The 57,272-nt window shown below is 74.6% G+C and carries 51 protein-coding genes, 1 pseudogene and 1 riboswitch (1 of these 53 running past the window's edge); of the genes and pseudogenes, 33 read left to right on the top strand and 19 right to left on the bottom strand.

Annotated features, from left to right (window positions below):
* The 6 genes from pyrF to metK form a co-directional block, all read left to right on the top strand.
* On the top strand, window positions 1-629 hold the 3' portion of the coding sequence (gene pyrF / locus ACF053_RS28850) for an orotidine-5'-phosphate decarboxylase (RefSeq protein ID WP_391956686.1). The gene continues 217 nt to the left of window position 1, outside the view; the window shows 629 of its 846 coding nt (coding positions 218-846); its start codon lies off the left edge, out of view; it ends in the stop codon at window positions 627-629.
* A 902-nt stretch (window positions 630-1,531) separates the two neighbouring features.
* Entirely contained in the window at window positions 1,532-1,855 is a 324-nt protein-coding gene (locus ACF053_RS28845; RefSeq protein ID WP_016638838.1) for an integration host factor, read from the top strand.
* A 50-nt stretch (window positions 1,856-1,905) separates the two neighbouring features.
* A complete protein-coding gene (gene gmk, locus ACF053_RS28840) occupies window positions 1,906-2,499 on the top strand; it encodes a guanylate kinase (protein WP_391956685.1) in 594 nt (197 codons plus the stop codon).
* 29 nt (window positions 2,500-2,528) lie between these two features.
* Window positions 2,529-2,801 carry a DNA-directed RNA polymerase subunit omega gene (gene rpoZ, locus ACF053_RS28835; protein WP_003982715.1) on the top strand — a complete coding sequence of 91 codons (273 nt, stop codon included), beginning with the start codon at window positions 2,529-2,531 and terminating at the stop codon, window positions 2,799-2,801.
* 93 nt (window positions 2,802-2,894) lie between these two features.
* Entirely contained in the window at window positions 2,895-4,103 is a 1,209-nt protein-coding gene (gene coaBC, locus ACF053_RS28830; RefSeq protein WP_391956684.1) for a bifunctional phosphopantothenoylcysteine decarboxylase/phosphopantothenate--cysteine ligase CoaBC, read from the top strand.
* 245 nt (window positions 4,104-4,348) lie between these two features.
* Window positions 4,349-5,557: a methionine adenosyltransferase gene (metK, locus tag ACF053_RS28825; RefSeq protein ID WP_391956683.1), complete on the top strand. Its 1,209-nt coding sequence runs from the start codon at window positions 4,349-4,351 to the stop codon at window positions 5,555-5,557.
* Window positions 5,558-5,609: 52 nt separating this feature from the next.
* Here metK and ACF053_RS28820 read toward each other — a convergent pair whose 3' ends face one another.
* A complete protein-coding gene (locus ACF053_RS28820) occupies window positions 5,610-6,275 on the bottom strand; it encodes a hypothetical protein (protein ID WP_391956682.1) in 666 nt (221 codons plus the stop codon).
* 65 nt (window positions 6,276-6,340) lie between these two features.
* On the opposite strand from ACF053_RS28820, the gene ACF053_RS28815 reads away from it, so the two are divergent.
* Window positions 6,341-8,494: a primosomal protein N' gene (locus tag ACF053_RS28815; protein WP_391956681.1), complete on the top strand. Its 2,154-nt coding sequence runs from the start codon at window positions 6,341-6,343 to the stop codon at window positions 8,492-8,494.
* 90 nt (window positions 8,495-8,584) lie between these two features.
* On the opposite strand, the gene ACF053_RS28810 is transcribed toward ACF053_RS28815, so the two are convergent.
* A complete protein-coding gene (locus tag ACF053_RS28810; protein ID WP_391956680.1) occupies window positions 8,585-9,133 on the bottom strand; it encodes a hypothetical protein in 549 nt (182 codons plus the stop codon).
* 432 nt (window positions 9,134-9,565) lie between these two features.
* Here ACF053_RS28810 and fmt point away from each other — a divergent pair, with 432 nt between their 5' ends.
* The 6 genes from fmt to ACF053_RS28780 all read left to right on the top strand — a co-directional run bounded on the left by fmt (window position 9,566) and on the right by ACF053_RS28780 (window position 16,992).
* The gene (gene fmt, locus ACF053_RS28805; RefSeq protein WP_391956679.1) at window positions 9,566-10,501 is read left to right on the top strand and encodes a methionyl-tRNA formyltransferase; all 936 of its coding nucleotides are present in this window, start codon (window positions 9,566-9,568) and stop codon (window positions 10,499-10,501) included.
* A 396-nt stretch (window positions 10,502-10,897) separates the two neighbouring features.
* Window positions 10,898-12,334 (top strand): RsmB/NOP family class I SAM-dependent RNA methyltransferase, encoded by a 1,437-nt coding sequence (locus tag ACF053_RS28800; RefSeq protein WP_391956678.1) that lies wholly within the window; start codon window positions 10,898-10,900, stop codon window positions 12,332-12,334.
* Window positions 12,335-12,522: 188 nt separating this feature from the next.
* A complete protein-coding gene (gene rpe / locus ACF053_RS28795; protein WP_058941072.1) occupies window positions 12,523-13,206 on the top strand; it encodes a ribulose-phosphate 3-epimerase in 684 nt (227 codons plus the stop codon).
* A gap of 118 nt (window positions 13,207-13,324) precedes the next feature.
* Window positions 13,325-14,338 carry a sugar-binding transcriptional regulator gene (locus tag ACF053_RS28790; RefSeq protein WP_058941071.1) on the top strand — a complete coding sequence of 338 codons (1,014 nt, stop codon included), beginning with the start codon at window positions 13,325-13,327 and terminating at the stop codon, window positions 14,336-14,338.
* A gap of 188 nt (window positions 14,339-14,526) precedes the next feature.
* A complete protein-coding gene (locus ACF053_RS28785) occupies window positions 14,527-15,972 on the top strand; it encodes a GuaB1 family IMP dehydrogenase-related protein (protein WP_391956677.1) in 1,446 nt (481 codons plus the stop codon).
* A 177-nt stretch (window positions 15,973-16,149) separates the two neighbouring features.
* Window positions 16,150-16,992 carry an RNA polymerase sigma factor SigF gene (locus ACF053_RS28780; RefSeq protein WP_391956704.1) on the top strand — a complete coding sequence of 281 codons (843 nt, stop codon included), beginning with the start codon at window positions 16,150-16,152 and terminating at the stop codon, window positions 16,990-16,992.
* Here the strand turns inward: ACF053_RS28780 and ACF053_RS28775 are convergent.
* The 7 genes from ACF053_RS28775 to ACF053_RS28745 form a co-directional block, all read right to left on the bottom strand.
* Complete coding sequence (locus tag ACF053_RS28775) at window positions 16,931-17,443, bottom strand: ATP-binding protein (RefSeq protein WP_391956676.1); 513 nt, start codon at window positions 17,441-17,443, stop codon at window positions 16,931-16,933. The two genes, ACF053_RS28780 and ACF053_RS28775, sit on opposite strands and share 62 nt — an antisense overlap.
* A gap of 139 nt (window positions 17,444-17,582) precedes the next feature.
* Window positions 17,583-18,836: a PP2C family protein-serine/threonine phosphatase gene (locus ACF053_RS28770; protein WP_391956675.1), complete on the bottom strand. Its 1,254-nt coding sequence runs from the start codon at window positions 18,834-18,836 to the stop codon at window positions 17,583-17,585.
* A complete protein-coding gene (locus ACF053_RS28765) occupies window positions 18,833-19,909 on the bottom strand; it encodes a hypothetical protein (protein WP_391956674.1) in 1,077 nt (358 codons plus the stop codon). The genes ACF053_RS28770 and ACF053_RS28765 overlap by 4 nt, the downstream gene beginning before the upstream one ends.
* Window positions 19,894-20,418: an anti-sigma regulatory factor gene (locus ACF053_RS28760; protein WP_391956673.1), complete on the bottom strand. Its 525-nt coding sequence runs from the start codon at window positions 20,416-20,418 to the stop codon at window positions 19,894-19,896. The genes ACF053_RS28765 and ACF053_RS28760 overlap by 16 nt, the downstream gene beginning before the upstream one ends.
* Complete coding sequence (locus tag ACF053_RS28755; RefSeq protein ID WP_058941066.1) at window positions 20,415-20,813, bottom strand: STAS domain-containing protein; 399 nt, start codon at window positions 20,811-20,813, stop codon at window positions 20,415-20,417. Before ACF053_RS28755 ends, ACF053_RS28760 begins: the two co-directional genes overlap by 4 nt.
* On the bottom strand, window positions 20,810-21,697 hold the full coding sequence (locus tag ACF053_RS28750; RefSeq protein WP_391956672.1) for an STAS domain-containing protein: 888 nt from the start codon (window positions 21,695-21,697) through the stop codon (window positions 20,810-20,812). The genes ACF053_RS28755 and ACF053_RS28750 overlap by 4 nt, the downstream gene beginning before the upstream one ends.
* Before the next feature lie 426 nt (window positions 21,698-22,123).
* A complete protein-coding gene (locus tag ACF053_RS28745; RefSeq protein ID WP_391956671.1) occupies window positions 22,124-23,164 on the bottom strand; it encodes a GDSL-type esterase/lipase family protein in 1,041 nt (346 codons plus the stop codon).
* A 319-nt stretch (window positions 23,165-23,483) separates the two neighbouring features.
* Here ACF053_RS28745 and ACF053_RS28740 point away from each other — a divergent pair, with 319 nt between their 5' ends.
* The 4 genes from ACF053_RS28740 (at window position 23,484) to ACF053_RS28725 (ending at window position 28,377) form a co-directional block, all read left to right on the top strand.
* Window positions 23,484-24,956 (top strand): amino acid permease, encoded by a 1,473-nt coding sequence (locus tag ACF053_RS28740; RefSeq protein WP_391956670.1) that lies wholly within the window; start codon window positions 23,484-23,486, stop codon window positions 24,954-24,956.
* 10 nt (window positions 24,957-24,966) lie between these two features.
* A complete protein-coding gene (locus ACF053_RS28735) occupies window positions 24,967-25,422 on the top strand; it encodes an Lrp/AsnC family transcriptional regulator (RefSeq protein WP_023589679.1) in 456 nt (151 codons plus the stop codon).
* A gap of 398 nt (window positions 25,423-25,820) precedes the next feature.
* Window positions 25,821-26,618, top strand: a complete 798-nt coding sequence (locus ACF053_RS28730) for a carbon-nitrogen hydrolase family protein (protein WP_391956669.1) — start codon at window positions 25,821-25,823, stop codon at window positions 26,616-26,618.
* Window positions 26,619-26,685: 67 nt separating this feature from the next.
* Window positions 26,686-28,377, top strand: a complete 1,692-nt coding sequence (locus tag ACF053_RS28725) for a flavin monoamine oxidase family protein (protein ID WP_391956668.1) — start codon at window positions 26,686-26,688, stop codon at window positions 28,375-28,377.
* Window positions 28,378-28,535: 158 nt separating this feature from the next.
* Here the strand turns inward: ACF053_RS28725 and ACF053_RS28720 are convergent.
* The 3 genes and pseudogenes from ACF053_RS28720 to ACF053_RS28710 all read right to left on the bottom strand — a co-directional run.
* Window positions 28,536-29,249, bottom strand: a pseudogene (locus ACF053_RS28720) (DUF5995 family protein); the annotation flags it as partial.
* A gap of 161 nt (window positions 29,250-29,410) precedes the next feature.
* Window positions 29,411-30,841 (bottom strand): uracil-xanthine permease family protein, encoded by a 1,431-nt coding sequence (locus ACF053_RS28715; RefSeq protein WP_391956667.1) that lies wholly within the window; start codon window positions 30,839-30,841, stop codon window positions 29,411-29,413.
* 275 nt (window positions 30,842-31,116) lie between these two features.
* Complete coding sequence (locus ACF053_RS28710) at window positions 31,117-32,334, bottom strand: MFS transporter (RefSeq protein ID WP_391956666.1); 1,218 nt, start codon at window positions 32,332-32,334, stop codon at window positions 31,117-31,119.
* Between the two features lie 141 nt (window positions 32,335-32,475).
* On the opposite strand from ACF053_RS28710, the gene ACF053_RS28705 reads away from it, so the two are divergent.
* On the top strand, window positions 32,476-33,777 hold the full coding sequence (locus ACF053_RS28705; protein WP_391956665.1) for an ROK family transcriptional regulator: 1,302 nt from the start codon (window positions 32,476-32,478) through the stop codon (window positions 33,775-33,777).
* 375 nt (window positions 33,778-34,152) lie between these two features.
* On the opposite strand, the gene ACF053_RS28700 is transcribed toward ACF053_RS28705, so the two are convergent.
* The 3 genes from ACF053_RS28700 to ACF053_RS28690 all read right to left on the bottom strand — a co-directional run bounded on the left by ACF053_RS28700 (window position 34,153) and on the right by ACF053_RS28690 (window position 38,553).
* Entirely contained in the window at window positions 34,153-34,908 is a 756-nt protein-coding gene (locus ACF053_RS28700; protein ID WP_391956664.1) for an SDR family oxidoreductase, read from the bottom strand.
* 35 nt (window positions 34,909-34,943) lie between these two features.
* The gene (locus ACF053_RS28695; RefSeq protein WP_391956663.1) at window positions 34,944-35,873 is read right to left on the bottom strand and encodes an RNA polymerase sigma-70 factor; all 930 of its coding nucleotides are present in this window, start codon (window positions 35,871-35,873) and stop codon (window positions 34,944-34,946) included.
* Between the two features lie 334 nt (window positions 35,874-36,207).
* Window positions 36,208-38,553 (bottom strand): chitinase C-terminal domain-containing protein, encoded by a 2,346-nt coding sequence (locus ACF053_RS28690; protein ID WP_391956703.1) that lies wholly within the window; start codon window positions 38,551-38,553, stop codon window positions 36,208-36,210.
* A 289-nt stretch (window positions 38,554-38,842) separates the two neighbouring features.
* Window positions 38,843-38,973: riboswitch (FMN riboswitch) on the top strand.
* 184 nt (window positions 38,974-39,157) lie between these two features.
* On the opposite strand from ACF053_RS28690, the gene ribD reads away from it, so the two are divergent.
* The 8 genes from ribD to ACF053_RS28650 all read left to right on the top strand — a co-directional run bounded on the left by ribD (window position 39,158) and on the right by ACF053_RS28650 (window position 45,214).
* The gene (gene ribD, locus ACF053_RS28685) at window positions 39,158-40,231 is read left to right on the top strand and encodes a bifunctional diaminohydroxyphosphoribosylaminopyrimidine deaminase/5-amino-6-(5-phosphoribosylamino)uracil reductase RibD (protein WP_391956702.1); all 1,074 of its coding nucleotides are present in this window, start codon (window positions 39,158-39,160) and stop codon (window positions 40,229-40,231) included.
* Window positions 40,232-40,834, top strand: coding sequence for a riboflavin synthase (locus ACF053_RS28680; protein WP_058941054.1), 603 nt, complete (start codon window positions 40,232-40,234; stop codon window positions 40,832-40,834).
* Window positions 40,831-41,481, top strand: a complete 651-nt coding sequence (locus ACF053_RS28675) for a nicotinamide mononucleotide transporter family protein (RefSeq protein ID WP_391956662.1) — start codon at window positions 40,831-40,833, stop codon at window positions 41,479-41,481. The genes ACF053_RS28680 and ACF053_RS28675 overlap by 4 nt, the downstream gene beginning before the upstream one ends.
* Window positions 41,478-42,797 carry a bifunctional 3,4-dihydroxy-2-butanone-4-phosphate synthase/GTP cyclohydrolase II gene (locus ACF053_RS28670; protein ID WP_391956661.1) on the top strand — a complete coding sequence of 440 codons (1,320 nt, stop codon included), beginning with the start codon at window positions 41,478-41,480 and terminating at the stop codon, window positions 42,795-42,797. Before ACF053_RS28675 ends, ACF053_RS28670 begins: the two co-directional genes overlap by 4 nt.
* Window positions 42,798-42,964: 167 nt before the next feature.
* A complete protein-coding gene (ribH, locus tag ACF053_RS28665) occupies window positions 42,965-43,450 on the top strand; it encodes a 6,7-dimethyl-8-ribityllumazine synthase (RefSeq protein WP_058941051.1) in 486 nt (161 codons plus the stop codon).
* A 34-nt stretch (window positions 43,451-43,484) separates the two neighbouring features.
* Window positions 43,485-43,757: a phosphoribosyl-ATP diphosphatase gene (locus tag ACF053_RS28660; RefSeq protein ID WP_058941050.1), complete on the top strand. Its 273-nt coding sequence runs from the start codon at window positions 43,485-43,487 to the stop codon at window positions 43,755-43,757.
* Between the two features lie 123 nt (window positions 43,758-43,880).
* A complete protein-coding gene (gene hisG, locus ACF053_RS28655) occupies window positions 43,881-44,729 on the top strand; it encodes an ATP phosphoribosyltransferase (RefSeq protein ID WP_391956660.1) in 849 nt (282 codons plus the stop codon).
* A gap of 23 nt (window positions 44,730-44,752) precedes the next feature.
* Window positions 44,753-45,214, top strand: coding sequence for a PH domain-containing protein (locus ACF053_RS28650; protein WP_391956659.1), 462 nt, complete (start codon window positions 44,753-44,755; stop codon window positions 45,212-45,214).
* 69 nt (window positions 45,215-45,283) lie between these two features.
* On the opposite strand, the gene ACF053_RS28645 is transcribed toward ACF053_RS28650, so the two are convergent.
* A complete protein-coding gene (locus tag ACF053_RS28645; protein ID WP_391956658.1) occupies window positions 45,284-47,248 on the bottom strand; it encodes an AAA family ATPase in 1,965 nt (654 codons plus the stop codon).
* 406 nt (window positions 47,249-47,654) lie between these two features.
* Window positions 47,655-48,344, bottom strand: coding sequence for a uridine kinase family protein (locus ACF053_RS28640; RefSeq protein WP_391956657.1), 690 nt, complete (start codon window positions 48,342-48,344; stop codon window positions 47,655-47,657).
* A 344-nt stretch (window positions 48,345-48,688) separates the two neighbouring features.
* On the opposite strand from ACF053_RS28640, the gene ACF053_RS28635 reads away from it, so the two are divergent.
* The 3 genes from ACF053_RS28635 to ACF053_RS28625 all read left to right on the top strand — a co-directional run bounded on the left by ACF053_RS28635 (window position 48,689) and on the right by ACF053_RS28625 (window position 51,758).
* Window positions 48,689-50,110, top strand: coding sequence for a peptidase C39 family protein (locus ACF053_RS28635; protein WP_391956656.1), 1,422 nt, complete (start codon window positions 48,689-48,691; stop codon window positions 50,108-50,110).
* A gap of 91 nt (window positions 50,111-50,201) precedes the next feature.
* Complete coding sequence (locus ACF053_RS28630) at window positions 50,202-50,348, top strand: SCO1431 family membrane protein (protein WP_107115026.1); 147 nt, start codon at window positions 50,202-50,204, stop codon at window positions 50,346-50,348.
* A 237-nt stretch (window positions 50,349-50,585) separates the two neighbouring features.
* Window positions 50,586-51,758: an acyl-CoA dehydrogenase family protein gene (locus tag ACF053_RS28625; RefSeq protein ID WP_391956655.1), complete on the top strand. Its 1,173-nt coding sequence runs from the start codon at window positions 50,586-50,588 to the stop codon at window positions 51,756-51,758.
* Here ACF053_RS28625 and ACF053_RS28620 read toward each other — a convergent pair.
* Together ACF053_RS28620 and ACF053_RS28615 are read right to left on the bottom strand one after the other, a co-directional pair.
* Window positions 51,721-52,002 carry a hypothetical protein gene (locus tag ACF053_RS28620; protein ID WP_391956654.1) on the bottom strand — a complete coding sequence of 94 codons (282 nt, stop codon included), beginning with the start codon at window positions 52,000-52,002 and terminating at the stop codon, window positions 51,721-51,723. The genes ACF053_RS28625 and ACF053_RS28620 overlap by 38 nt on opposite strands.
* A 167-nt stretch (window positions 52,003-52,169) precedes the next feature.
* The gene (locus ACF053_RS28615) at window positions 52,170-52,559 is read right to left on the bottom strand and encodes a hypothetical protein (RefSeq protein WP_391956653.1); all 390 of its coding nucleotides are present in this window, start codon (window positions 52,557-52,559) and stop codon (window positions 52,170-52,172) included.
* Window positions 52,560-52,760: 201 nt separating this feature from the next.
* Here ACF053_RS28615 and ACF053_RS28610 point away from each other — a divergent pair, with 201 nt between their 5' ends.
* The 4 genes from ACF053_RS28610 (at window position 52,761) to fxsA (ending at window position 56,958) form a co-directional block, all read left to right on the top strand.
* A complete protein-coding gene (locus ACF053_RS28610) occupies window positions 52,761-53,201 on the top strand; it encodes an Lrp/AsnC family transcriptional regulator (protein WP_058941044.1) in 441 nt (146 codons plus the stop codon).
* A 193-nt stretch (window positions 53,202-53,394) separates the two neighbouring features.
* Window positions 53,395-55,026 carry an amidohydrolase gene (locus ACF053_RS28605; RefSeq protein WP_391956652.1) on the top strand — a complete coding sequence of 544 codons (1,632 nt, stop codon included), beginning with the start codon at window positions 53,395-53,397 and terminating at the stop codon, window positions 55,024-55,026.
* Between the two features lie 536 nt (window positions 55,027-55,562).
* Window positions 55,563-56,336 (top strand): polyprenol monophosphomannose synthase, encoded by a 774-nt coding sequence (locus tag ACF053_RS28600; RefSeq protein WP_391956651.1) that lies wholly within the window; start codon window positions 55,563-55,565, stop codon window positions 56,334-56,336.
* 73 nt (window positions 56,337-56,409) lie between these two features.
* Window positions 56,410-56,958: an FxsA family membrane protein gene (gene fxsA / locus ACF053_RS28595; protein WP_391956650.1), complete on the top strand. Its 549-nt coding sequence runs from the start codon at window positions 56,410-56,412 to the stop codon at window positions 56,956-56,958.
* The last annotated feature ends 314 nt before the right edge of the window (window positions 56,959-57,272 follow it).

The raw sequence follows: 57,272 nt of genomic DNA, 5'->3' as shown, positions 1-57,272 counted from the left end.
TCGGCTCGCGCGGCGTCGCGGTGCTGGAGCGGGCGGTCGCCGACCTGCGCGACGCCGGGGCGCTCGTGGTCATGGACGCCAAGCGCGGGGACATCGGCTCCACCATGGCCGCCTACGCCGAGACGTACCTGCGTCCGGACGCGCCGCTCTTCTCGGACGCGCTCACGGTCTCCCCGTTCCTCGGCTACGGCTCGCTGGAGCCGGCCGTGCGGCTGGCGCGCGAGAACGGCGCCGGACTGTTCGTCCTCGCCCTGACCTCCAACCCCGAGGGCGCCGAGGTGCAGCGGGCGGTCCGCGGCGACGGGCGGACCGTCGCCGCGACCATGCTGGCGCACCTGGCCGAGGAGAACGCCGGACAGACGCCCCTGGGGTCCTTCGGCGCGGTCGTCGGCGCCACCCTCGGCGATCTGTCCTCCTTCGACCTGGACGTCAACGGTCCGCTCCTGGCCCCGGGCATCGGCGCCCAGGGCGCCACCCCCGCGGACCTGCCGGCCGTCTTCGGCGCCGCGGTGGGCAACGTCGTCCCGAACGTCAGCCGCGGCGTCCTGCGCCACGGCCCGGACACCGCGGCCCTGCGCGACGCGGCGCGGCGGTACGCCGACGAGGTCCGGGCGGCCGTCGCCTCCTGACCCGCCCCGCCGCACCGCGGGCCGGGCCGACCGGCCCGCGGCGCACCGACGGCAGCAGGCACGCCGTACGCGCCCACTCCGGGCGGGCCCGGCCGCCCGCCACGGCCACCGGGGACGCCGACGGGCCGGACGTGAGCCGCGGCGCCGGTGCGTGCGGTCGGTGAACTCGTGGCCCGACGCGCCCCGACCGGCGCGTTCGGCCGCGGTGCCGGCCGATCCCTCGGTCACCCCGGCCGTCCCGCCGCACCACGGGCCCGGCCGGCCGGTCCGCCGGCCGACGTGCCGGTCGAGGGGCGCCGGCCGCCGGTGCCGGCCGGTCCCTCGGTCACCCCGGCCGTCCGGGCCGACGCGCACCACCGGCCGGGTCCGTCGGTCACCAGCCGTGCCGGTGCGTCGGTCACCACTGCCGGGTCCGTCGGTCACCGGCCGCCCGGTACGTCGGCCACCACCGGGCGGTCAGACCACCACCGCCGACCCGTTCACCGGTCCTCGTCACGCCGCGGGTCACCGGCCAGTACCGGCCGATCCCTCGGCCGCCACCGGCCGGTTCCCGTCGGTTCCCCGGCGGCCCGGGACCGCACTGTGACGCACCTCACTGCGCCCCGGCGCACCGCCGCGCACCAGGCATGCTGCCCCCGCGTGACGCCCCCGGGACGGGCCGTGACGGCTGTTGACGGATTCGCACCCCAAACCTGTGCGTTATGTCCCGTTTGTCGGGCAAGCTCGATGCTGACCAGGACTTTTCCGCTGTTCTCGCTGACTCAGACCCTCATGGCCGCTAGTCTCCGACGAGAGTCAGCGTTCGCAGCGGTCACTGCGTTGCTCGTTGCTCCCTTGGTGTGGGCCGACTAGGTTCCTCACCGGTCCGTATCCGACAGTTCGACATCCGAGGTGACGTAGGCGTGGCTCTTCCGCCCCTTACCCCTGAACAGCGCGCAGCCGCGCTCGAAAAGGCCGCCGCGGCTCGCCGGGAGCGGGCCGAGGTCAAGAATCGACTCAAGCACTCCGGTGCCTCGCTCCACGAGGTCATCAAGCAGGGCCAGGAGAACGATGTCATCGGCAAGATGAAGGTCTCCGCCCTGCTGGAGTCCCTGCCGGGCGTGGGCAAGGTCCGCGCCAAGCAGATCATGGAGCGGCTCGGCATCTCCGAGAGCCGCCGCGTGCGCGGGCTCGGTTCCAACCAGATCGCCTCCCTGGAGCGCGAGTTCGGCGGCTCCGGCGCCTGACGGCCGGTACCGGCGTCCTGGGCGCTCCCGGAAGCTGGAATAATCGCCCCATGGCTGCAACATCCCGGGGGACGACCCCCGAGCCCCCGGACGTACGTCCGCGGCTGACCGTGCTCTCCGGCCCCTCCGGGGTCGGCAAGAGCACGGTCGTCGCCCATATGCGCAAGGTCCACCCGGAGGTCTGGCTCTCGGTGTCGGCCACGACCCGCCAGCCGCGCCCCGGTGAGCAGGACGGCGTCCAGTACCACTTCGTCTCGGACGACGAGTTCGACAAGCTGGTCGCCAACGGCGAGCTGCTGGAGTGGGCCGAGTTCGCGGGCAACCGCTACGGCACGCCGCGACGCGCGGTCCAGGAGCGTCTGGAGTCCGGCGAGCCGGTCCTGCTGGAGATCGACCTCCAGGGCGCGCGGCTGGTCCGCGAGTCCATGCCCGAGGCCCAGCTGGTCTTCCTCGCCCCGCCGAGCTGGGACGAGCTGGTCAGGCGACTGACCGGCCGGGGCACGGAGTCGCCGGAGGTCATCGAGCGACGCCTCGGGGCGGCCAAGATCGAACTGGCCGCGGAGTCCGAGTTCGACGTCACCCTCGTCAACACCTCCGTCGAGGACGTGGCGCGTGAGCTGCTAGCCTTGATGGACGTTGTCTGATTCTTGTCCACTTTTTCGGAAGGTAGAGCGTGTCCTCTTCCATCACCGCGCCCGAGGGCATCATCAACCCGCCGATCGACGAGCTGCTCGAGGCCACTGACTCGAAGTACAGCCTCGTGATCTACGCGGCCAAGCGCGCGCGGCAGATCAACGCGTACTACTCGCAGCTCGGTGAGGGCCTGCTGGAGTACGTCGGGCCCCTGGTGGACACGCACGTCCACGAGAAGCCCCTCTCGATCGCCCTGCGGGAGATCAACGCGGGCCTGCTGACCTCCGAGGCCGTCGAAGGCCCGGCGCAGTAAGCGCTCCTACACGACATCACCAGGCCCGGCGGCACGACCGCCGGGCCTGAGGTGTGTCCCGGAAGTCGTCAGAACCTCAGAGCGGGAGGCGCAGTGTCCGAGTCCAAGCCCCAGGTCGTCCTCGGCGTCAGCGGCGGCATCGCCGCCTACAAGGCGTGCGAGCTGCTGCGCCGGCTGACCGAGTCGGGCCACGACGTCCGGGTCGTCCCGACGGCGTCCGCCCTGCACTTCGTCGGCGCGGCCACCTGGTCCGCGCTCTCCGGCCACCCGGTGTCGGCCGAGGTCTGGGACGACGTCCACGAGGTCCCGCACGTACGCATCGGGCAGACCGCCGACCTCGTCGTCGTCGCCCCCGCCACCGCCGACACGCTGGCCAAGGCGGCCCACGGCCTCGCCGGGGACCTCCTCACCAACACGCTCCTCACCGCCCGCTGCCCGGTCGTGTTCGCCCCGGCCATGCACACCGAGATGTGGGAGCACCCGGCCACCCAGGAGAACGTCGCCACGCTGCGGCGCCGCGGCGCCGTCGTCATCGAGCCCGCCGTCGGCCGCCTCACCGGCGTCGACACGGGCAAGGGGCGCCTCCCCGACCCCGGGGAGATCTTCGAGGTGTGCCGCCGCGTCCTCGCCCGCGGCGTCACCGCGCCCGACCTCACCGGCCGGCACGTCGTCGTCAGCGCCGGCGGCACGCGCGAGCCGCTGGACCCCGTCCGGTTCCTCGGCAACCGCTCCTCCGGCAAGCAGGGTTACGCCCTCGCCCGCACCGCCGCCGCCCGGGGTGCCCGCGTCACCCTCGTCGCCGCCAACACGGGCCTGCCCGACCCGGCCGGCGTGGACGTCGTCCCGGTCGGCACGGCCGTGCAGCTGCGCGAGGCGGTACTGAAGGCCGCCGCCGACGCGGACGCCGTCGTCATGGCCGCCGCCGTGGCCGACTTCCGCCCCGCCGCGTACGCCGAGGGGAAGATCAAGAAGCGGGAGGGGAAGGAGCCCGAACCCGTCGCCCTCGTCCGCAATCCCGACGTCCTCGCCGAGCTCTCCGCCGACCGCGCCCGCCCCGGCCAGATCGTCGTCGGCTTCGCCGCCGAAACCGACGACGTGCTCGCCAACGGTCGCGACAAGCTCCGCCGCAAGGGCTGCGACCTGCTCGTCGTCAACGAGGTGGGGGAGGGCAGGACCTTCGGCTCGGAGGAGAACGAGGCCGTCGTCCTCGGCGCCGACGGCAGCGAGACCCCCGTGCCGCACGGCCCGAAGGAAGCCCTCGCGGACACCGTGTGGGACCTGGTCGTTCCCCGCCTCGCCTGAGGGCGCCCCGCCGTGATTCCGCTCACAGCCCCCGACGCCCGCGAGCAGGGCGAACTCCCGCGCTCGGGCGGGTGATCTTGCCGGTGCCGGTGCGGCCGATGTGGCCAATCAGGCTCCCGTTGTGCGAGACACCTGGTCCAATGCCCGAGAGTGCCCGATAAACTGTTCCCGGAACGACGCGGGGCGCAGCCCCCTGCCGGTCCGCCAACGATCAGCCAGCAGCCGCTGCAAACCCAGGGAGCGTTGTGTCCCGTCGTCTGTTCACCTCGGAGTCCGTGACCGAAGGTCACCCCGACAAGATCGCTGACCAGATCAGCGACACCATCCTCGACGCGCTGCTGCGGGAGGACCCCACCTCCCGCGTCGCCGTGGAGACGCTGATCACCACCGGCCTCGTGCACGTGGCCGGCGAGGTGACGACCAAGGCGTACGCCGACATCCCCACGCTGGTGCGCAACAAGATCCTGGAGATCGGCTACGACTCCTCGAAGAAGGGCTTCGACGGCGCGTCCTGCGGCGTCTCGGTCTCGATCGGCGCCCAGTCCCCGGACATCGCGCAGGGTGTGGACACGGCGTACGAGAAGCGCGTCGAGGGCGATGAGGACGAGCTCGACAAGCAGGGCGCCGGCGACCAGGGCCTGATGTTCGGCTACGCCTCGGACGAGACGCCCGAGCTGATGCCGCTGCCGATCCACATCGCGCACCGGCTGTCCAAGCGGCTCACCGAGGTCCGCAAGAACGGCACCATCCCCTACCTGCGCCCCGACGGCAAGACCCAGGTCACCATCGAGTACGACGGCGACAAGGCCGTCCGCCTCGACACGGTCGTCGTCTCCTCGCAGCACGCCTCGGACATCGACCTCGAGTCGCTGCTCGCGCCCGACATCCGCGAGTTCGTCGTCGAGCACGTGCTGAAGCAGCTCCTGGACGACGGCATCAAGCTGGAGACCGAGGGCTACCGCCTCCTGGTGAACCCGACCGGCCGCTTCGAGATCGGCGGCCCCATGGGCGACGCCGGTCTCACCGGCCGCAAGATCATCATCGACACCTACGGCGGCATGGCCCGCCACGGCGGCGGCGCCTTCTCCGGCAAGGACCCGTCCAAGGTCGACCGCTCGGCCGCGTACGCCATGCGCTGGGTCGCCAAGAACGTCGTCGCGGCCGGCCTGGCCGCCCGCTGCGAGGTCCAGGTCGCCTACGCGATCGGCAAGGCCGAGCCCGTCGGCCTCTTCGTCGAGACCTTCGGCACCGCCAAGGTCGACGTGGAGCGCATCGAGAACGCCATCGCCGAGGTCTTCGACCTCCGCCCGGCCGCGATCATCCGCGACCTCGACCTGCTCCGCCCGATCTACTCGCAGACCGCGGCGTACGGCCACTTCGGCCGCGAGCTCCCCGACTTCACCTGGGAGCGCACGGACCGCGTCGACGCCCTCCGCCGGGCCGCGGGGCTCTGAGGCCCCCTCGAAGTCCGGCACCCCGCGCCCGGGGTCGCCGGACTTCGGCGTGTCAGCGCTCGGCCGGCGGATACCCGACGGCGGTGACGTCCGCGGCGAGGTCGGCGAGCGTCAGCCGCGGGTCCAGGGCGGCGACCAGCCCGTCGGTCAGCGGACGCAGGGCCAGCACGTGGCGCACGGCGGCCAGGTCGACCGGAACCTCGTGCAGGTACGTGGCGACGTCCTGATAGCTCTCGGCGGAGCGGTCCGTCAGCTGCTCGAAGAGGTGGTCGGACCCGTCCGGGTCGCAGGCGTCGGGAAAGTCGATCGTGCCCGTACGCCAGGAGTCGTCCCCGGTGGTCCGCCACAGGCAGGCGGTCACGTTAGGGAAGCCGACGTCGTCGCCGAAGGCCGGCGCGTCCACGTACCGCCGGAAGACGTCCGGGACCTCGTCGACGACACCCGGCCACGGTCGGTCGTCCACGTACGGGCTCATCGGCGACTCGTGGTCGAAGCCCCGCACGAACGCGCCCGCCGGGGCGAAGACGATCGCGTAATCGTCCCCCGAGCCGTTGCTCATCGCGGCGAGCTCCTCGGTCGCCGACCAGCGCGCGTCGAAGGTGAAGCGCCGGTACGCCGGGTCCCGGCAGAGGATCGCCTCCAGCATGGCGAGGGCGCGGCAGTGGTCGCGCAGGACGGGGATCGGCGGCAGGAGCGCGGCGGTGTCGTGAACGGTCACGCGGACATCCAAGCGCACCCCGCTGACAGCCGGCGCTGTCGGTGGGCTCTGGTAGGAATGGGGCTGTGAGCAGCGAGGACGGGAAGGTGGAGGGTGGCCGGGGGCCGGGGGCCGAGCCGCCCGAGCAGCTCGCGCTGATACGGGAGAGCGTCCGGGCGGCGAAGGCGCCGCGGGCCAGGCCGCGGACGTGGCGGGGGGCCGCGCTCGCCGCGCAGCTGCCGGTCGCGCGGGTCGTGGTGAACAAGGGCGTGCTCCACCTCGACCAGTTCTTCGACTACGCCGTGCCCGCGGAGCTCGACGCCGTCGCCCAGCCCGGTGTGCGGGTGCGGGTGCGGTTCGGGGCCGGGGCGCACCAGGTGCGGGGCGGGCGGCGCGAGGGCGGGCGCCTCATCGACGGGTTCCTGGTGGAGCGGCGCGCCGACTCCGACTACTCCGGGCCCCTGGCGGCCCTCGCCGACGTGGTCTCGCCCGAGCCCGTCCTCAGCGCCGAGCTGCTCGCCCTGGCCCGGGCCGTCGCCGACCGGTACGCCGGGAGCCTCGCCGACGTCCTCCAGCTGGCCGTCCCGCCGCGCAGCGCCCGCGCGGAGGGCCGCCCCTCCCCGGAGCCGCTGCCACCGCCCGCCGCGCCGGAGCCGGGGACGTGGTCGCGGTACGCGCGCGGGGAGGCGTTCCTGGCGGCCCTCGCGAAGGGCGCCTCCCCGCGGGCCGTGTGGAACGCGCTCCCCGGGCCGCACTGGGCGCAGGAGCTGGCCCGGGCGGTCGGCGCCACGCTCGCCTCGGGCCGCGGCGCGCTCGTCGTGGTGCCCGACGGGCGGGCGGCCGGGCGCGTGGACGCGGCACTGACCGCCGTCCTCGGTGAGGGGCGGCACGCGGTGCTGACCGCCGAGGCCGGGCCGGAGAAGCGGTACGCGCAGTGGCTCGCGGTCCGGCGCGGGGCCGTGCGCGCCGTCGTGGGGACGCGCGCCGCGATGTTCGCCCCGGTGCGGGACCTCGGGCTCGTCGCGATCTGGGACGACGGGGACTCCAGCCACAGCGAGCCGCACGCGCCGCTGCCGCACGCCCGCGAGGTGCTGCTGCTGCGCGCCGCGCACGACCGGTGCGGGTTCCTGCTGGGCGGTACGGGCTGCACGGTCGAGGCGGCCCAGCTCGTCGAGAGCGGCTGGGCGGGGCCACTGGTCGCCCCGCGCGACCAGGTGCGCGCCGCGGCGCCGCTCGTACGGACGGTGGGGGACGGGGAGCTGGCGCGGGACGGGGCCGCGCGCGCCGCCCGCCTGCCGTCCCTGGCGTGGCAGGCCGTACGGGACGGGCTCAAGAGCGGTCCGGTGCTGGTGCAGGTGCCCCGGCGGGGGTACGTGCCGCGGCTGGCGTGCGAGCGGTGCCGCGCTCCGGCGCGGTGCCGGCACTGCGCGGGCCCCCTGGAGGCGCCCGAGCAGCGGGAGTTGCGCTGCGGCTGGTGCGGGCGCGGGGAGCCGGACTGGCACTGCGTCGAGTGCGGGTCCACCCGGCTGCGCGCCCAGGTGGTGGGCGCCCGGCGCACCGCCGAGGAACTGGGGCGCGCCTTCCCGGCCGTGCCGGTGCGCACCTCCGGGCGGGACCACGTCCTCGACGCCGTACCGGCCCGGCCGGCGCTCGTGGTCAGTACGCCGGGCGCCGAACCGGTCGCCGAGGGCGGGTACGCGGCCGCACTGCTGCTGGACGGCTGGGCGCTGCTGTCCCGGCCCGACCTGCGGGCCGGAGAGGAGGCGCTGCGCCGCTGGATCGACGCGGCGTCGCTGGTGCGCGGTCAGGCCGAGGGGGGGACGGTCGTGGTCGTCGCCGAACCGACGCTGCGGCCGGTGCAGGCACTGGTGCGGTGGGACCCCGTCGGCCACGCCCAGCGGGAGTTGGCCGAGCGGGCCGAGCTGGGTTTCCCCCCGGTCTCCCGGATGGCCGCGGTGGCCGGGCCCGCCGAGGCGGTGGCCGACTTCCTGACGGCCGTGCGGCTCCCCGCCGACGCCGAGGTCCTCGGACCGGTCCCGCTGCGGCAGGTGGCCCCGGGCGGTCCGCGGCGTCCGGGCGACCCACCGCCCGGTGAGGTGTGGGAGCGGGCGTTGCTGCGGGTGCCGCCGGGCAGCGGGGCCGCCCTGGCGGCGGCGTTGAAGGCAGCGCAGGCGGCCCGGCTGGCGAAGGGCGGCACCACGCCCGTGCGCGTCCGGATCGACCCGCCCGACATCGGCTGACGGCTGCGGGCGGGCCGGCCCTGCACGGCAACGGCCGCCCGGCCCGCCGCGGGGGAGGGGCGGCGGGCCGGGCGGCCGGGGAGGGGAGGGTCAGCCGTTGCGCGGGCCGGGGAAGGCGCCCGGGCGGATCTCCTCGCGGTGGGACGGGTCCCGCAGCGACTGGGCCGTCGGCTGCGGCGGCATCGAGCGGGCCGCGGGGACGGACGCCACGGGCGCGGCGACCGGGAGGGTGCGCGTCGTGCCGGCCTCGCCCGCGTGGTCCGCGCCGGCCGTGGCCGGCTGCTGCGCCGACGCCCGGCGGGCGCCGTACCGGCGGTGCACCGCCTGCTTGGTCACGCCGAGCGCCGAGCCCACCGCGTCCCACGAGAAGCCGAGCGAGCGGTCGAAGTCCACGGCCGCGGTCACGAGCGTCTCCACGCTGTCGCGCAGCTCCTGGGCGAGCCGGACCGTGGGGGCCGGGGCCCTGCCGTAGACGACGAAGCCCGTCGAAGGGCCGGAGCGACGCGGGCGGTAGACGTTGCCCAGCTGGGCGGTGAGCGTGCGCAGAGCGTCCACCTGCCGGCGGACCCGCTCGATGTCCCGCACCAGCAGGTGCAGGCTCGCCCGGGCTTGGGCGTCGTGGGTTGCGTGGTCGGCCATTGACAAGCCTCTCGAACCGGCGTTGAAAGGGGGCGGGTCGCGGTCGGGAGCGACCCGATACGGTCAATCTGCTTTGACAACGCGCCACCCGTGGCCGGGGTCACGCAGCGGGGGCGTATCCGCATATGCGCAGGGCGCACGCATATGCGTACGCCCCCCGGGCTTCGGCCTCCGGCCCCCGGGCTCCGGCCCTCGGAAACCCGGAGGCCCGCCCCCCCCGGCCTGCCAGGCACCGGCCTCCGGCTTCTCGACCTCCGGCCCCGGCCCCCCGGCTCCCGGAACCCCGGAGGCCCGGACTCCCGTCGATCACGCCGCGCCATCGGTGCCGGGTGGGTGCGTCGGCGGTCCTAGACTGGTGCGTTGCCCACCGCCCCCGCGGATCCGGCAGGGCTTCTCCCGCCGCGCTCCGACGAACAAGCGAGGTATTACGGAGTGAAGCTCGTCTTCGCAGGCACCCCCGAGGTCGCCGTACCAGCACTGGACGCCCTCATCGCCTCCGACCGGCACGAGGTGGCCGCCGTCGTCACCCGGCCCGACGCGCCCGCGGGCCGGGGTCGCAGGCTGGTCGCGAGCCCGGTGGCGGAGCGGGCCGCCGAGGCGGGGATCGAGGTCCTCAAGCCGGCCAGGCCCCGTGACGAGGACTTCCTCGCCCGGCTCCGCGAGATCGCCCCGGACTGCTGCCCGGTCGTCGCCTACGGGGCGCTCCTGCCCAAGGTGGCGCTCGACATCCCGGCGCACGGCTGGGTCAACCTGCACTTCTCCCTGCTGCCCGCGTGGCGCGGCGCCGCGCCCGTCCAGCACGCGCTGATGGCGGGGGACGAGATGACCGGCGCGTCGACCTTCCTGATCGAGGAGGGCCTCGACTCCGGGCCGGTGTACGGCGTGGTCACCGAGGCGGTCCGCCCCACCGACACCAGCGGCGACCTGCTCACCCGGCTGGCGTTCGCGGGCTCCGGGCTGCTCGCCGCGACCATGGACGGCATCGAGGACGGCACCCTCACGGCCGTCCCGCAGCCCGCCGAGGGCGTCACGCTCGCGCCGAAGATCACCGTTGAGGACGCCCGGATCGACTGGACCGCCCCGGCGCTCCGCGTCGACCGCGTCGTCCGCGGCTGCACCCCCGCCCCCGGGGCGTGGACCCTCTTCCGCGGCGAGCGCCTCAAGCTGGTCCAGGCCGTGCCCGCGCCGGGCCGCACGGAGCTGGCCCCCGGCGAGCTGGCCGTCGGCAAGAACGACGTGCACGTCGGCACCGGCTCGCACGCCGTCGAGCTGCTGTGGGTCCAGGCCCAGGGCAAGAAGCCCATGCGTGCCGCGGACTGGGCGCGCGGCGTGCGCATCGGCGCGGGCGAGCGCCTCGGCGCCGACTGACGCACCGGCCCCGCCCCGGACCCGCGCGGGCCGGGCGTTCCCGGTCCGGACCCGCTCCGCGCCCGGCGCCCGCCCCGGGCCCCGGCCGTCCCGGGCTCCGGCCCTCCCGGCCCGCAGCGCCCCGCTCCCGGACCCGGCCGCCGTCCGGCCCCGCCGGACCGGGACGGTGCCGACCCGTGCGGTGCGGGCGTGCGGTGCGGGCGTGCGGTGCGGCCCCGGGCGGTGCCGGCGTCTGGCGGGGTCGACCCGGCCCCCGCCGGACCGGGGTGCCGGGCCGGGGGGTGTGGCCCCCCGGGTGGCGGGCCCGCCCCGGTCGCCGGTGTCCCGGGGGCCGGGGCGCACGGGCCGGCGCACTACGCTGGAAGGGTTCTACCGAATGCGAAAGCGGAGCACCTTTTGAGCGAGCAAGCCCGTCGCCGTCCCCCCAAGCCCCACCGGCGTCCCAAGAAGGACCCCGTCCGGATCCTGGCCTTCGAGGTGCTGCGCGCCGTCGACGAGCGGGACGCCTACGCCAACCTCGTCCTGCCGCCCCTCCTGCGCAAGGCGCGGGAGAAGGACGGCTTCGACGCGCGGGACGCGGCGCTGGCGACGGAGCTGGTCTACGGGACGCTGCGCCGCCAGGGCACGTACGACGCCATCGTCGCCGCCTGCGTCGACCGGCCGCTGCGCGAGGTCGACCCGCCGGTGCTGGACGTGCTGGCGCTCGGCGCGCACCAGCTGCTCGGGACGCGCATCCCCACACACGCGGCGGTCTCGGCCAGCGTCGAGCTGGCGCGCGTGGTGCTCGGCGACGGGCGGGCCAAGTTCGTCAACGCCGTCCTGCGCAAGATCGCCCAACACGACATGGACGCCTGGCTGGAGCGGGTCGCGCCGCCGTACGACGAGGACCCGGAGGACCACCTCGCCGTCGTGCACGCGCATCCGCGCTGGGTGGTGTCCGCGCTGTGGGACGCGCTGGGAGGCGGCCGCGCGGGCATCGAGGACCTGCTGGAGGCCGACAACGAACGGCCCGAGGTGACGCTCGTCGCCCGCCCCGGCCGGGCCACCCCCGACGAGCTGCTGGAGACGCTCGGCGAGGATGCCTGCCTCCCCGGCCGCTGGTCACCGTACGCCGTGCGCCTCTCCGAGGGCGGCGAACCGGGCGCCCTGGACGCCGTCCGGGAGGGCCGGGCCGGCGTGCAGGACGAGGGGAGCCAACTCGTGGCGCTCGCCCTGGCCAACGCCCCCCTCGACGGTCCGGACGAGCGGTGGCTCGACGGGTGCGCCGGGCCCGGCGGCAAGGCCGCGCTGCTCGGCGCGCTCGCCGCCGGGCGCGGGGCCTTCCTGCTCGCGGCCGAGAAGCAGCCCCACCGGGCCCGTCTCGTCGCGCGCGCCCTGGACGGCAACCCCGGCCCGTACCGGGTCGTCACCGCCGACGGCACGCGCCCGCCGTGGCGCCCGGGCTCCTTCGACCGCGTCCTCGTCGACGTGCCGTGCTCGGGCCTCGGCGCCCTGCGCCGCCGCCCCGAGGCGCGCTGGCGCCGCCGCCCCGAGGACCTGGACGGTTTCGCGCCGCTCCAGCGGTCGCTGCTGGCCGAGGCGCTCGCGTCGGTGCGCGTCGGCGGCGTCGTCGGGTACGCCACCTGCTCACCGCACCTCGCGGAGACCCGGGCGGTCGTCGACGACATCCTGAAGGGGCGAGGGGGAGCCGAGGGGACGAGCGCCGAGCTGATCGACGCCCGCCCCCTGATGCCCGGCGTGCCCGCGCTCGGCGACGGACCGGACGTCCAGCTCTGGCCCCACCTGCACGGCACGGACGCCATGTACCTGGCGCTCCTGCGCCGCACCGCCTGACGGTCTCCCGGCGGGGCCGGGCTCCGCGGGGGGTGCGGCCGCCGGGCGCCCCCGGCGGGCCCCGTCCGCCGGTACGGCGAACGTCCCGCCCGGATTCGCCGGGAATCAGGCGGACTGTCCCAGCCCGGGGGCGGGAGACCGCGGGATCGGGGCGAGGAAGGGGCCCGGAACATGGCAGGCTTGGGCCCATGGCCCAGATCAACCCCAGCATCCTGTCCGCCGACTTCTCCCGCCTCGCCGAGGAGGCCAGGGCGGTCGAGGGCGCCGACTGGCTCCACGTCGACGTCATGGACAACCACTTCGTGCCCAACCTCACCCTGGGCGTACCGGTCGTGGAGTCGCTGAGCCGGGCGACGGACATCCCCCTCGACTGCCACCTGATGATCGAGGACCCCGACCGCTGGGCCCCGCAGTACGTGGAGGCGGGCGCGGGCTCGGTCACCTTCCACGTGGAGGCCGCCGCCGCTCCCGTGCGGCTGGCGCGGGAGATCCGGGCCAAGGGCGCGCGCGCCTCCATGGCGCTCAAGCCCGCCACGCCCATCGAGCCGTTCGAGGACCTGCTCCCCGAACTGGACATGCTGCTCATCATGACCGTCGAACCCGGCTTCGGCGGGCAGGCCTTCCTCGACATCATGCTGCCCAAGATCCGACGTACCCGTGAGCTGATCTCCAAGCACGGCCTGGAGCTGTGGCTCCAGGTCGACGGCGGCGTCTCCGCGGCCACGATCGAGCGGTGCGCCGAGGCCGGGGCCGACGTCTTCGTCGCCGGCTCCGCCGTCTACGGGGCCGACGACCCGGCCGGGGCCGTGCGGGCGCTGCGCGCCGACGCCGAGCGCGCGACCGCCTCCGCCGCGTGGGCGTGCGGACACTGAGCCACCACCGGGTCACCGGCAGATGAACGCGAACCAACAGGACTGATCAGGGGTCGTCGGATCTGCAAGGATGGCCATCCGTAGTGTGAAGAGCAGTGAGGAGAACGCGGTGTCTGCAATGTCGGCGGGACGTCCAGCCCTGCGGATGGGACCCGCGGAGCTGGTGCAGGCGGCGGCCATGGCGCGCCGCTTCTATCTCGAGGGCAAATCCAAGATCCAGATCGCCGAGGAGTTCGGCGTCAGCCGCTTCAAGGTGGCCCGCGTCCTGGAGACCGCCCTGGAGCGCGACCTCGTACGGATCGAGATCCGCGTGCCCGCCGAGCTGGACGCGGAGCGCTCCGACGCCCTGCGCGCCCGGTACGGCCTGCGCCACGCCGTCGTCGTCGAGTCCCCGGCCGAGGCCGAGGACGAGTCGCCGGACCCGGAGAACCTGGGCGAGGTCGCGGCCGACCTGCTCGGCGAGCTCGTCGCCGAGGGTGACGTGCTGGGCCTGGCCTGGGGCAGGTCCACCATCCACATGGCCGCCGCCCTCGACCGGCTGCCTCCCTGCACCGTCGTCCAGCTGACCGGCGTGTACGACGCGGGGACCGCGGAGCGCGGCTCGGTCGAGGCCGTGCGGCGCGCCGCCCAGGTCTCCGGTGGCGAGGCCCACCCCATCTACGCGCCCATGCTGCTGCCCGACCCGGCCACCGCGGCCGCACTGCGCAACCAGACGGGCATCGCCCGCGCCTTCGACTACTTCGACAAGGTGACCGTCGCCGCGGTCTCCATCGGCTCCTGGGAGCCGGGCATCTCCACCGTCCACGACATGCTCACCGACGAGGAGCGCGCCCACTACGCGTCGCTCGGCGTCGCCGCGGAGATGTCCGCGCACCTCTTCGACGCCTCCGGCCGTCGCGTCGGGCGCGACCTGGGCGAGCGGTGCATCACCGTCGAGGCGGACCGGCTGCGCCGGATCCCCGAGGTCGTCGCCATCGCCGGCGGCCACCGCAAGGCGGCCGCCATCGGCGCGGTGCTCCGCTCCGGGCTGGTCACCAGCCTCGTCACGGACACCGCCGCCGCCGAGTACCTGCTGACCGAGTCCGAGCCGGGTCCGCGGCCCGCGCTGGAGCGTGCCGACCCGGACAACTGAGCCGGCCGGGACGGGGGCCGTCCCGCCGGATCCGACGGAGTTGGAGGAACCCACCAGGTCACCCCGCGTGACCTGGAGGTTCCGCCCGGGGGTCGAACGCGCGTCGGCATGGGACAATGAAGTACGTGCGTTTTCCCCCCGGCTGAGATGCCCGGGGGCCAACTCCGAACGACTGGGATGTTCAGCACGTGCGTTTCCTCAATGACCTGAAGCCGCCGTACGACCTGACGTACGACGATGTGTTCATGGTGCCTAGCCGATCGGCCGTGGGCTCCCGCCAGGGCGTCGACCTCACCACCCCCGACGGCACCGGGACCACCATCCCGCTGGTCGTGGCCAACATGACCGCCATCGCCGGCCGCCGCATGGCGGAGACCGTCGCCCGCCGCGGCGGGCTCGTCGTGATTCCCCAGGACATCCCGATCGAGGTCGTCACCGACGTGATCTCCTGGGTGAAGAGCCGCCACCACGTGCTCGACACCCCGATCGTGCTCGACCCCCACCAGACCGTCGCCGACGCGTTGTCGCTGCTGACCAAGCGCGCGCACAACGCGGGCGTCGTCGTGGACGCGGACCAGCGGCCCATCGGTGTCGTCACCGACCAGGACCTGTCCGGCGTGGACCGCTTCACCCAGCTCTCCGAGGTCATGTCCAAGGACGAGCTGCTGCTGCTCGACGCCGACATCGACCCGCGCGAGGCGTTCAACACCCTCGACCACCACAACCGCCGGTACGCCCCGGCCGTGGACGGGGAGGGCCGCCTCGCTGGCATCCTGACCCGCAAGGGCGCGCTGCGCGCCACGCTCTACACGCCGGCCGTCGACGCGAACGGCAGGCTCCGCGTCGCCGCCGCCGTCGGCATCAACGGCGACGTGGCGGGCAAGGCCAAGCAGCTGCTGGACGCCGGCGTCGACACCCTCGTCGTGGACACCGCGCACGGCCACCAGGAGTCGATGATCGCCGCGGTCAAGGCCGTCCGCGGCCTCGACCCGCAGGTGCCGATCGTCGCCGGCAACATCGTCGCCGCCGAGGGCGTGCGCGATCTGATCGAGGCCGGCGCGGACATCATCAAGGTCGGTGTGGGCCCCGGCGCCATGTGCACCACCCGCATGATGACCGGTGTGGGCCGCCCGCAGTTCTCCGCCGTCCTGGAGTGCGCCGCCGAGGCGAAGAAGTACGGCAAGCACGTCTGGGCCGACGGCGGTGTCCGCCACCCGCGCGACGTCGCCATGGCGCTCGCGGCCGGCGCGTCGAACGTGATGATCGGCTCCTGGTTCGCCGGTACGTACGAGTCCCCGGGCGACCTCCAGCAGGACGCCGGCGGACGCCTGTACAAGGAGTCCTTCGGCATGGCGTCCAAGCGCGCCGTCCGCAACCGCACGAGCGAGGAGTCCGCGTACGACCGGGCCCGCAAGGCGGTCTTCGAGGAGGGCATCTCGCACTCGCGGATGTTCCTCGACCCGTCCCGCCCGGGCGTCGAGGACCTGATCGACTCGATCATCGCGGGCGTCCGCTCCTCCTGCACGTACGCGGGTGCCGCCTCCCTGGAGGAGTTCGCCGAGAAGGCCGTCGTCGGCGTCCAGAGTGCCGCCGGCTACGCCGAGGGCAAGCCGCTGCACGCCAGCTGGAGCTGACCCCGCCCGCCGGGCCCACCCCCGCACCCGAGGAGCCGTCCCCGCCGTCCGCGTGGGGACGGCTCCCGCGCGTGGCGCCCACGCGTGGCCGAAAGTCACGCCCTCCGGGTGTGCCCGGTCCGTTCGGGGGTAGACGCGCCTCCGGCAACGTCGACAGGAAGGGAGGGCACCGTGTCCATGGCGACCACGGCCCCGACGGAAACGGCACCGGCGGCTCCCCTACCCCGGATCCCGGACCCCACGGAGGTCGCGCCCCGGGACGCCAAGGAACTCTCGAAGCTGTTCTTCGCGCGTCTGGCCGTCCTGGAGGAGGGCACCGCGGAGCACCAGTACGTGCGCAACACGCTCATCGAGCTGAACCTGTCCCTCGTGAAGTACGCGGCCACCCGCTTCCGCAGCCGGTCCGACCAGATGGAGGACATCGTCCAGGTCGGCACCATCGGCCTGATCAAGGCCATCGACCGGTTCGAGCTGACCCGTCAGGTCGAGTTCGCCTCGTTCGCCATGCCGTGCGTGATCGGTGAGATCAAGCGCTTCTTCCGCGACACCAGTTGGTCGGTGCACGTCCCGAGGCGCCTGCAGGAGATGCGCATCGACCTGGCCCGCGCCACCGACGAGCTCTTCCAGCGGCTGGACCGCTCACCGACCGCCGGCGAGCTCGCCGCGCACCTCGGGATCGACGAGGACCAGGTCGTCGAGGGCCTCGTCGCGGCCAACGGGTACTCGGCCGCCTCGCTCGACATGCCGCTCGACGACTCCGGCGAGCCCGCGTCGGCGACCCTCGCCGACCTCCTCGGCGAGGAGGACCGCGCGATGCGCCTGACCGAGGACCTCCACGCCCTCAAGCCGATGGTCGAGGAGCTCGACGACCGCGACCGGGCCATCCTCCACATGCGGTTCATGGAGGAGATGACCCAGGCGCAGATCGGCGAACGGCTCGGCGTCTCGCAGATGCACGTCAGTCGTCTGCTGTCCCGGATGACGACCCGGATGCGCGAGCGGATGCTGAGCGAGGGCTGAGGTACGGCTCCTCCGTACCGGCCGAGCCTCCGCCCCGTCCGTCGGTCGTCCCCCGGCCCCGCCCGTCGGAGCGCTCCTCCGGCCGGTCGGCGTCCGGCTCCCACCACACGGCTCGGACCGTCTTGCCCGTGGGCCCCGGCCGTACGTCGACCTCGTCGACCAGACGCAGCACCAGTGGCCAGCCGAACCCGCCCCCACCGCCGAAGTCCGGCCGCCGCACCTCCGGTGGCACGGGGCTGGCGTCGTCCAGCTCCAGCGTGAGCCGGCGCCCCTGGACGAGCAGCCGCAGCCGCCACCGGCCGTCGGTGTGGCGCAGCGCGTTCGCCAGGAGTTCGGTCACGACGAGGCGGACGGCCGCGAGGTCGGCCCAGGGACAGCGGTCGGCCACGAAGCCGGTCACGACGTCGCGGACCTCACCGCTGTCGGCGGTGCGTGAGTCCAGTACAAGCACGGTGCCTCCTTCCCGGCTCCGCGTACCCGTCGACCGCGGTGTTCACCACCGTGTGGCGAGGACTCACCAGTGCGACCAGAGCGTCACCGTGGGTGTACGGACGTGCGGTGGTGCTTGCGGGGTGCTTCCGACGGCGGGGTCACCCGCGCACGGCGTCGTCGTCCCGGCGGCGGACGGCCAGCGCGACCGTGTCGTCGGAGTGCAGGATCAGCGTGTGCATCTCCTCGGCGATGGCGACCGGCACCTCCTCGATGGGCAGGCTCCGGTGGCGTCGCGCGGCCTCGGTGAGGCGGCGCTCGCCCTCCCGGGGGTCGCGGCGGCTCTCGGTCAGGCCGTCGGTGTAGAGCAGGAGGAGGTCACCGGGGTCGAGACGGTCCTCGACGACCGCCTCGCTTCCGGGCAGCGGGAAGCCGACCCCGCGCCCGGCCGCCTCCAGGAAGTGGGTGTCCCCGTCGCGCCGCACCAGCAGGGCCGGGGGGTGGCTGCCGTTCGCCAGGCGCAGGTCGCCCGTCTCCGGGTCGATCCGCACCACCTGCACCGTCGCCATGAGCTCGTGGTCGAAGTCGGCCAGGGCCTCGGCGGCGCGGGCGACGAGCGTGCGCAGGTCGTGGCCCTCCAGGGCCAGCGTGCGGACCGCGTGGGTGACGTTGAGGGCGCTGCGGGTACTGGCCAGTCCGTGGCCGAGGGCGTCCACGAGGGTGACGTGGACCGTGCCGTCGGGGAGCCGGAACCAGTCGTACAGGTCGCCGCCGGTCGGCGCGTGGCGCTCGGCCGGTTCGTAGCGGACCGCCAGTTCCAGGCCGGGCGCCCGTACCGGCGGAGGCCGCAGGGCGTCCTCCAGCCGGTGCAGCATCCGGCCGTGCGCCTTGCGGAGCTGCTCGTCGCGCTCCTCCAGCTGCACGTACAGGGCGAGCACGCCGCTGTTGGTCTCGGAGAGCTCGTCCTTCAGCCGCCGGTGCTCGCGCGTCAGCGCGTCCAGTCGCTCCACGAGGACGGCCGCCTCCTCCTCCAGCAGCGCCACCGGGTCGGGCGCCGCGCCATCGGCCGACCAGGCCGGGGCGGCGGCGTCGACGGGCGCCGGCAGGGGGACGGTCCAGGCCGCCCCGGCGGGCGGCGCGTCAAGGGCGGGGAGGGGCAGCCCGGACAGTGGGGGAGGGGCGTCCGCGCCGGGCAGCCGCAGACGCACCGTCAGGGACGCCGCCTCCACCCTCGGGGACGGCAGGACCTCAAGCGACACGGGCCGGCCGGCCGCCAGTTCACCGGCGGCGAGCCGGCTCGCCGACAGCACGAGCCGGGAGCGGAGGTCCGGTTCGACCCCGGCCCGGTGCGCCAACCGGCGCAGAGTGGTGCGCAGTTCGTCCAGCGAGTGGTGCGTGGTGCACTGGGGTCTCATGGTCTTCTCCGGGCGGGGCCCACGGCCAGCACGGTGACGTCGTCCCGGGTGGCGCGGTGATGGTGGGCGAGGACGACGGCGAGCAGGGGGGCGGGCAGGGCGGTGAGCCCCGGGGGGAGCTGCCCGGCCCAGCCGCCCCGGACGCCGTCGCTGTGCATCAGCAGGGTGCCGCCGCCGGCGTCCGGCAGCCGGTGCGCCGTCGGCGGCGGCATGTTCCAGCCGACCACGCCGGGTTGCGCGCCGAAGCGGTGGCGCACCCCGTCGTGGCCGACCACGCAGGCGCGGACGTTGCCGACGGCGCAGTGCTCCACGGCGTCGTCGGCCGTCCGCCGCAGGAGCCCCACGGCGGCGCCCCGGGTGCCGCGGAGTGCCGTGTGGATCGTCCGTATCAGCTGGGGCAGCGGTAGACCGGGGGAGTCCCGGAAGGCGCACACGGCGTGGTCGGCCGCCTCTGCGGCGGCCGGGCCGTGGCCCAGGCCGTCGGCGACCAGCGCCGTCACCGTCCCGCCGTCGGCCGACGTCTCCAACGCCCACACGTCCCCGCAGGAGGTCTCGCCCTCGGCGGGCAGCAGCACCGACCCGGCGTCGGGCGGGGGCGCGGCCCGTCCGGCGGGCGGCTCCCCGGCCCGTTCCCCGGCCGGCTCCGCGTGCGGGCTCAGGTGCGCGCACGCAGCCGTGCCGCGCCCCGGCACGGACCGCAGCAGGAAGTGGTCGGCGAGGCCGCCCACGGACCGCAGGTCGCGGGCGAGGGGCTCCTCGGAGGTGGCCGCGCCGGACGGCCAGGGGGCGGCGTGGGCGGCGTGGGCGGCCCCCTCCGGCGCCGGTCCCTCCCCGACGGCGACGATGTCCAGCCCCGGGCGCAGGGCCGGCGGCTGTATGTACACGGCGCCGCACAGCTGCCGGGCGGCGAGCGCGCCCGCCAGCGCCCCGGCGCACTCGGCGGCGCGGTCGGCGAGGGGCCCGGGCAGCCCCGCGGCCGCGGCGGCCCGGCGGGCGGCGGTGGCCGCGATGCCCACCGCTCCGTCGTCGTGGACGCCGACCCGGGTGGTGAGCGCCGTCACCGGTCGTTCCACCGGGTGGCCACCACGGTGGTGCCCTGCCCGGGGGCGGTGCGGATCTGGAAGTCGTGCACGAGCCGCCGGGCGCCGCCGAGGCCGTGCCCGAGCCCGCTGCCGGTGGTGTAGCCGTCCTGCAGGGCGGTCTCCACGTCCGGGATGCCCGGCCCCTCGTCCCGTACCGTCAGCCGCAGGCCCCGCCGGCCGCCGGGGGAGAGCAGCCGCACCTCCAGCGTCCCGCCACCGCCGTGCACGTAGGCGTTGCGGGCCAGTTCGCTCGCGGCGGTGACCACGCGGGTCTGGTCGACGATGCCGAAGCCGGCCCGGACCGTGGCGGCCCGCACGGCATGACGGACCGTCAGCAGGTCCTCCTCGGACCGCACGTCGTGGCGGAAGCACTCCTCGCCGAGTTCGCCGTCGCCCTCAGCCAGGTCCGCCGCGTCCGGCGCGAGTCCGCCGAAGTCCCCCACCCGCGAACGGGGCCGGCCCACCAGGTCCGCCGCCAGGGCGTCCCCTCCCCGCGTCATGGGCGGCCCTCCCCGGGTGGGTGCGGCATCCGCTGCCAGCCGAGCGCGGTCAGCCCCTGCTCGGCGTTGAGCGCCGTCTCGACGCCGGTCAGCTGCAGGCCCAGCTCGACCAGGGTGATCGCGACGGCCGGCCGCATGCCGGCGACGATGACACGGGCGCCGAGCAGCCGGGACATGGTCGTCAGCTCCATGAGCGTGCGGGCGACGAAGGAGTCGATGATCTCCAGGCGGGAGATGTCGATGAGCACGCCGCGGGCGCCGTCCGCCGCGATGCGCTCGGTGAGCTCGGCGGTGAACGCCAGCGCGGACGTGTCGTCCAGCTCGTTCAGCAGCCCGGTGACGAGCACGTCGCCGAGCCGCAGGATCGGTACGCCCGTGGCGCGCGGGGGCGTCACTCGGTCACCGGCCGTGCGGTGGCACCCGTGTCGACGGAGGGCTGGTCGGTGAGCCGGACGGCGGCAGCGAGGGCGTCGGCGAGCGTGGCCCGGGTGAGGATCGTGGACAGGTCGATGCCCAGCTGCGCGATGGTCTGCGCGATGGGGGGCCGGATGCCGCTGATGACGCAGTCGGCGCCCATCAGCCGCACCGCGTTCACCGTGTGCATCAGGTGCTGGGCGACCGCCGTGTCGACGGCCGGGACGCCCGTGATGTCGATGATCGCCACCTGGGCCTCGTTGTCCTCGATCGCCTGGAGGAGGCTCTCCATGACGACCTGGGTGCGCGCGGTGTCCAGGGTCCCGATCAGCGGGACCGCCAGCACGTGCCGCCACAGGCGCACCACCGGAGTGGAGATCTCCAGCAGCTGGCGGCTCTGCCGCTGGATGATCTCCTCGCGGCCTTCCACGTACGTCTCGAAGGAGAGCACGCCCGCCGCGTCGAGGAGCCGGTTGATGAGGATGGCGGCGGAGAACAGCTCCGCGGAGTCGCGCGTGGTGTGCTGGACCGCCGTGAGCAGCGCCTCCTTGAGCGAGAGCACGGCGAGCGAGGTCGCGGTCGGCGACACCCCGGCGCGGGCGCGCCGCAGCGAGAGCTCTATGACGGTGCGCCGCAGGTCGTTGCGCGTGGTGACGAGCCGCTCCACGGGGACGTCGCTGGCGAGCCCGGCGGCGAGCGCGGAGATGAGGAGGTCGGCCTCCTCGCGGACCTCGTGCTCGCTCATGTCCGTACTGAGCACGGCCTGCTCCAGCTGGAGCCGGACCCACCGGTCCGCGATCTCCTCCTCGCGATCGCGCAGTGCCTCGCACAGGCGGTCCCGCACACTCGATTCGCTGAAGTTCACACGCACCTCTCGCACCTGACGGGAGACGGCCCCGGCCCGGCACCGCGAACGCGACCGGCGCCCACGGAACTTGGCCGGGGCCCCCTACACCTTCGTACAACGCAGTCGGACATCGTAGGGTTCGCCGGTGGCGGGTGCGAATTCGCGCGGTCCGTCCCGTCACCGTCGTTCCGGGTGCGCCCCTACCCCCTCGCGGCCGTCCCATGCCCCCCTGTCCGCGAGCCGCCGCGGGCACGGTCCGATGGGGAGGACACCTTCCGGGGGCTTCGTCGATCAGGTCGGGCCCGCGGTGTCCGGCACGAGCCCTCGCGGCGTCGTCGTCGGTCGGCGACGCTCCGCGTCGACTCCCTCCGCTGCCGGGCGAGCGCCCGCACCGGACACCGCTCCCTGATCCGACCTGAGATCCGACCTGAGCGGCACGACGCCCTAGGCAGCCGCGGGCGCCTGGAGGAAGCCGTGCGCGCGTACCGCGTCGGCCACCGCCGCGGCGATCCGGGCGTGGCCCGCGTCGTTCGGGTGGAGGCCGTCCGCCAGGTGCTCGCAGGCCAGCACCGGGAGTCCGGGCAGGAGGGCGAGGCGCCGGTCCCCCTCCGCCCGCAGGTCCCGTACCGCCTCCTCCATGGCCCTGCGCAGGTCCGCCAGCGTCGCGCCCAGGGCGTTGGCCGTCGACTCGGCGGCCGGGCGCAGCAGCGGGGAGAGCACCAGCAGCGGCGTGTCCGGGTGGCCCCGCCGGACCAGCGTCAGGAACGCCCGCGTGACCTCGTACATCAGCGGCGCGGACGTCGGCACCGGCTCCCAGCAGTTCGTGCCCCAGGCCAACGTCAGCAGCGAGGCGGGCAGCGTGGCCAACTGCTGCGCGACCGGCAGCTCGCCCCGGGCCGACCCCGCGTAACCGAGGTTCACCGTGTCCAGCCCCAGGGCGCGCCCGGCGACCGCGGGCCACGCGTGCGCGGGCCGGGTGGCCCACCAGCCCTCGGTGATCGAGTCGCCGTGCACCACCCAGCGCGGGCGCGGCGGCGCCGGCCGCACCTCGCCGCCCACGGCCCGTATCCCCAGGACCACGGGGGCCTGGCTCTCCGGCGGGTGCACGGTGTACGCGCCGCCGCCCTCCCGGCCCGCCGGCAGCGGCAGCGTCACCACCGCCTCCCCGTCGTTCGGCTCCCCGGACGTCTCGGTGAGGCAGCGCCCCTCCCGCCACAGGGCGAAGGAGTGGGCCACGTCACGCAGTCGCTCCTCGGGCTCGGGCACCCGGGCCCGGTAGCGCAGCTCCACGGCCCGCGTACCGGGCCCGGCGGTGAACTCCAGGCGCACCCCGATCGGCAGCGCCGCCCGCTCGGAGACGTCCCACGGCAGCACCCCCAGCGACGCGGGGTCGGCCCGCACCGCGCGGGGGCCGTCCAGCCACGCCGTGCCCCGCAGGAAGGGCAGCGGATCCAGCCAGTCCTCGCCGCTCCTCGGTGACGCCATCGGCGGCCTCCCCTCGTCCCTCCGACCTGTCCGTGTCATGCCCTCGAATGCCCCGATGTGTCGATTCATGCGGCAGCGCGCAATGTTTCCCCGTCCGTTCCCGAAGTGCGCAATGATCGATCGGCACTGCGCAACAACCCTGCATTACACAAGCGAACCTCCGCCTCGTAGGCTCAGGGCCCGTACCTGGAGTGGCGGTGACCGCCTGCTCGGCGGTTCCCCCTCCCCTGGGTCCCTTCGTGGGCTGTCTCCCCGCTGCCCGCGCGCCGCCGTCGGTCCCGCCGTACCCCCCCGACCGCAGCGATGAAGGAGCCCCGCAGTGCTCGATCACGGCGCAGCCCCACCGGCCACCGAGCCCTCCGCACCGAAGACCGCCGGAGCGTCCCGGTTCTCCGCCCTCAACCGTCGCAAGCCGGTGGAAGACCTGGTCGCGGAGGGTGGCCAGGGTGAGGGCGGCTCGCTCCGCCGCTCGCTGTCCATGTGGCAGCTGACCATGATCAGCATTGGTGCCACGCTGGGTACGGGCATCTTCGTCGTCCTCGGCGAGGCCGTGCCGGAGGCCGGCCCCGCGGTCACGCTCGCCTTCGTCTTCGCGGGCCTGACGGCGCTCTTCTCGGCCCTCTCCTACGCGGAGCTGGCCGGCACCATCCCCGTCGCCGGCTCCTCCTACTCGTACGCGTACGCAACGATGGGTGAACTCGTCGCCTGGGTGTGCGGCTGGTGCCTGCTGCTGGAGTACGGCGTGTCCGTCGCCGCCGTCGCGGTCGGCTGGGGCGACTACCTCAACCAGCTCCTCGATGGCACCATCGGCGTGACCCTCCCCGAGGTGCTGACCGCGCCGCCCGGTGAGGGCGGCATCTTCAACCTGCCCGCGTTGATCGTCGTCATGCTGGCCATGGTGTTCCTGCTCGGCGGCGCCAAGGAGTCCGCCCGCGCCAACACGATCATGGTCGCGGTCAAGATCGGCGCGCTCGTCCTCTTCTGCGCCATCGGCTTCACCGGCTTCCAGTCCGGCAACTACGCGGACTTCATGCCGCTCGGCATCAGCAGCGTCGGCGCCGCGGGCGCGGTCCTGTTCTTCTCGTACATCGGCTTCGACGCCGCCTCCACGGCCGGCGAGGAGGCGAAGGACCCCAAGCGCGACCTCCCCCGGGCGATCATGCTCTCCCTGGTGATCGTCACCGCGCTGTACGTGCTCGTCGCGGCCGTCGCCGTCGGCGCCTGGGACTGGAAGAAGTTCGCGGGCTCCGAGGCCACCCTCGCCGCGATCATGAACGACGTCACCGGCCAGAGCTTCTGGGGCACGCTGCTCGCCGCCGGCGCGGTCATCTCCATCGCCAGCGTCGTCCTCACCGTGCTCTACGGCCAGACCCGCATCCTCTTCGCGATGTCCCGCGACGGCCTCATCCCGAAGGTCTTCGCCAGGGTCAGCCCGAAGACCGGCACCCCGCGCGTCAACACGGTGCTCGTCTCCGTCTTCTGCGGCGTCCTCGCCGCGGCCGTCCCGCTCGGCGAGCTCGTCAACGCCACCAGCATCGGCACCCTCTTCGCCTTCGCCCTGGTCAACGTCGCCGTGATCATCCTGCGCCGCACCCGGCCGGAGCTCGACCGCACCTTCAAGGTCCCCTTCGGTCCCCTCTTCCCGGTGCTGGGCTTCCTCTTCTGCGGCTACAGCATGTACAGCCTCGACATGGTCACGTGGGCCGTGTTCGGTGTCTGGATGGTCGTCGGCCTCGTGTTCTACTTCCTGTACGGCATGCGCCGCTCCCGATTGGCCACTGCAGAGAAGTGATCCACCCCCCGTGCGACTGAACGACCTCGACGAACGCATCGTCCACGCCCTGGCCGAAGACGCCCGCCGCAGCTACGCCGACATCGGCTCGCTCGTCGGACTCTCCGCGCCGGCCGTGAAACGGCGCGTGGACCGCCTGCGGGCCGAGGGGGCCATCACCGGCTTCACGGTCCGCGTGGACCCGGCGGCGCTCGGCTGGGAGACCGAGGGGTTCATCGAGATCTACGCACGGGGCAACACCTCGCCCGAGACCATCCAGCGCGGTCTCGAGCGCTATCCGGAGATCGCGTCCGCGTCCACCGTCACGGGGGAGGCGGACGCGATCGTCCAGGTCTTCGCCTCCGACATGCGCCACTTCGAGCGCGTCCTGGAGCGCATCGCCGGCGAGCCGTTCGTCGAGCGCACCAAGTCGGTCCTGGTGCTCTCCCCGCTCCTGCGGCGCTTCTCCTCCGGCTCCCCGGCCTGACACCGCCGGGCGGCCCCGGCTCCCCGGCGTGACACCGCCGGGCGGCCCCGGCTTCCCGGCCTGCGGCCGCCGCGGCGGCCCCGGCCCGTGTGGGTGTGACGCCAGCCGCCCCGCCCCGGTCCCGCGCCGCCGCGTGCCGCCCCGGGTGGCCGGGCCGGCGCCGCCACCCCGCCCGGGCCCGCACCGGACCGCGCGCGGGCGCGGCCACCGGCCCGCGAGTCCGTCCGGCGGCCACCGGTGCCGCGGGGGAGCGCCGCGCAACGAATCACCGGCGGGGTGCCCGATCACGCAACGCTTCGGCGGTCGGTCCGCAACGGTCACGCCTTGTCCGGCGAGAAGTCCGGACCGTACCTTTCTTGGGTAATCCCCCCGCTCACCGCACCCCGTGAGGTCCGCCCATGCCGCCGCTGCGCACCGCCCTGCTCCAGAGCTCCGGACAGCTCGGTGACGTGGCCGCCAACCTCACGCTCCTCGACGGCGCCGCCGCCCGCGCGGCGGCCACCGGCGCGGGCCTCCTCGTGGCCCCCGAGATGTTCCTGACCGGGTACGCGATCGACGAGGACGTCCACCGGCTGGCCGAGGCGGCCGACGGGGACGCCGCCGACGCGGTCGCCGAGATCGCCGGGCGGCACGGCATCGCCCTGGCGTACGGCTACCCTGAGCGCGACGGCGACACGGTGTACAACGCCGCCCAGCTGATCGGCCCCGACGGCACCCGCCTCGCCAACTACCGCAAGACCCACCTCTTCGGCGACTTCGAGCAGCGCTGGTTCACGCCCGGTGACCGCGCCGTCGTCCAGGCCGAGCTGGCCGGGGTCCGCGTCGGCCTCATGATCTGCTACGACGTGGAGTTCCCCGAGAACGTCCGCGCGCACGCCCTGGCCGGCACCGACCTCCTCCTCGTCCCGACGGCCCTGATGCACCCGGCGCAGGTCGTCGCCCGGTCGGTCGTCCCCGTGCGGGCCTTCGAGAGCCAGCTGTACATCGCCTACGCGAACCGCACCGGCCCCGAGGGCGACTTCGAGTTCGTCGGCATGTCCGCCCTGGCCGGCCCCGACGGTTCCGCCCGGGCGCGCGCCGGCCTCGGCGAGGAGCTCGTCACCGGCGACGTCGACCCCGACCTGCTCAGCCGGTCGCGCGCCGAGAACCCGTACCTGCGGGACCGCCGCCCCGGCCTCTACACCTCCCTCGTCTGAGCGCTCCCGCCCAGCGCCCCCGCCCAGCTCCCCCTTCTTCTCCACCCGTGCAAGGAGTCCGTACCCCATGACGTCCACGGTGCCCACCGCCGTCCAGCACACCGACGCGCAGCCGCCCATCACCATGTTCGGCCCGGACTTCCCGTACGCGTACGACGACTTCCTGGCCCACCCGGCCGGCCTCGGCCAGATACCGGCGACCGAGCACGGCACGGAGGTGGCGGTCATCGGCGGCGGCCTGTCCGGCGTCGTCGCCGCGTACGAGCTGATGAAGATGGGCCTGAAGCCGGTCGTGTACGAGGCCGACCAGCTCGGTGGCCGGCTGCGGACCGTCGGCTTCGACGGCTGCGACCCAGAGCTCAACTGCGAGCTGGGCGCGATGCGCTTCCCGCCGTCCTCGACGGCCCTGCAGCACTACATCGACCTCGTGGGGCTGGAGACCAGGCCGTTCCCGAACCCGCTCGCCGAGTCGACCCCGTCGACCGTGGTGGACCTCAAGGGCGAGTCGCACTACGCGGAGACCATCGCCGACCTGCCGCAGGTCTACCGGGACGTCGCCGAGGCGTGGAGCGCCTGCCTGGAGGAGGGCGCTGACTTCTCCGACATGAACCGCGCCATGCGCGAGCGCGACGTGCCGCGCATCCGCGAGATCTGGGCCAAGCTCGTCGAGAAGCTCGACAACCAGACCTTCTACGGCTTCCTGTGCGACTCAGAGGCGTTCAAGTCCTTCCGGCACCGCGAGATCTTCGGCCAGGTCGGCTTCGGCACCGGAGGTTGGGACACCGACTTCCCGAACTCCATCCTGGAGATCCTCCGCGTCGTCTACACCGAGGCCGACGACTACCACCGCGGCATCGTCGGCGGCAGCCAGCAGCTCCCGGTGCGGCTGTGGGAGCGCGAGCCGGAGAAGATCGTCCACTGGCCGCTCGGCACCTCGCTGAGCTCGCTGCACGGCGGCGACCCCAAGCCGGCCGTGACCCGGCTGCACCGCACCGCCGGCAACCGGATCACGGTCACCGACGCGAACGGCGACATCCGCACCTACCGCGCCGCGATCTTCACCGCGCAGTCCTGGATGCTGCTGTCGAAGATCGAGTGCGACGACTCGCTCTTCCCGATCGACCACTGGACGGCGATCGAGCGCACGCACTACATGGAGTCGTCGAAGCTGTTCGTCCCCGTCGACCGGCCGTTCTGGCTGGACAAGGACGAGGAGACCGGCCGGGACGTCATGTCGATGACGCTCACCGACCGGATGACCCGCGGCACGTACCTGCTGGACAACGGCCCGGACAAGCCGGCCGTCATCTGCCTGTCGTACACGTGGTGCGACGACAGCCTGAAGTGGCTGCCGCTGTCCGCGAACGAGCGGATGGAGGTCATGCTGAAGTCGCTCGGCGAGATCTACCCGAAGGTCGACATCCGCAAGCACATCATCGGCAACCCGGTGACCGTGTCGTGGGAGAACGAGCCCTACTTCATGGGTGCCTTCAAGGCGAACCTGCCGGGCCACTACCGCTACCAGCGCCGCCTGTACACCCACTTCATGCAGGACCGGCTGCCCGAGGACAAGCGGGGCATCTTCCTCGCCGGCGACGACATCTCCTGGACGGCCGGCTGGGCCGAGGGCGCCGTGCAGACCGCGCTCAACGCCGTGTGGGGCGTCATGCACCACCTCGGCGGCGGGACCGACCCGTCCAACCCCGGCCCGGGCGACGTCTACGACGAGATCGCCCCGGTGGAGCTGCCGGAGGACTGAAGCCACGGGGGAGTGCCGACGACGGTCGGTTCGGGCCCGCGCGGGCCCGAACCGACCGGCGACCCGGAGCCGTGGGAGCCGCTGCCGGGCCGCGCGGCGCAGGACGGCCCGCCGGTCCACGCGCCGCGCGGCAGGGCAGCGCGCGGTACGGCACTCCCCAGGGGCGTCAGCAGCATCCGCCCCACCAGCCCCACGGAGCGGTCGAGGCGCTCGGTGAACCCCTCGGCCAGCTCCGTGCCCCACGGCCCGGGCACCCGGTGCAGCTGCCACAGCGAGCGGGCCGCGAGCCACGCCCCGTCCCGGGCCCGCTCCAGGCTCCAGCACCCCAGCAGGTGCGTCATCGGGTCCGCGACCTCCAGCAGGTCCGGGCCCGGCATCAGCTCCTCGCGGATGCGCTCCTCCAGCAGGACGAGGACCTCGCCGACCCGCTCGAAGTCGGCCTCCAGCCGGTCGGGGCCGCAGTCGAGGGCGCGGCAGGTGTCCACCACCGCCAACGCCAGGTCGTGGCCGATGTGCGCGTTGATGCCGGCCAGCGCGAACTGCAGCGGCCGCACGCCGGGGTGGCGCCGGTACGCGAAGAGCGGCCGCCAGCACGCCGGGGGCCGCCCGCCCGACGCCGCCGCGTCGACCGCCGCCACGTACCGCTCGGCGAACCGGACGGCGAGCGTGGCGGCGCCGTCGTGGTCCCGGAAGGCCCCCTCACCGACGAGGCGCCCGATCTCGCGGGTGACCGCGAGGTAGACGTCGTTGAAGACCCCGACCCCGTCGCCCGCCGGCCACAGGGACCGGAAGCCCCGCATCCGGTCGGCCACCGCGCGCACCCCCGGCGGTTCGGCACCGGCACTCGGGGTGAACTCGTCGATCTGCGCCATGCGGGCAGGGTCCCAGCCGCCGAGCCCGGGGGGAAGCCGCCGGGCGCGGCGTCCCCGGAACGGGCGAAGGACCGGCCGGCCGCTGCCGCGGCCCCGCCGGTCCTCCGTGCGCACGGCGTGCGCTCGCGTGCGCCTGCGCGCTCCTGTGTGCGGGGGTGCTTCTACCGCCGCGCCGCCGGCTCGCCGCCGTCCCCGTCCTCGTCGCCGTGCTCCTTGCGGGCCGCGGTGTCGTACGCCGAGGTGCCCGCGTCGAGCAGGGGCTCCTGCCCCTTCAGGTGGGCCGGGGCGAACGCCCGCAGCGCGTGGTAGCCCGTGATCACGACGATCGTGCCGAGGGCGATGCCGCCGAGCTCGAAGGTGTCGGTGATCTTCAGGCTGACGCCGCCGACGCCGATGATGATGCCGGCGGCCGCGGGCACCAGGTTGAGCGGGTTGCGCAGGTCCACCCCGGCGTTGATCCAGATCTGCGCCCCGAGGAGGCCGATCATGCCGTACAGGATGACCGTGATCCCGCCGAGCACGCCGCCGGGGATGGCGGCGACCACGGCGCCGAACTTCGGGCAGAGGCCGAAGAGGAGCGCGAAGCCGGCCGCGGCCCAGTAGGCGGCGGTCGAGTAGACGCGGGTTGCGGCCATGACGCCGATGTTCTCGGAGTAGGTGGTGTTGGGCGGGCCGCCGACCGCGGTGGAGAGCATGGACGCCGCGCCGTCGGCGGCGATGGCGGTGCCGAGCTGGTCGTCCAGCGGGTCGCCCGTCATCTCACCGACGGCCTTGACGTGCCCGGCGTTCTCCGCGATGAGCGCGATGACCACGGGCAGGGCGACCAGGATCGCGGACCACTCGAAGCTCGGCGCGTGGAAGGACGGCAGGCCGATCCAGTCGGCCTGCCCGACCGCGGAGAGGTCCAGGCGCCAGTGGTCGACCGCCTCGCCGCCGCCCACGGGGGAGTGGATGCGGCCGAGGGTCAGGTCGAGCACCCACGACAGGACGTACCCGAAGACCAGTCCCAGGAAGATCGCCACCCGCGACCAGAAGCCCCGCAGGCACACCACCGCGAGTCCGGTGAAGAGCATCACCAGCAGCGCCGTCCACTGGTCCTGCGGCCAGTAGGTGGCGGCGGTCACCGGCGCCAGGTTGAACCCGATCAGCATCACCACGGCGCCCGTCACGATCGGAGGCATCGCGGCGTGGATGACCCGCGCGCCGAACCGCCGCACGGCCACACCCGCCAGGAACAGCGCGAGCCCGACGACCAGGATCGCCCCGGTGACGGTGGAGCTGTCGCCGCCGGAGGCGCGGATCGCGGCGGCGACCCCGACGAACGACAGCGAGCAGCCGAGGTAGCTGGGCACCCGGCCGCGCGTGGCGAGGAGGAAGATCATCGTCGCGACGCCGGACATCATGATCGCGAGGTTCGGGTCGAGGCCCATGAGCACGGGCGCCACGAACGACGCGCCGAACATGGCGACCACGTGCTGGGCGCCGAGTCCGGCGGTCCGGGGCCAGGACAACCGCTCGTCCGGGCGCACCACGGCGCCGGGAGCGGGGGTCCGCCCGTCGCCGTGCAGGGTCCAGCGCACGCCGAGGTTCATGGGTGGGTCGCTCCCGTTCTCCGGGGCTCGCCCGGTGGGGTGGACGGCGCCGCGTGAGGCGTGGCGCCCGGAGGTGAACGGACGCCATGGTAATGCGACGCGTGTGCGGTTCCGGTCGGGTCCGGGAAGCCCGCGTGCCGGGGCGCCGCCACGGCGGTCGCGGCCGGTCGCCGGGCGCCGGTCGTCCGGGCGCGCGACCGTCGGGCGGCCCCCGCCCGGTGGTCCTGCTCCGGTCGGGGGCGGTGGCGCGCCGCGGGAGCGGCGGTCGGGGCGGCTCAGGCGCCGCGGTCACCGCTGCTCGTGGTGCGGCCCGCGGGGGTGCCGGTCGCCGCACCGCCGCCGCGGCGCCCGCGCGGGCCCAGCACGTTCGCGCCGAGCACCAGGCCGAAGGCCAGCAGGGTGACGAGCCCGAACGACACCGTCAGCGACGTGACGTCCGCCAGCCCGCCGATCGCGGAGGGGGCGATCAGCCCGGAGGTGTACGTGATGGTGGCGACGCCCGCGATGGCCTGGCTCGGGTTGGGCCCGCTGCGCCCGGCCGCGGCGAACGCGAGCGGTACGACGACGGCGACCCCGAGCCCCATCAGGGCGAACCCGCCCATGGCCGCCACCGGGTGCGGCGCGGCGACCACCAGGACGCCGCCCGCCGTCGCCACGACGCCGCCGGTCCGCACCGTGCGCACGGCGCCGAAGCGGTCCACCACGCGGTCGCCCACCAGCCGCGCCACCGCCATGGTCAGGGTGAACGCCGTCGTGGACGCCGCGGCCGCGCCGGCCGACGCGCCGAGCACGTCCTCCAGGTACACCGCCGACCAGTCGAGGCTCGCGCCCTCCGCGAAGACCCCGCAGAAGCCGATCGCGCCGATCACCAGCGCCGAGCGCGGCGGGAGCGCGAACCGCGGCGGCGCCGCCTCGCCCGGCGGGCTGCGCAGGTCCAGCACGCCCTGGCAGAACACCAGGCCGAGCACGGTGAGCACCGCCGCGGCCAGCAGGTGGTGCAGGCGGGCGTCGGCGCCCAGGTGCGCGGCGACCGTACCGGCGGCGGAGCCGACCAGCGCGCCCACGCTCCACATGCCGTGCAGGCTGGACATGACGGACCGGCCGAGCCGGTTCTCCACCTCCACGCCCAGCGCGTTCATCGCCACGTCGGACATGCCGGAGGTCGCGCCGTACACGAACAGCGCGGCGCACAGGCCGAGCAGGTTCGGCGCCAGCGACGGCAGGACGAGGGAGAGCGTCCACATCGCCAGCAGCCCGCGCAGCGCCGCGCGCGCGCCGAACCGGTGACTGACGGCCCCGGCCAGCGGCATCGCCAGGGACGCGCCGAGGGCGGGGAAGGCCAGGGCGAGGCCCAGCTGTCCCGGGCTGACCCCCGCGTGCTCCTGGATCCACGGAATGCGGGTCGCGAAGCTGCCGGTGACCGCCCCGTGCACGCAGAACACGGCGGCGACGGCGTACCGCGCCCGTTTGACCTTCTCCACGCCGTACGGCACGGACCCTCCCCGGTTCCCCTGGTGTTGGTGTGTTGGTGTGTTCGGGTGTGTGGTGTCTCGGTGGTGCCGGCACACGCGGGTGCCGCGCCGCGTAAATTATCAGGAACCCTGCCTGAAAGTAAGGTCTGAAAGGATCCCGGCATGCCCTCCGCCCCCGCGTCCCCCAGCACCGCCCGGGCCATCAACGACCGGCTCGCCCTGCGTCTGCTCCAGGACGAGGGGCCTCTGACGGCCGCCGAGTTGAAGAGGCTCACCGGGCTGTCCCGGCCGACCGTCGCCGACCTCGTCGAACGGCTGCAGGGTGCCGGGCTCGTACGGATCGTCGGGGAGTCAGGAGCCGAGCGGCGCGGCCCGAACGCCCGTGTCTACGGGCTCGTCGCCGACCGCGCCCACCTCGCCGCCCTCGACGTGCGGCTGCGCGGGGTCACGGTCACCGTCACCGACCTGCTGGGCGGGCCGCTCGCCGAGGCCGCCGCGCCCATCGGCGGCGACACGGAGACGGGGCCGGCCGTCGAGCGGGCCGTCGCCCTGCTGGAGCGCACCGTCCGGGAGGCCGGAGCGACCCGGCTGCACACCGTCGGGATCGGCGCCCCGGGCCTCGTCGACCCGGTCACGGGAGCGCTGCGTGACTCGGCCGGTCTGCCCGCCTGGCACCGCCGCCTGGTGACCGCCCTGCGCGAGCGGCTCTCCGCGACCGTGCTCGTGGAGAACGAGACGAACCTCGCCGCGACCGCCGAGCTGCGCGAGGGGGCCGCCCGCGACCGCGACACGTTCGTCCTGCTGTGGCTCGGGCACGGCGTCGGCGCCGCCGTCGTCCTCGACGGCGCCCTGCGCCGCGGCGCGTCGGGCGGGGCCGGCGAGATCGGCTTCCTCCCGGTGCCCGGCACGGGCGCCCTCCCGTCGGCGACCGACTGCGCCGGGGGCTTCCACGCCCTGGCCGGATCGGCGGCGGTACGGGAGCTGGCGCAGGCGTACGGCATCGAGGCCGGCGGCCCCGACGACGAGGGCGAACCGGCGGGTGCCTCAGTGGTCCGGGCAGCACGGGAACGACCGGTCCGCCGGGACGGTACCCACGGCGCGGCCGACCCGGCGGACGGCGGTCCGGCGGGCCGGTGGCGGGCGGACGGCCGCGTCGGGGACGGACCCGGTGACGCGGCCGGGGCCTTCCTGGACGCCCTCGCCGAACGCGTCGCCCTCGGAGCCGCCGCCGTCACCGCCGTGCTCGACCCCGGCTGCGTCGTCCTGGGCGGCGAGCTCGGCCAGGCCGGCGGCGCCGCGCTCGCCGAGCGCGTCGAGGCCCGCCTCGCGACGCTCTCCCCGCTGCGCACCGAGGTCAGGGCCAGCACCCTGGGCGGCGCGGCGGTACTGCGCGGCGCGCTCCTCACCGCACGGGACGCCGCCCAGGACGAGCTCTTCGGCGGGTCGGCGGCGACGGCCCACTGACTCCTGCCGCCCTCCGGCACCGGCCGACGGTGACGGCCCACTGACTCCTGCCGCCCTCCGGCACCGGCCGGCGGCGACGGCCCACGGACCCCGCCGCGCCGGCCCGTCACCACCGGCCGTCCTGCCCGCCCCCGGCCCAGCGCGGGCCGACCGCCCCCTGCCGGCCCCGGCGCCCCCGGTCAGGTGCGAGCCCGGCGCCCGCCACCTCAGCCCGCCACCTCAGCGCTCACGAGGCCGGCGCTCACGAGGCCAGCGCCGCCGAGAGCAGGCCCCGTGCGAGCCCCCAGCGCCGCCGGCGCAGGGCCCCGTGCGAGCCCAGCGGCCGCCCGGCGCAGGGCCGGCGTGGCCCCGGTGCGCGCCCAGCGCCGGCCGTCCTCAACGCGGCGGCGCGCCCGCCCCGAAGCGGCGCTCCAGGTACTGCTCGAAGGTGCCCGTGCCGGACGCACGCTCCGGCGCCAGATGACCCCCGGCGCGGAAGGCGCGGTACGTCCGGCCCGCCAGCGGTACCGGCACCACGCGCCGGCGCCGCCCGCTCGCCCGCAGGTAGGCGCGGGCCAGTTCCTCGAAGGGGAGCACCTGCGGGCCTCCGAGGTCCGGTACGCGCCCGGCGGGGCCGGCCACGGCCAGCTCCGCGAGGCGGGCCGCCACCTCCGTGACCTCGACCGGCTGGTCCGCGACGCCCGCGGGCACGGGGAGCACCGGCAGCCGGGCGCACCCCTCCAGCACCCGCACGACGAGGTCGTGGAACTGCGTCGTCCGCAGGATCGTCCACCCGGTCGCCGACGCCTCGACGAGCCGCTCCACGGCCAGCTTCGTCCGGTAGTAGCCGAGGGGGACGCGGTCGACGCCGACGATCGAGATGTACACCAGGTGGCCGACCCCCGCCCGCCGCGCCGCGTCGAGCAGGTGCTGGGCGGCGCGCTCGTCGCCGCCGCGCGGGGAACTGGCGCAGTGGACGACCGCGCCGGCGCCGGTCACCGCCGCGTCCAGGCCCCTGCCGTCGCGCAGGTCGACGGCGTACGGCGCCGAGTGACGGCTCACCACGCGCACCTCGTGCCCGTCCGCGCGCAGCCGTTCGGTGACGTGCCGCCCGAGTGTGCCCGTACCGCCCGTCACCACGATGCTGCCCATGGGTCCGTCCTTCCCTTGCCGGGGTGTGTCACCGGCTACGACCGGACGGGTGCCCCCGGATGTGACAGCCGTGCCAGCTGTCGTGCGGCGAAGGCCAGCTTCCGCGGGTTGACCACGTTGTGCACGGCCGTGACGGCCCCGTCGCGCACCTCGAACGACGTGACCGCGACGAGCCTGTCACCCGTGTGGGCCACGAGCGCGGGCGCGCCGTTGACCTCCGTGCACGTCAGGCTCATCCCGGCGTTGCGGGTGAGGAGCCCGGCGAGGAAGCGCAGAACCTTCTCGCGGCCGGTGATGGGACGGCGCGCCGCGGAGACGGCGCCGCCGCCGTCGCCCCACCAGGTCACGTCGGCGGCCAGGGTCTTCTCCAGCCCGGCCAGATCGCCCTCCCGCGCCGCCGCCAGGAAGGACTCGACCAGCTCCCGGTGACGCCGCTCGTCCGGCCCGGGGAACCGCGCCCCCGCGGCGGCCACCCGCGCCGCGGCCCGGTGGTGGAGCTGGCGGCTGTGGGCCTCGCTGACGTCCAGGAGCCCGGCGATCTCGCGGTGGCCGTAGGCGAACGCCTCCCGCAGCACGTACACCGCCCGCTCGGTCGGCGTCAGCCGCTCCAGCAGCACCAGCAGCGCCGTCGACACCGCCTCGCGCCGCTCCGCGGACTCCGGCGGTCCCAGGACCCCGCCCGGCTCGCCCTCCGTGACGACCGGTTCCGGCAGCCACGGGCCGGGGTACGTCTCGCGCCGGGCGCGCGCCGAGGTGAGGCGGTTCAGGCACAGGTTGGTCACCACCTTCGCCAGCCAGGCCCCCGGGCGCTCGACGTGTCGCCGGTCGGCGCCACTCCACCGCAGGTAGGCGTCCTGGACCACGTCCTCGGCCTCCTCGGCGGAGCCGAGCATGCGGTAGGCGAGACCGAACATGCGCGGGCGGTGGCTCTGGAACTCGTCGACTGGCTCGGCTGCGGCGCTCACACCGGACAGCCTGCCACGCGAGGAGGGGACCGGCCGACCCGGGAGGCGACGACCGGAGCGCCCGGGAGCGAAGACCCGGGAGTGACCGGGGCGACCGGCCCGACCGGGAGTGACCAGCCCGCCCGGGAGGCGAACGCCCGGGAGCGGCCGGGGACGACCGGAAGCGCCCGGACACGGCGGAAGCGCCCGGACACGACGGCAGCGACCCGGGGACGACGGCAGCGACCCGGGGACGAGAGGGAGACCCGGGGACGACAAGGAGACCCGGTGGCGGGCAAGGGCCTTTCTCACCGCCACCGGGTCTCCGCCTGTCGTCAGGCGCTGTCGTCGGACGTCAGCAGGACCCCAGGTCCTGCCAGACGCCCCACTCGCCGGTGGAGCCGGGCTCCTCGCCCCGCGTCCACCACTTCGCCTTCCAGGTGTGGTTCCTGTGCGACACGGTCGCCCCGCCGCCGTACGCGGCCGCCGCGTCCCACGCCGGTGCCGTGCACGCGCCCGGGGTGGGCGTGGGCGTGGGCGTCGGCGTCGGGTCGGTCGGCCCCGGCGTCGGCCCGGTGCCCGTGCCGGGCTCCACGACGGTGGTGCCGCGCGCCAGGTCGCCGGCGAGCGCGTACGTCGTGCCCGCGATGTTCACCGTCCAGTTCGACGGCGTCGACACCGGCAGGTAGTAGTTGAACGACAGCTCCACCGAGGCGCCCGGCGCGAGGGTCTGCCAGGCCGGCAGCTTCAGCGAGACGCGGTGGAAGTCACCCTTCAACCCGCCCACGTTGCCGCCCGTGTGGTCGCTGCTGATCACCTTCGTGCCGAAGCCGGACTGGTCGGAGGCGTTGCCGGGGGCGGAGGTGGCGTAGTCGAACTGGAACTCCGTGCCGCCCGGGAGCGTCGTCTTCGTGTTGTTGGTGATCTTCACCTTGGGTGTGATCGGGTAGTTGGAGTCACCGAGCTTGAACTCGCCGAACTGCACGCCGATGTCCACGGCCTTGGTGGGCAGCGCCTTGTTCGAGACCTTCGCGCCGTACGGGGCGGCCGTCTTGAACTTGTCGTACATCAGGGTCGTCAGCGTCGAGCCGGGCTCGTACTGGCCCTTCGTCGCGTTCCACGCGTAGTCGCCGGCCAGCTCCCAGACCATCGTGCCGCCGATGCCCTTGTCGACCACGTAGTCGGCCTTGCGGGCCACCGACTGCTCGTCCTCCGTCGACAGGAAGACCTTCTTCTCGGCGTTCCACAGCCACGGCGCGACGAGCGTCGAGTCGTACTTGCGGGCGTAGGTGCCGGTCAGGCGGGTGTCGGCGGGGAAGCCGTAGCTCTTCAGGTAGTCCCCGGTGACGCCCTTCTCCAGGTTCTTGGCGTGCCACATCGGGTTGGAGCCCGCCGGGGACTCCTTGCCGTTGTCGTCCTTGTCGTGCCAGAGGTTGTCGATGCCGACCGCGCCGTCACCGCACTTGGTCAGCCCGGAGCCGGCCGGGCAGCTGGTCGCCGCCGCCCTGCCCCACAGGCCGTCGGTGCCGCCCTGCACGTTCTTGAAGCCGCGCGTGTAGTAGGGCAGGCCGATGTTGATGCGGCCGGCGGGCATGGAGCCGCGGAAGTAGTGGTACGCCCAGTCGGTGTTGAGGTAGCCGATGCCGCCGTACTGCTGGCTGCCGTACACGTTGGCCGCGGCGAGCTCGGCGTCCTTGCCGTCGTCGAAGAGCGAGGCGTTGGGGCCGACGTACTCGTTCCAGGCGCCGTGCAGGTCGTACGACATGATGTTGACGTAGTCGAGGTACTTCTGCTGCTGGTACGTCTCCATGCCGCGCAGCAGGTACCCGGAGGACGGGGCGGCGACGGTCAGCATGTAGTGGCGCCCGTCGGCGGCACCGGCGCGGTCGAGCTTCTCGCGCAGGGTCTTCATCAGCGCCGAGTAGCCCTGGACGAGGCCGGCGCGGCGGGGGTTCGCGATCGACCAGTCGAGCGGGTTGCCCGCGTCCTTCATGGTCGTCGCGTACTCGTAGTCGATGTCGACGCCGTTGAAGCCGTACTTCTTGATGAACGCGACCGCCGAGTCGGCGAAGGTGTTGATCCCGGCGTGGTTGACCGAGCCGTCGGCGTTGGTCGCCATCGAGTAGAAGCCGCCGGACGCGACGCGCTTGCCCCCGTCGTCGAAGTAGCCGCCGGTCTCCGCCCAGCCGCCGACCGAGATCAGCGTCTTCACGTCCGGGTGCTGCTTCTTGAACTTGGTGAGCAGGTTGAAGTGGCCCTTGTACGGCAGGCCCGGGTCCATCTCGGCGCCCGGGACGCCCGGCCAGGTCATGCCCGTGGCGGCGTTGGTGGGGGAGTCGCCGCCGACGGAGATCTTGTTGTCCCCCCCGACGTGGGCGAAGGCGTAGTTGATGTGGGTGATCTTGTCCCACGGGATGTTCGAGGCGAGGTACGCGGGGGTCCCGTCCTTGCCGGTGCGCCAGCCGGTGAAGTAGCCGATGACGCGGCGCTGGTGGTCGGCGCCCATCTTCTCGCGGCCCTGGGCGTCGTACACGGAGCAGTACGGGACGTCCACGCCGGGGGTCTTGTACAGGCCGTCGGGGCGACAGGACTCGTTGTCGACGGCGGCGTGGGAGACGCCGCCCGAGAGCGAGCTGAGCAGCAGTCCGGCGACGGCGGCGCCGGATGCGAGCAGCGAGGCCCTCGCACGGGGGGATGACAGCACGGTCGGCTCCTCCTGGGGAGTCGGGCTTCACACAACGTGCGGCGTATGGCAGGGGATTGGTCGTGCCGGGCCCGGGTGTGCGCACACCGGAGGGCGGTCTCCGCGGAGAGGTGACGCAGACATTAAGAGGACTAGACCAGAGCGTCAATAGGTCTGGACCAATTGGTCCGCGCGGAGGTGGTGGCCGGTGACCGCACGCCGAGCCGCCGGACGCTGTGAGTCACTCCACAGAGGATCACCCGCATGGCCGGTGCGTCGCCGTGGCACACTTGCCCTGTATCAGCAGCAGCGCACTCCGGGGTCGGTGTAATTCCGAACCGGCGGTTACAGTCCGCGACCCGGCCGCATCCAGTGGCCGGTTGACCAGGTGAAACTCCTGGACCGACGGTGAAAGTCCGGATGGGAGGCAGTGCGCGGCGGGCGACCCCACCAGGGGCGCGCCGGCCGTCTGCCGGTCGCCGGGCGTTCCCGGTCGCCGGTCGGCGCCGTGGCGTACCCGGACGGCGGTGTCGTACCCGCTCCCTGTCGTCATCGACAGCCCCGGAGTCCGTGCCCGACGAGGCAGGAGGACCCGGTGGCCCCAGTAGCCGATGTGGACGCCATGCGCCGAGCCGTCGCGCTCGCCGCCCGCGGACTCGGCTCCACCAGCCCCAACCCGGTCGTCGGGTGCGTCATCGTCGACGCCTCCGGCCACGAGGTGGGCACCGGGTACCACGAGCGCGCCGGCGGCCCGCACGCCGAGGTGCACGCCCTGCGCCGGGCGGGCGTCCTCGCCCGCGGCGGCACCGCCTACGTCACCCTCGAACCCTGCAACCACACCGGCCGCACCGGCCCCTGCGCCCAGGCGCTGATCGAGGCCGGGATCGCGCGCGTCGTCTACGCCGTCGCGGACCCGGACCCGCAGGCCACCGGCGGAGCCGAGACCCTCCGCGCGGCGGGCGTCCGGGTCGAGGGGGGCCTGCTCGCCGACGAGGCCGAGGCGGGCAACGCCGCCTGGCTCACCTCCGTACGCCTCGGCCGCCCCCACGTCCGCTGGAAGTACGCCGCCACCCTCGACGGCCGCGTCGCCGCCGCCGACGGCACCAGCCGCTGGATCACGTCGCCCGAGTCCCGCGCCGACGTCCACCGCCTGCGCGCCGAGGCGGACGCCGTCGTCGTCGGCTCCGGAACCGCCCGCGCCGACGACCCGCACCTCGCCGTCCGCGGCGTCGACGGGGCCGTCCAGCCGCTGCGGGTCGTCGTCGACACCGGGGCGACCGCGGTCAAGCCCGGGGCCCGCGTCCTCGACGACGCCGCCCCCACCCTGGTCGCCGTCGCCGACGACGCTCCCGTCGACCACCTCGCGGGGACCGACACCGTACGGCTGCCCAGGGCCGCCGGCGGACGGGGCCTCTCCGTCCCCGCCCTCCTCGCCGCCCTGCACGAGCGCGGCGTCCGCTCCGTCCTCCTCGAAGGCGGCCCCACCCTCGCCGGCGCCTTCGCCGCCGAGGGCGCCGTCGACGAGGTCGTCGGCTACCTCGCCCCGGTCCTCCTCGGCGCCGGGCCCGCCGCGCTCGGCGACGCCGGGATCGCCACCATCGCCGACGCGCTGCGGCTGAGCGTCACCGACACCACGCGGATCGGCCCCGACCTGCGCGTCACCGCCCGCCCCCGCCCCACCACCAAGGAGACGTGAGTGTTCACCGGAATCGTCGAAGAACTGGGTGAGGTCACCGCCGTCGAGACCCTCGACGACGCCTCGCGCTTCCGCCTCCGCGGCCCCGTGGTCACCCGGGGCGCGAAGCACGGCGACTCGATCGCCGTCAACGGCGTGTGCCTCACCGTCGTCGAGCAGGAGGGCGACGAGTTCACCGCCGACGTGATGGCCGAGACCCTCAAGCGCTCCAGCCTCGGCGCCCTCACCGTCGGGTCCCCCGTCAACCTGGAGCGGCCCATGGTCGCCGACGGCCGCTTCGGCGGACACATCGTCCAGGGCCACGTCGACGGCACCGGCACCGTCGTCGAACGCGTCCCCTCCGAGAACTGGGAGGTCGTCAAGGTCTCCCTCCCCGCCGAACTCGCCCGGTACGTCGTGGAGAAGGGATCCATCACGGTCGACGGCGTCAGCCTCACCGTGGTCGAGGCGGGCGACGACCACTTCACCGTCAGCCTCATCCCCACCACGCTCGCCCTCACCACCCTCGGCACCAAGCAGCCCGGCGACCCGGTCAACCTGGAGGTCGACGTCATCGCCAAGTACGTCGAGCGCCTCCTCGGCACCCGGGGAGGCAGCCGGTGAGCGCCCTGGACTGGCTCAACAGCGAGGCGTTCACCGCCTTCGGACAGCGCATCATCTGGTCCGACCTGCTCGGCAACACCATCGGCCTCGCCGCCCTCGCCCTCGGCTGGCGCCGCTCCCTGTGGACGTGGCCCGCCCAACTCCTGTCCGGTGTCGTCCTCGTCGCCGCCTACGCCTCCGCCCACCTCTCCGGCGGGGTCGGCAAGCAGCTCCTCGTCATCACCGTCGCCCTGTGGGGCTGGCGGCAGTGGCGGCTCGGCCGCGGCCAGGCCCAGGACGGCTCCGTCGCCGTCCGCTTCGCCACCTGGCGGGAGCGCGGGTTCCTCGTGGCCGGCGCCGTCGCCGGCACCCTCGCCGTCGGCGGCCTGTTCACCCTCTACCCGTCGCTGTCGTGGAGCCCGTGGGCCGACGCGTACATCTTCGTCGGCACGCTCGTCGCGATGGTCGCCCAGGCCCGCGGCCTCGTCGAGTTCTGGTTCGCGTGGCTCCTCGTCGACGTCGTCGGCGTCCCCCTCGCCTTCGGCAGCGGCCTGGCCTTCTCCGGCCTCGTCTACGTCGTCTACTTCGCCCTCGTCCTGTGGGGCATGCGCGACTGGTGGCTCCGCACGCGCACCCCGGCCAAGGCTCTGGAAGGAGCACCGGCATGACCACCGCACCCGAGCTGTCCGTGTGGGCCCCCGCCGACCTGACCCTCGACCCCGTCGAGCAGGCCGTCCGCGACATCGCCGCCGGGCGCCCCGTCGTGGTCGTCGACGACGAGGACCGGGAGAACGAGGGCGACCTCGTCATCGCCGCCGAGAAGGTCACGCCCGAGATCGTCGCCTTCATGATGAGCGAGTGCCGCGGTCTGATCTGCGCCCCCATGGAGGGCGACGAGCTGGACCGCCTGCGGCTGCCGCAGATGGTCGCCGACAACACCGAGTCCATGGGGACCGCCTTCACCGTCTCGGTCGACGCGGCCCCCGCCCACGGCGTCACCACCGGCATCTCCGCCGCCGACCGCGCCACCACCCTCCAGCTCCTGGCGAGCGGTACCGCCGAGCCGGCCGACTTCGTCCGGCCCGGCCACGTCTTCCCGCTGCGCGCCCGGCCCGGCGGCGTCCTCGCCCGCGACGGCCACACCGAGGCCGCCGTCGACCTCGCCCGGCTCGCCGGGCTCCGCCCGGCCGGGGCGATCGTCGAGATCGCCGGCGAGGACGGCGTCATGCTGCGGCTGCCCGAGCTCGTCCCGTTCGCCCGCAAGCACGGCCTGACGATCATCTCCATCGCGGACCTCGTCGCCCACCTGCGCGGCGGCACCCCCGCGGCCGCCCCCGCCCCGGCCCCGCGGCCGACCGTCCGCCGCGAGGCCGAGGTGCGGCTGCCCACCGCGCACGGCGACTTCACCGCGTACGGCTACCGCTCCACGACCGACGGCGTCGAGCACGTCGCCCTCGTCCACGGCGACCTCGGGAACGGCGAGGACGTCCTCGTCCGCGTCCACTCCGAGTGCCTCACCGGCGACGTCTTCCACTCCCTGCGCTGCGACTGCGGCCCCCAGCTGCACGCCGCCATGGACCGCGTCACGGAGGCCGGCCGGGGCGTCGTCGTCTACCTGCGCGGTCACGAGGGCCGCGGCATCGGCCTGCTGTCGAAGCTCCGCGCGTACGAGCTGCAGGAGCGCGGGCGGGACACCCTCGACGCCAACCTGGAGCTCGGCCTGCCCGCCGACGCCCGCGACTACGCCGCCGGCGCCGAAATGCTCGCCGACCTCGGTGTGCGCAGCGTCCGCGTCATGACCAACAACCCGGACAAGACCGCCGCCCTCAGCCGCCACGGCCTCACCGTGCTGGGCCGGGAGGCGATGCCGGTGCAGGCCGGCGAGCACAACGTCCGGTACCTGCGCACCAAGCGGGACCGCATGGGCCACGACCTGCCCTGGCTGGACCCCGCGGCCGACGTGTCCCCCTGCGCGACCCAGTAGCGCCGGGCCCGCGCCACCCCCGTACCATCCCGCACCACCGGTCGCGCACGCCCCGGCGCGCGCACGACCGGCGGACGGCACCACGACCACGCACGACGCACCACCCGGCACGACGCCACCAGGCACCACCCGTCAGAGCAAGCGACACGCACCACCCGAGGAGAGATGTGAGCGGCAAGGGCGCACCCGAACTGACCGTGAAGAACTGCGGAGACCTCCGGGTCGCCGTCGTCGCGGCCCAGTGGCACGAGAAGATCATGGACGGCCTGGTCGACGGCGCCCTGCGCGCCCTCCACGAGCTCGGCATCGACGAGCCGACCGTGCTGCGCGTCCCCGGCAGCTTCGAGCTGCCCGTCGTCGCCAAGGTCCTCGCGGGTCGCGGCTACGACGCGGTGGTCGCCCTCGGCGTCGTCATCCGCGGCGGCACGCCCCACTTCGACTACGTGTGCCAGGGCGTCACCCAGGGCCTCGTCCAGGTCTCGGTCGACACCGGCGTTCCGGTCGGCTTCGGCGTCCTCACCTGCGACACCGAGGAGCAGGCCCTCGACCGCGCCGGACTGGAGGGCTCGAACGAGGACAAGGGCCACGAAGCGGTCACCGCCGCCGTGGCCACCGCGACGACGCTGCGCACCGTCAGCGAACCCTGGCGCTGAGTGCGGGTCCCGCACCCCGTACCCTAAGGACATCATGGCGAACAAAACCTTCGAACAGCTCTTCGCCGAGTTGGAGCTCAAGGCCAGGACCGGCGACCCCGCCACCTCCCGCACCGCCGAACTGGTGGACAAGGGGGTCCATGCCATCGGCAAGAAGGTCGTCGAGGAGGCCGCCGAAGTCTGGATGGCCGCCGAGTACGAGGGCAAGGACGCCGCCGCCGAGGAGATCTCGCAGCTGCTGTACCACGTCCAGGTGATGATGGTCGCCCGCGGGATCTCGCTCGACGACGTCTACGCCCACCTCTGAGCCGCCCGGGCGCCCGACGCCCGGGCCGCCCACCGGTCCCGCCGGGCCGTCCGGTCCGGCCGGGACCGCGGCCGCACCGCCGCACCCACCCCGAAGCACTCCGACGCAAAGGAAGCACGTCCCATGCTGCGCATCGCCGTCCCCAACAAGGGTTCACTGTCCGGGCCTGCGTCGGCGATGCTCCATGAGGCCGGCTACAAGCAGCGCAAGGAGTCCAAGGAGCTCGTGCTGGTCGACCCGGAGAACGAGGTCGAGTTCTTCTACCTCCGCCCCCGGGACATCGCGATCTACGTCAGCTCCGGCAAGCTCGACATCGGCATCACCGGCCGTGACCTGCTGCTGGACTCCGGCGCCGACGCCGAGGAGATCCTCCAGCTCGGCTTCGCCCGCTCCACCTTCCGCTACGCCACCCGCCCCGGCACGGCGAGCGGCCCGGCCGACTTCCACGGCATGACGATCGCCACCTCCTACGAGGGCATCGTCGCCAAGCACCTCGACGACCACGGCATCGACGCGTCCGTCGTGCACCTCGACGGCGCCGTCGAGACCGCCGTCCAGCTGGGTGTCGCCCAGGTCATCGCGGACGTCGTCGAGACCGGCACGTCCCTGCGCAACGCCGGTCTGGAGATCGTCGGCGAGCCCATCCTCACCTCCGAGGCCGTCGTCGTGCGCCGCACCGGCGCTCCCGCCGACGACCCCGGCGTGCAGCGGTTCCTGCGCCGCCTCCAGGGCGTCCTGGTCGCCCGCAGCTACGTGATGATGGACTACGACTGCCGCGCCGAGCACCTGGAGCAGGCCGTCGCCCTCACGCCGGGCCTGGAGTCCCCCACCATCTCGCCGCTGCACAACGAGGGCTGGGTCGCCGTCCGCGCGATGGTCCCCGCCAAGGACGCGCAGCGCATCATGGACGACCTGTACGCCCTCGGCGCGCGGGCCATCCTCACCACGGCGATCCACGCCTGCCGCCTCTGAGTCCGGAAGCCGACCCGCCCACCATGACGACCGACGCGCCCAGCGAAGTCCCCGCACTCCCCGTCACCTTCCGCCCCCGGCGCACGCGCGCCGTGCTCCTCACCGTCGGCGCCGTCATGTTCGCCGTACTGACGGCGGTCGCCCTGATACTGGAGCGGCTCCACCCGGGGGAGCGCATGAGCTTCATCCTCACGGCCGGCCTGTTCTACGGGGTGCTCATCCTGATGAGCCGCCCGAAGGTGGTGGCCGACGAGGACGGCGTCACCGTCGTCAACCTGACCCGCAGCCGCCGCCTGTCGTGGCCGGAGATCCTCCGGGTCAACCTGCGCGTCGGCGACCCGTGGGTCTTCCTCGACCTGAGCGACGGCACCAGCCTGCCCGCCCTCGGCATCCAGCCCGGCATCGGCCGGGCCCAGGCCATCCGCGACGCACGGGCGCTGCGCGCCCTCGTCGAGAACCGCGGGACGGGCGCCGAGCAGCGCTGACGGCCCTCCGCACGGCACCCGGCCCCCGCCCGCACGCGGCGGGCCGGCCCGTGCGCGGGACCCCGCCCGTCAGTACCCGGGGGGCGGGGGGTCCTGCGGGCCGTGGGAGGCCGGCCCGCGGCCCGAGAGGACCTCGCCGTACGCCTGCATCAGGTCCGGCAGCCGCAGCGTCGCCAGGTCCTTCCGCGTCGGCGTCGCCGCGTACCCGGACAGCCGCAGGTCCCGGTACGCGCACGACTTCTCGTACAGCGTCCGCAGGAACCGGCCGTTCCCCAGCTCGTCGATCCACCCCTGCTCCACCACGTGGCCGCTGATCGAGCGCAGCTCCTCCAGCGACTCCTCGTCCCAGAGGTCGCCGTTCCCGGCGGCCAGCACGCGGCCGATCTCCGTCAGTTCGAGCGGCCGGTAGGAGGGGAAGTCGACCCGCGTGGTGAAGCGGGACGACAGTCCGGGGTTCGCGGCCAGCAGCCGGTCCATCCCCTCGGGGTAGCCGGCGAGGATCACCACCAGGTGGTCGCGGTTGTCCTCGGCGCGCTTCAGCAGGACCTGGAGCGCCTCGTCGCCGTAGGCGTCGCCCTTGCTGTAGCCGGTGTTCGACAGGGAGTACGCCTCGTCGACGAAGAGCACCCCGCCGAGCGCGGAGTCGATCAGCTCGTTGGCCTTCACCGCCGTCTGGCCGAGGAACTCGCCGACCAGGTCGGCCCGCTGCGCCTCGACGAGGTGGTCGCCGCCCAGCAGCCCGAGCGCGTAGAAGACCCGGCCGAGGATGCGGGCGACGGTGGTCTTCCCGGTACCGGAGGGGCCCGAGAAGACAAAGTGACGTTTCGGCGGTTGTACCGGCAGCCCCTGCGCCGCGCGCAGCCGTGCCATCTCCAGCTGCGCGGACAACGCCTTCACCTGGCGCTTCACCGGTTCGAGCCCCACCATCCGCTCCAGCTCGGCGATGGCCTGGCCGAGCAGCCCCGGGTCGACGGGGCTCGCCGGGAACGGGGGAGCGGTCGGCCGGCCGGCCACGGCCCCCGCCGCCTTCTGCCGGGCCCCGCCCGACGGCGCGGGCACGCCGGGCACGGAGGGGGCCGGCCCCGAGGACCCGCCGGGGCCCGGGCCCGGAACGCCCTGCGGCGAGGCGTCGGGGGCCGGGTAATCCTGCCCGTCCAGCGCTGTGTCGAGCAGGTCGGCGCCGAGCCCGCCGTCGCCGCCGATGCCGGCCCCGGCGCCCGCCAGCGACACGGCCGCGACGCCCGCGGACTCCTCCGGCGAGCCGTCGAACCCGTCGTACTCGGCGATGGCCGCCAACCGCGCCGCGGTGTCCATGAACGCCGGGTCCACCCGGTGCACCGCCCGGTACAGCGGCAGGGCGGCGGCCGTGCGGCCCGTGCCCTCGTGCGCCCGCGCCAGCCAGTAGCGCAGCTCCTTGCGCTGCGGCTGCTCGCTGCGGCACCGCATCAGCGCGGCCGACAGAAGCGGCTCGGCCTGCCCGTACATCTCCAGCCGGACCCGCGCCATGCCGCCGAAGAGGCCGGCCTCGATCCCGAGCAGCGGATCGTCGACGAGCGGCTCGGTGTGCCGCACGAGCTGGTCCCAGTCCTTGACGAGGTACGCCCGGCAAGCGTGCAGGAACCGCACCTGCGGGTCGGTGTCCACGGGCGGCAGCCCGGCGAGCGCCCGGTCGAGCTCGGGGACGTGGCGGCCGTCCAGCCAGTGCGAGGCGTGCGCGAGCAGCAGGTCGCGGGGGCTCTCCAGCACCGGCTGCACCCACCAGCCCAGCCAGTACCAGGAGTTCAGCGTCCGCCGGTGTCGCCGGCGCTGCTCGCAGAACCGGTCCCGGTGGTGGTACATGCGCAGCAGGGCGGTCGTCGTGTCGACTCGCAGGGCGTGCAGCCCGAGCCAGGCGTCGGCCATGCCGGGGTCGATCCGCACGGCGGTCCGGAACTCCTCCTCGGCCTGCGGGTACGCCCCCATGGTGTAGGCGTCGACGCCCCGCAGCCAGGCGAGCTCGGCCGGGGCCTGTGTGCCCTGCGTGCCGATGTCCATCGGGTCCCCCACAACACGTGTCCCCGGAGCCCCCCGGCCGGGCGGGCGCCCGTCGGAAGTCTTCCCAATCGCCTTCTCGTGGACGGGTTTTGACCGCACCGGAAGGCATCGTACCTGCGGGGAAGCCGCGCGATTAAGGGCGCAACCAGCGCTCGGGGGGCGGTCGCGGGCGCGCCCGGACCGGTGACCCAGGGTGAGCACGGGGTGGCCGATCGGGCCGCGGGGCGGGGGTGGTGGGCAGAACGAAGCCCCCGATCACGGGGGAACAACCGGGGGCTTCGCGTCTGCGGCGACTCCGAAAAGCCGCACATTGAGAACGTAAGACCTGTAAGCCTCGTCGGTCAAGCGAAGTTGAGGCAGTCTGCCCGGCTGTTTTCCGACACCTCCGGAGCCACCCGGAAGGTCGTTACCAAGAGTGACGATTTGGTTCCTCATCGACGGCCGGAAGGCGCCTCGGACGCCACTCGTACCCCCCGGTGCACTCGCGTACCAGGATGTCCGCGAAGGGCAGCGACGGGTCGTGGGCGAAATGGCGGGTCTCCGCCACTGTCCATCCGTCCCAGAACGTGGACTGCCCCGGCCCGTCCCGGTGTCGCCCGCGCCGCCAGGACTCCTCGGGCGGGCGTTCCATCCACAGCAGCCGCGCGAGGTGGGGCCGCACGGCGCGCCGCCCCGCGCCCACGCCCTCGACGAGGACGACGGGGGCGGGAGGCAGCCGCCGGGGCGGCGCGAACCGGCGCGAGGTCCAGTCGTACGGGTGATACTCCGCGGCCTCGCCGCGACTCAGCCGTTCGAGCACCTGCTCCCGCAGTCGGCCCGTCCAAGCGAACAGCTCGTCGTGCGTGGCGAGGTCGTCGAGGTGCAGGACGGGGGCCCCGCCGAGCGCGGCCGCGAGGCGTGCGGCGAAGGTCGACTTGCCGGACCCCGCGTGCCCGTCGACCCCGACCAGCCGCACCGGACCGCAGGAGGGCGGCAGCGCGCGCAACCCACCGGCGAGCGCGCCCAGCCCGCCGTGCGCGCCGGGCGTTCCGGACGCGCCGGGGTCGGCGGGGCTCCGGCCCGGTGGGGGACCAGGTGCGGGGACGGCTGCGGACATGCCGCCACCCTACGACGCGGTACGACACCGGAGCCGGGCCGCACCGCGCTGGACGCGGCCGTCCCGACCATCGAGCCGCCAGCGCCCGCCCCGCCCCCTCGGGCCCGGCGGGACGGCGCCGCGTCACGCAGCAACGCGCCGCTCCGGCCCCACGCGCCGCACCGCGCCGGCCTCCACCCCGCCGGGGCGGACGGCCCGGACTGGGCCGGGCGGAGGGCAGCCGTCCGGGGGCCCGCGCGGGTTGCCTGGCCACGGGGGTGTCCGCCGTGGATAGTGGGCCCGCCGACCCGTTCCGTGACCGGTCCCGCGCCGACCGGGGCCCGCCCGACAGGGGGAATGCCCGCATGCCCGACCCGACCTCGCGCAGGACCGTGCTCGCCGCCGCCCTCGCCACGGCCTCCGCCACCGTCGCGGCCTCCGCCGCCTCCCCGGCCCGGGCCGTCGCGCCCGCGGCCCCGCCACCGGTCGACCCCGCCGCCCCCGCCGTCGACCCGACCGCGACGCCCGCGGGCGCGGTCGGTGCGCCCGGCGGGCCGCCCGTCGACAACCGCTTCTGGACCTCCCCGGCCGACTGGCACTCCGGCACGGGCGAGGGCGTACGGGTCGAGGCGGGCCGCCGTCCCGGCCTGGTGGTCGACGCCCCCGCGGGCCGCCTGGACCACACCGACCCGCACACGGGCGCCACCGCCGGCTGGGAGTACGCCACCTGGACCTCGCCCCGGCACACGCCGGCCGTCCCCGCCACCGAGGTGGTCGCCTCCTGGAACGCCGACACCCCCGACGGCACGTGGATCGCGGTCGAGCTTTCCTGCGGCTACGGGGACGGCACCGACAGTCCCTGGTACACGATGGCCCGCTGGGCTGCGGGCGACCGGGACGTCAGGCGGGCCTCGGTCGACGGTCAGGGCGACGGACGGACCGCCGTCTCCACCGACACCCTCGCGGTGCGCGACCCCGCGAGCGGCCTGCGGATGACCTCCTACCGGCTGCGCGTCACCCTCCACCGCGCACCGGGCACCGACCGCACGCCGACCGTGTGGCGGCTCGGTGCGATGGCCTCCGACGTCCCCGACCGCTTCACCGTCCCCGCCGCCGCGCACCGGGTGGTCCGCGAGTTGATCGTCCCGCGCTACTCGCAGACCGTCCACACCGGCCAGTACCCGGAGTACGACAACGGCGGCGAGGCATGGTGCAGCCCCACCTCCTCCCAGATGGTCGTCGAGTACTGGGGCCGCCGCCCCACCGCGCGCCAGCTGGCCTGGGTGAACCCCGACTACGCCGACCCCCAGGTGTGCCACGCCGCCCGCCACACCTACGACAGCCAGTACCGGGGGTGCGGCAACTGGCCGTTCAACGCCGCCTACGCCGCCACCTACGAGGACCTCCAAGCCGTCGTGACGCGTCTGCGCTCGCTCACGGACCTGGAGACGCTGATCGAGGCGGGCATCCCCGTGATCACCTCCCAGTCGTTCCTGGAGGGCGAGTTGACCGGGGCGGGGTACGGCACCACCGGACACCTGATGGTCGTGGTCGGCTTCACCGCCGACGGGGACGTCATCGCCAACGACCCCTCCGCGCCCACCAACCAGGCCGTCCGCCGCGTCTACCGCCGACGCGAGTGGGAGACGGTCTGGCTCCGCACCAGGCGCCACGACGCCTCCGGCAGGACCGTCACCGGTCCGGGCGGCGTCTGCTATCTGTACTGGCCCACGGAGGCCACCCCCGCCCAGCGGCGTGCCCTCGCGGAGGTCGGCGTCCCGGCGTGAGCAACGTCTCCCCCCGCGGTGGCCCCGACGCTGGCACATTGGAGTGTCGTAGGGGGACCTCCTCAGCCGAACCGACTGACAGCGAGAAGCCATGACCGCGAACGCAGCCGCCGCGCCCTTCGTCCGTGCCCGCACCGGTGGTCCGAAGGACGACGGCCCCACGTGGCTGGAGCACGCCCTGGGCTGGGTCCTCGTGATCGTCGTCGCCATGCTGGTGACCGACACGGGCCTCATCTGACGTTCCCGCACCGTCCCGCCCGGCCCGCCGGGCGGTCAGTGAACGAGCGTTATCGAAGGGTGTCTTTCCGCTGGTGACGGGAGCCACCCGATCGGGCATACTCGTGCCGCCACAGCCGCTGAACTGCCGATTCCGTGATCCGGACGGGCAGCATCGGCGAAGCAGTGAGACACGGCGGCGCCGCCCGACCCTTCGCGCGCGCCCGCCGCAGCGCCCGACAGGGAGGAGAGCGCCGCTATGCCCGACCGCGCCCCGCAGCCGGTGGACCGCCAGCTGCCCACGGAGGAGTCCAGGGATCTGATCGCCCTGGTGCGTGACGTCGTCAGGGGGGAGATCGCCCCCCGGGCCGCCGACGAGGAGGACGCCGGGCACTTCCCGCGCGAGGTCTTCTCCCTGCTCTCCGAGGCGGGCCTCCTCGGCCTGCCCTACGATTCCGGCCTCGGCGGCGGCGACCAGCCGTACGAGGTGTACCTCCAGGTCCTGGAGGAGCTCGCCGCCGCCCGGCTCACCGTCGGCCTCGGCGTCAGCGTCCACACCCTCGCCTGCCACGCCCTCGCCGGCTACGGCGCGAAGGAGCAGCAGACCGAGCACCTGCCCGCGATGCTGGGCGGCGGACTGCTCGGCGGGTACTGCCTCTCCGAACCGGCCTCCGGTTCCGACGCGGCCTCCCTGCGCACCCGGGCCGTCCGGGACGGTGACGACTGGGTCATCACCGGCACCAAGGCGTGGATCACCCACGGCGGCGTCGCCGACTTCTACACGGTGATGGCCCGCACGGGCCCCGAGGGGCCGCGCGGTGTCACGGCGTTCCTCGTCCCCGGCGACGCCGAGGGCCTCACCGCGGCCGCGCCCGAGAAGAAGATGGGGATGAAGGGCTCGCCCACCGCCCAGATCCACTTCGACGGCGTACGCGTCCCCGACGCGCGCCGGATCGGCGACGAGGGTCAGGGCTTCACGATCGCCCTGTCGGCGCTGGACTCCGGGCGGCTGGGCATCGCGGCGTGCGCGATCGGTGTCGCCCAGGCCGCCCTGGACGAGGCCGTGGCGTACGCACGGGAGCGGCGGCAGTTCGGCCGCCCCATCGCGGACTTCCAGGGGCTGCGCTTCATGCTCGCCGACATGGCGACGCAGATCGAGGCCGGCCGCTCCCTCTACCTCGCGGCCGCCCGGCTGCGGGACGCGGGCCGGCCGTTCTCCCGGCAGGCGGCGATGGCGAAGCTGTTCTGCACGGACGCGGCGATGAAGGTCACCACCGACGCCGTGCAGGTGCTCGGCGGCTACGGCTACACCGCCGACTTCCCGGCCGAGCGCTACATGCGCGAGGCGAAGGTGCTGCAGATCGTCGAGGGCACCAACCAGATCCAGCGGGTGGTCATCGCCCGCCACCTCGCGGGGCCCGAGAGCCGCTGAACTCCGCGGCCCCCACGTCGCCGGGGTGCGCCCACACCGGCGCCGCCGTGAGCCTGGTCCACTCCTGGTCGCGGCGGCCCGGCAGCGTACGTCCCGAGCCGGCCCAGTGGCGCAGCAGCGCCCGGTAGATCGGCGGGTCCCCCGCCTGCGGGAGCGGTGCGTCGCCACCGGCCGCCGCGCCGGGCACCACCAGGCGGCCCTGGACGTAGCCGCTCGTCGAGTACGTCGTGTACAGCGAGGTCATACCAGGGCAACGCGCACCGGCATGCCGGGTCACCCCCGGTGGCAATAGGCCGCCAGTTCGCGGCGTACCCGCGGCGCCCGGGGGCGCACCCCGGTACGGTGCCCCGCCGCGGGGCGCCCCGGCGGCGCGGGCGCGCGCCGGGGCGTACGGGCGGGGACCGGTGCGGGTCAGGCGGCCCGGCGCAGGCGCGGGGTCGCGGTGCCGCGCATCCGCGGCACCTTGATCGGACGGGACCCGGGCCCGCCCACGTGCGAGAACGGCTGCGTGCGCCAGTCGAGCCCCTGAGGGAGCGTCAACAGCAGCCCCAACTCCTGCTCGTGCGGCCCGGACGCCGCGTCCACGGGCCGCGCGTCGGCGGCGTCCCGTCCCGAGCCGCCGCACACCGACAGCACGAACGGGTTCCACGGCGTGGGGCACAGCGCGTGCTCGGGCAGGACCTCCTCGTCCGCCAGCAGCGCGATCGGCTGCGCGCAGTCCGGGCAGACGACCCGGAACATCTCGAACGTGTCGTACGCGTCGAGCTCTTCGGCCTCTACCGAATCAACAGGCTCCTGCATGGAGAATCTCCCCCTCAGGCGGGCCGACCAGGCATGCGGCCCCGACCACAGCAAGCAATTCCCCCTCACGCGCGCGGATAACCGTCCGGTACCGAACGACCGTGACCATGACCTGTGGCTTTGGTCACATGCCGCTCGCAGGTGCCCGTACGGTGTGCCGCCGACTGGGCCGGAGGGCACCCGGGGCAATAGGTTGACCGCATGGAGGAGCTGGATCGTCAGATCGTCGAGTTGCTCGTCAAGGACGGGCGCATGAGCTACACCGACCTGGGCAAGGCCACGGGCCTGTCCACGTCGGCGGTGCATCAGCGCGTCCGCCGCCTCGAACACCGCGGCGTCATCCGCGGGTACGCGGCCGTCGTCGACCCGGAGGCGGTGGGGCTGCCGCTGACCGCGTTCATCTCGGTGAAACCCTTCGACCCCAGCGCCCCCGACGACATCGCCGAACGGCTCGCCGACATCCCCGAGATCGAGGCGTGCCACAGCGTGGCGGGCGACGAGAACTACATCCTCAAGGTCCGCGTCGCGACCCCGCTGGAACTGGAGCACCTGCTCACCCGCATCCGCTCGCAGTCGGGCGTCTCCACCCGCACGACGGTGGTGCTCTCCACCCCCTACGAAGCCCGCCCGCCCCGCGTCTGACCCGCCGCGACGGCACCGCGCCCCGCCTCGCCCGCCCCACCTCACCGGGCCCCGACGGGGCCGGGCACCGTCCCTGGACCCGGTCTCGCGCCGGCCGCCGTCCCGAGCTGCGTCCGGCCGTCCCGACGGGGGTCCGGCCGCCGTCCCGGGCCCCGGCCGGGGGCGGCGGCAGCCGCTGTCTACGCTGGTCACCATGACCGAGCGCGAACCCGAACACCGCACCGTGCTGCTGCGCGGTGGAGACGTCCACAGCCCCGCCGACCCCTTCGCCACCGCGATGGTCGTCGAGCGCGGCCACGTCGCCTGGGTGGGGTCGGAGGGCGCGGCCGACGCCTTCGCCCCCGGCGTGGACGAGGTGGTCGACCTCGAAGGCGCCCTGGTCACCCCCGCGTTCACCGACGCCCACGTGCACACCACCGCGACCGGGCTCGCCCTCACCGGCCTCGACCTGTCCGGTGCCCGGACCCTGGACGACGCCCTCGCTCTCGTACGGGAGTTCGCCGCCGCCCGCCCCGGCGACCGGGTCCTGCTGGGCCACGGCTGGGACGCCGCCCGGTGGCCCGAACGGCGGCACCCGACCCGTGCCGAGCTGGACGCCGCGACCGACGGCCGCCCCCTGTACCTGCCGCGCGTCGACGTCCACTCGGCGGTGGTCACGACCGCCCTGCTCGACCTCGTCCCCGGTGTCACCGCCCTCGACGGCTACCACCCCGAGGCACCCCTCACCGGCGCCGCCCACCACGCCGTGCGGGCCGCCGCCCACGCCGCGGTCACCCCCGCCCAGCGCACCGCGGCCCAGCGCGCCGCGCTGCGCCACGCCGCCTCCCTGGGCATCGGCACCGTCCACGAGTGCGGCGGACCCGAGATCTCCGACGAGGACGACTTCACCGCCCTGCTGGCGCTGGCCCGGACGGAGGACCTGCCGCGGGTCGTCGGCTACTGGGCGGAGCCCGTCGCCGGGGAACAGGACGCCGCCCGCGTCCGCGCGCTGGGGGCCGTCGGCGCCGCCGGCGACCTCTTCGTGGACGGCTCCCTCGGCTCCCACACCGCCTGCCTCCACACGGCGTACGCCGACGCGCCCCACACCGGCGCCGCCCACCTCGACGCGGCCGCCGTCGCCGCGCACGTCACCGCCTGCACGCGGGCCGGGCTCCAGGCCGGCTTCCACGCCATCGGCGACGCCGCCGTCACGGCCGTCGTCGACGGCGTCCGGGCCGCCGCGCAGACCGTCGGCCTGTCCCGCGTCCGCGCGGCCCGGCACCGGGTGGAGCACGCGGAGATGCTCACGCCCGAGACGATCGCCGCCTTCGCGGAACTCGGCCTCACCGCCTCCGTGCAGCCGGCCTTCGACGCGGCCTGGGGCGGGGAGGACGGCATGTACGCCGAGCGCCTCGGCGCCGAGCGGGCGCGCACCCTCAACCCGTACGCGGCGCTGCTGCGCGCCGGCGTGCCGCTGGCCTTCGGCTCCGACAGCCCGGTGACCCCGCTGGACCCCTGGGGCGGCGTCCGCGCCGCCGCCTTCCACCGCACGCCCGAACACCGCGTCTCCGTGCGTGCCGCCTTCACCGCCCACACCCGCGGCGGCTGGCGGGCCGCGGGCCGGGACGACGCCGGGGTCCTCGTGCCCGGTGCACCCGCCGACTACGCCGTGTGGCGCGCGGGTGACCTGGTGGTGCAGGCCCCGGACGACCGGGTGGCCCGCTGGTCCACGGACCCCCGCTCCGGCACGCCGGGGCTGCCGGACCTCACGCCGGGCACCCCGCTGCCCGTATGCCTCCGAACGGTGGTCTCCGGGCAAACGGTGTTCGTCCGACCGAACGAGTGACATGGGGGCGTTCCGGTCGCCGGGCGGCCCGCGGCGCGGTCGGGCGCGACCTGCGGATCTTCGTCGCTGACCTGGCCGTTCCCATGAGGACCGCAGGTCAGGCAGGTGTTGACAGGCAACGGTGAACGGCCGGTAGGTTCGGCCGGGTCCACCACGGACGTCCGACCGGCAGAGCACGGCCTGCCCGTGGCCGCAGAGCGCCGCTGGATCGCGGGGTGGTGTGCCGCACCGGCGCACCACCGCTGGGAGCCAGGTTCAGCGCGAGCGTCCCGCGGCGCGGCGGGGTCGATCCGGACGGGGCGTCCCCCCGGCTCCCGGAGCCGGGGCGGGGTGCGACCCGGGTGGGGCCCGGACGTTCAGTAGACAACGGCTCTCGGACGACCCGCAGCCAGCGGGCCCCAGGTCGGCCCGAAGGACGCCGGGCCCCCGAGCGGACCGGGCCGTGCCGCCGCTTGTACGGACGTCCCGACACCACGACCGGCCCGCCGCGCGGGCTCGCTATGGTGGGCATCCGCGACAGGACGTGAGGGGCAGTAGTGAAAGACGACGGTCAGAGTCAGCGGCGGTACGGACCGCTCGGCAGGGCCTTGGTGATCGTTCCGACCTACAACGAGGCGGAGAACATCGGGCCGATCGTCTCCCGGGTGCGGGCCGCCGTGCCCGACGCGGACGTCCTCGTCGCCGACGACAACAGCCCCGACGGCACCGGCAAGATCGCCGACGAGCTGGCCGCCGAGGACCCCCGCGTCCACGTGCTGCACCGCAAGGGCAAGGAAGGGCTCGGCGCCGCCTACCTCGCCGGGTTCCGCTGGGGCATGGACCGCGGGTACGGCGTCCTCGTCGAGATGGACGCCGACGGCTCCCACCGCCCGGAGGAGCTGCCCCGGCTGCTGACCGCCCTCAAGGGCGCGGACCTGGTGCTCGGCTCCCGTTGGATCCCGGGTGGCCGGATCGTCAACTGGCCGAAGTCACGCGAGTACCTCTCCCGCGGCGCGAGCGTGTACTCGCGGCTGCTGCTCGGCGTGCCGATCCGCGACGTCACCGGCGGCTTCCGGGCGTTCCGCGCGGAGACCCTGCAGGGGCTCGGGCTGGACGACGTGGCGTCCCAGGGGTACTGCTTCCAGATCGACCTGGCGCGGCGGGCGGTCGCGTCAGGCTTCCACGTGGTGGAGGTGCCGATCACGTTCGTGGAGCGGGAGCACGGCGACTCCAAGATGAGCCGGGACATCGTGGTCGAGGCGCTGTGGCGCGTCACCGCATGGGGCGTGGGCGACCGTGCCGGCCGCCTGACCGGTCGCAAGCCCCGCTGACCGCCGCCGGCTCCCGTCGCCGTGGCCGGGGGCCTTTACACCGTCCCGGCACGGCTCCCGGCACACTGGGAGCATGACGACCGGTGCCCCGCCCCCCGCCACACGCGGGCGCTCACGCGCCCGCACCCTCGTACCCCTCGGTCTGGCCGTATGGCTGGTGCTGGAGATCTGGCTGCTCACCCTGGTGGCGGACGCCGCCGGGGGTCTCACCGTGCTCGCGCTGTTGGTGGGCGCCGGCGTCCTCGGCGCCACCGTCGTCAAGCGGGCCGGCCGCCGGGCCTTCTCCACGCTGGCCGGGACGCTCCAGCGCGAGCGGTCGGGCGAGCCGCCCGAGGCGGCCGGGGCCGGCGGCGGCAACGGCATGCTCATGCTCGGCGGTCTGCTGCTGATGCTGCCCGGCTTCCTCTCCGACGTGCCCGGCCTGCTCCTGCTCGTGCCGGCGGTCCGCACGGCCGCGGCGCGGCACGCGGAACGGACGCTCGACCGCCGCATGGGGTCCCTCCTCCAGCAGGCCCGCGTCCGCCGCCCGGACGGCCGGGTGGTCCAGGGCGAGGTGATCCGCGACGAACCCGCCGGGTCCGGCCCGGCCGGCCGCGACGCCAGGCCGCCGCTGACCTCCTGAACGCCAGGCCGGCCCCCTCTGCGGGGGCCGGCGCCTGCGTCGTCGGCCGCCGCCGTGCCGCCGTACGCGGCCCCGTCGACGGCACCGCCGGGGTTCCGGGGCCTGCGGGCGGGCACGTCCGAAGCCGTCGGCGGGCGTGCGTCCGGGAGCCGCAGCCGGGCGTGCGGGAGCGTGGCGGTGGTACGCCAAAGCCGCGGGGGGGGGGGGGGCCCGGGGGGGGGGGGCCCCCCGGGGGGCGGGGGCGGGGGGGGGGCCCGGGCCCCCCGCCCCCCAGGGGGGGGGCGGGGGGCCCCCGCGGTGTATTTCGGCGGCGC

The organism is Streptomyces kanasensis, from assembly GCF_043077165.1.
Taxonomy (GTDB): Bacteria; Actinomycetota; Actinomycetes; order Streptomycetales; family Streptomycetaceae; genus Streptomyces; species Streptomyces changanensis.
Note: the sequence above shows the minus strand (reverse complement) of the source record. Positions and strands in the feature narration are given on the sequence as shown.

Coding starts and splice junctions, on each gene's coding strand:
- gmk (WP_391956685.1), top strand. CDS start 1,906: ATGGCTGCAACATCCCGGGGGACGACCCCCGAGCCCCCGGACGTACGT.
- ACF053_RS28810 (WP_391956680.1), bottom strand. CDS start 9,133: ATGGCCGACCACGCAACCCACGACGCCCAAGCCCGGGCGAGCCTGCAC.
- rpe (WP_058941072.1), top strand. CDS start 12,523: ATGGCCCAGATCAACCCCAGCATCCTGTCCGCCGACTTCTCCCGCCTC.
- ACF053_RS28790 (WP_058941071.1), top strand. CDS start 13,325: ATGTCGGCGGGACGTCCAGCCCTGCGGATGGGACCCGCGGAGCTGGTG.
- ACF053_RS28780 (WP_391956704.1), top strand. CDS start 16,150: ATGGCGACCACGGCCCCGACGGAAACGGCACCGGCGGCTCCCCTACCC.
- ACF053_RS28770 (WP_391956675.1), bottom strand. CDS start 18,836: ATGAGACCCCAGTGCACCACGCACCACTCGCTGGACGAACTGCGCACC.
- ACF053_RS28760 (WP_391956673.1), bottom strand. CDS start 20,418: ATGACGCGGGGAGGGGACGCCCTGGCGGCGGACCTGGTGGGCCGGCCC.
- ACF053_RS28745 (WP_391956671.1), bottom strand. CDS start 23,164: ATGGCGTCACCGAGGAGCGGCGAGGACTGGCTGGATCCGCTGCCCTTC.
- ACF053_RS28730 (WP_391956669.1), top strand. CDS start 25,821: ATGCCGCCGCTGCGCACCGCCCTGCTCCAGAGCTCCGGACAGCTCGGT.
- ACF053_RS28725 (WP_391956668.1), top strand. CDS start 26,686: ATGACGTCCACGGTGCCCACCGCCGTCCAGCACACCGACGCGCAGCCG.
- ACF053_RS28715 (WP_391956667.1), bottom strand. CDS start 30,841: ATGAACCTCGGCGTGCGCTGGACCCTGCACGGCGACGGGCGGACCCCC.
- ACF053_RS28705 (WP_391956665.1), top strand. CDS start 32,476: ATGCCCTCCGCCCCCGCGTCCCCCAGCACCGCCCGGGCCATCAACGAC.
- ACF053_RS28700 (WP_391956664.1), bottom strand. CDS start 34,908: ATGGGCAGCATCGTGGTGACGGGCGGTACGGGCACACTCGGGCGGCAC.
- ribD (WP_391956702.1), top strand. CDS start 39,158: ATGCGCCGAGCCGTCGCGCTCGCCGCCCGCGGACTCGGCTCCACCAGC.
- ACF053_RS28670 (WP_391956661.1), top strand. CDS start 41,478: ATGACCACCGCACCCGAGCTGTCCGTGTGGGCCCCCGCCGACCTGACC.
- ACF053_RS28660 (WP_058941050.1), top strand. CDS start 43,485: ATGGCGAACAAAACCTTCGAACAGCTCTTCGCCGAGTTGGAGCTCAAG.
- hisG (WP_391956660.1), top strand. CDS start 43,881: ATGCTGCGCATCGCCGTCCCCAACAAGGGTTCACTGTCCGGGCCTGCG.
- ACF053_RS28650 (WP_391956659.1), top strand. CDS start 44,753: ATGACGACCGACGCGCCCAGCGAAGTCCCCGCACTCCCCGTCACCTTC.
- ACF053_RS28645 (WP_391956658.1), bottom strand. CDS start 47,248: ATGGACATCGGCACGCAGGGCACACAGGCCCCGGCCGAGCTCGCCTGG.
- ACF053_RS28640 (WP_391956657.1), bottom strand. CDS start 48,344: ATGTCCGCAGCCGTCCCCGCACCTGGTCCCCCACCGGGCCGGAGCCCC.
- ACF053_RS28635 (WP_391956656.1), top strand. CDS start 48,689: ATGCCCGACCCGACCTCGCGCAGGACCGTGCTCGCCGCCGCCCTCGCC.
- ACF053_RS28630 (WP_107115026.1), top strand. CDS start 50,202: ATGACCGCGAACGCAGCCGCCGCGCCCTTCGTCCGTGCCCGCACCGGT.
- ACF053_RS28625 (WP_391956655.1), top strand. CDS start 50,586: ATGCCCGACCGCGCCCCGCAGCCGGTGGACCGCCAGCTGCCCACGGAG.
- ACF053_RS28620 (WP_391956654.1), bottom strand. CDS start 52,002: ATGACCTCGCTGTACACGACGTACTCGACGAGCGGCTACGTCCAGGGC.
- ACF053_RS28615 (WP_391956653.1), bottom strand. CDS start 52,559: ATGCAGGAGCCTGTTGATTCGGTAGAGGCCGAAGAGCTCGACGCGTAC.
- ACF053_RS28610 (WP_058941044.1), top strand. CDS start 52,761: ATGGAGGAGCTGGATCGTCAGATCGTCGAGTTGCTCGTCAAGGACGGG.
- ACF053_RS28605 (WP_391956652.1), top strand. CDS start 53,395: ATGACCGAGCGCGAACCCGAACACCGCACCGTGCTGCTGCGCGGTGGA.
- fxsA (WP_391956650.1), top strand. CDS start 56,410: ATGACGACCGGTGCCCCGCCCCCCGCCACACGCGGGCGCTCACGCGCC.